This window comes from Pannonibacter anstelovis, assembly GCF_036881715.1.
Classification (GTDB): domain Bacteria; phylum Pseudomonadota; class Alphaproteobacteria; order Rhizobiales; family Stappiaceae; genus Pannonibacter; species Pannonibacter anstelovis.
This window is the reverse complement of sequence record NZ_JBAKBF010000007.1, coordinates 57,672-114,963: the sequence shown is the minus strand read 5'-3', so window position 1 is coordinate 114,963 and position 57,292 is coordinate 57,672. Positions and strand designations below refer to the sequence as shown.

The following is a 57,292-nucleotide window of genomic DNA, read 5'->3' as shown; positions in this document are numbered from 1 at the left end:
CTCCGACATGGAGAGAAGTTTGTCGACCTGCTCCTGATCCTCCACAACCGCAAAGCGAACTTCGGCGTGACCCAGAACATAGGCCATTTCCTCTGCGACAGAATCTGCATAGACGGGAACCGGCACGGCGCCCAGAGCCTGAGCCGCTACCATCGACCAGTAAAGCCGGGGTCTGTTGGCGCCGACAATTGCGATCTTGTCGCCGGCCTTCAAGCCGAGCTGGCTGAGACCGATTGAAAAGCTGCGCGTCTCGTCAAGAACTTCTGACCAGGTCCAGCTTTGCCAGATACCAAGGTCTTTTTCCCGCACTGCAGTACGGCTTCCAAGTTCTTTCGCATTGCACAAGAGAATCTTCGGAAAGGTGTCCGCACCCTCCCTCGCAGCGCTGGTCAATCTTGCCATCGCGTCGTCCACCCTCCGCAGCGCCCCGTTTGCCGGAGTCGCGTTTTGACCCTCATGAAACGCCTTCCTCCCGAAGGGCCGCAAGCTCTTTCTTTGGAGGAGCCTGCGGATGTCTCACCATGGGTTGCATTTGACGGTAGACCCGGTGCATTGCGCCAGTATGTTCAGACTGTGACGAATTATTTCACAGCCATCCTCCATTCATCCGATGGCTGACTGGTGTTCCCTCCGGCCTTCTGCCTAAACTCACGCCATGACGATCAGCTCCGGCACCACCGAATATATCGACATGCTGCAGGCTGCCCTGGATCACGTGAATCAGGGCTTCTCTGTCTTCGACGCAAACCTGCAACTGGTGGCCTGGAACAGGGGCCTGTGGGAGATGCTGGACTTTCCGCAGGAACTGGCCCGGCGCGGTGCGCATCTGGCGGAGTTCCTTCGGGTCAACACGGAGCGCGGGGAATACGGTCCCGGTGATGTGGAAGGCAAGATCCAGCGGCGGCTGGAGCGGGCGCGCCAGTTTGTCCCGCATTATTTCGAACGTATCCGCCCCAACGGCCAGGTCATTGCCGTGCGTGGCACGCCTCTGCCGCAAGGCGGGTTCGTCACCATCTACACCGACATCACCGAGGAGCGGCAGCGGCAGGAGAAGCTGGAGCGGACCGTGGCCGAGCGCACCCGCGCCCTGCGCCAGAGCGAGGACTGGCTTCGCTTCGTTACCGACAACATTCCCGCCCTTGTCGCCTACATGGCCCCGGACACGGGCTCCGGCGCCGGTCCCGTCTTCCGCTTCGCCAACCGGCGTTATGCGGAATGGTTTGGCCATTCCATCGCCTCCATCGCCGGGCGCCCGGCGCGGGAAGTATTGGGGACGGAGCTCTTCACCGAGTTGCAGCCGCAGATCGAGCATGCGTTCAGCGGCCATGCGGTGTCCTACGAGTACAGCCGCCGCAAGCCGAACGGTGAGCTTGCCTACATGCGCTCCACCCTCATTCCGGACATGACTGTAGACCGGCGCACGCTGGGCGTTTTCGTGCTGTCGCTGGATGCCACGGAGCAGAAGCGCAACGAGGCGGCGCTTGCCCAGTCGCAGCGCATGGATGCGGTCGGCAAGCTGACCGGCGGGCTGGCGCATGACTTCAACAATCTGCTCGCCATCCTGATGGGCAATCTCCTCAGCCTGAAGCGCAAGGGCAGTGAGGTAACACCCGCCGATGTGGAGGCACACCTCGCCCCCATGCTGCAGGCGGCGCAGCGGGGGGCAGACCTGACCCAGCGCATGCTGGCCTTCAGCCGGGGCCAGTCCTCGGATTTGCAGACGGTGGAACTGGCCCCGCTTCTGGCCAACACCGCAACGCTGCTGCATGGCTCCCTCCCCGGCGCCATCAGCCTGTCCTTTGATCTTCCCGATGAACGGCTGGTGGCGCATGTGGACCCGGCGCAGCTGGAAACGGCCATTGTCAACCTCGTCTTCAATGCCCGCGATGCCATGCCGGAGGGCGGCAGCATCACTGTCAGCCTGTCGCAGGAGCGGCTGGCGGAGCGTGATCTGCCCGGCGCGGGACTGGCCGCGGGCCCTTATGCCCGTATCAGCGTGCGGGACACCGGACAGGGCATGGATGAAGCGACACAACAACGCGCCTTCGAGCCCTTCTTCACGACAAAGCCCTTCGGCACCGGGTCCGGCCTCGGCCTGTCGATGGTCTATGGCCTTGCCCGGCAGGCAGGCGGGCATGCGGATATCTCCACAGCTCCCGGCGCAGGCACCACCGTGTCGCTGCTGTTACCGCTCAGAGCCGGTTCCAGCCATTCCGGCACCGGAGCCAGCGGCACGCAGACTGCGCTTGCCATGGGCAGCGGCGAACTAATCCTGCTGGTGGAGGATGAGGCGGCAGTGGCCGAAGCGGTCGCCCTGCAGATCCGTGACCTTGGGTATACGGTGCTGACGGCGGAAGGCCCCGCAGATGCCCTTGAGCTGGCGCGGGATGTCCCGGAAATCCGGGCTGTGCTTTCCGATGTGGTGATGCCTGGCCAGATGAACGGGCTGGCGCTCGTCCGCCAGATCCGGCAGGAGCGCCCGGACATCGGCATTGCGCTGATGAGCGGCTATGCCGACTATGGCGCCCCGGCGGAAGGGGCGGGCCAGCCCGCCGATGATGCTACTTTCCCCCTTCTGGCCAAGCCCTTTGACATGGCAGCGCTGTCCGGAACCTTGAGGAAGATCACCACCCATGACGCCTGAGACGCCCGGCACCGGAAGCAGCACATCAGCCATGTCCGGACTTGTTTACATCTGCGATGACGAGGCGGAGATCTGCGCCATTCTGGCCAGCACGCTGGAGGTCTACGGCTTCCGCTCGGTCTGCTTCCAGCTGGCGGGCAAGATGCTCGCCATGATGGACCAGCAGCTGCCCGACGCCTGCCTCATCGACCTTGGCCTGCCGGACATGGACGGCATGAGCCTGATCAACGAGATCCGCAAGCGCACCTCCCTGCCCGTCATCGTGCTTTCCGCCCGCAGCCACTCCTCCGACCGGGTGATGGGGCTCGAGATGGGCGCAGACGATTATGTGGTGAAACCCTTCGACCCGCGCGAAATCGTGGCACGGCTGCGCTCCGTGCTGCGCCGTTCGTCCGAGCGTCAGGCCACCGCTCCTGGCAAGGGCAATGCCGCCCGGTTTGCCGGCTGGACCTTTCATCCCGGCGCACTGCGCCTCGTCTCACCCTCCGGCGAGGAGGCGTTCCTCTCCACCGGCGAGGCCACCCTGCTGGAAGCCCTGCTGCGGGCCCCCAAGCGCGTGCTCTCGCGCGACTACCTGCTGGAGCACGGCGGCCGTGACGACAGCCTCGACCGCTCCATCGACGTGCGCATATCCCGCATCCGCAAGAAGCTGGCGACCGAATCGGACACGCCCCTCATCCGCACCATCTACGGCTCGGGCTACATGCTGACATCACAGGTGGACTGGGCGTAACACCCTACAGCTGCTTTACCCGTAGATCGCCTCCGGCAGCCAGGTGGCGAGCTGGGGAACGAACCAGAGGATCACAAGCATCAACAGCTGAATCAGCACGAACGGGATGATACCGAGATAAATGTCCGAACTGCGCACGGAGGCGGGCGCAACGCCGCGCAGATAGAACAAGGCAAAGCCGAAGGGCGGGGTGAGGAACGACGTCTGCAGGTTGACGGCCATCATGACGCCCAGCCATGCCGGGTGCATCGCACTGCCGTCAGGCATGGGCAGCTGCAGCAGTACGGGAGCGACCAGCGGCACCACGACAAAGACGATCTCCAGAAAATCAAGGAAGAAGCCCATCACGAACATGACGAGCATGACCGCAAGCATGGCCCCGAGTGCACCGCCCGGCAGGTCCCTCAGCAGCGAATGCACCAGCTCGTCACCGCCCAGATCCCGGAACACCAGCGAGAAGAACGTCGCGCCGATCATGATCGTAAAAACCATGGCGGTGATCTGCGTCGAAGACTGAATGACCGGCTTCAAGACGCCCGAGCGCAGCACGCGGGCAAGGCAAACCGCAATCCCCCAGGCACCGCCCAGGCACAGAACCGCGGCAAGGCTGATGCCTGCCCATTCCAGCGGCCCGATCTCAAGCCGTGTGATCCTGAGATCCACAACCCGCGACAGGGCAAGAGCCGCCAGCAGGCAGGCCGCCCCGGCATAAACCGGCAAGGGCCGGGACACGTCCGCGCGGAATCCCGCCAGAAGCAGCGCGCCCACAGCGCCCACGGAAGCCGCTTCCGTCGGCGTTGCCACACCGGCCAGAATGGACCCCAGCACGGCGATGATCAGGGCCAGTGGTGGCACCAGAACGCTGACAAGCTCTTTCAGGGTCACTTTCGCCGGCGCACCCCCATCTGCCCCGCGCATGGGCGGTGCCTTGTGCGGCGACAGGAAGGCAACGGCCATCTGATACGCAATATAGAGCCCGACGAGGCAGAGACCGGGAATGAGCGCGGCGGCAAAGAGGTCTCCCACCGAAAACGGATCCGGAGACCAGTTGCCGAGATTGCGCTGCGCCGTCTGGTAGGCGCTGGAGAGCTGGTCAGCCAGAAACACGAGAACAATGGAGGGCGGAATGATCTGTCCCAGCGTTCCGGCGGCCGCAATCGAGCCGCAGGCAAGGCGCGGGCTGTAGCCGTTGCGCAGCATGGTGGGCAGGGACAGGAGCCCCATGGTCACCACCGTCGCCCCGACGATGCCGGTGGAAGCGGCGAGCAGCGCGCCAACGATGGAGACCGACAGGCCCAGCCCGCCGGGCATCTTGCCGAAGAGGCGGCCCATCGCCTCCAGCAGGTCTTCCGCCACCTTGGAGCGCTCCAGCATGACGCCCATGAAGATGAAGAGCGGCACGGCAATCAGCGTCTCGTTCGTCATGATGCCGAAGATGCGCAGCGGGATGGCCCCCAGCGACAGGGAGGCACCGGCAAAATGCCCGATCAGCGCAAAGACAAGGGCAACGCCCGCCAGCGTGAAGGCCACCGGGAAACCGGCCATCAGACAGACGACAGCCGCAGCAAACATGAGAATGTCGAGAATGGAGATCAGGTCCATGGAGTATCTCAGCCCTCTTTGCGGGCGAATGTTTCAAGCGCCGGGGCGTTGCCCGACAAGGCGGCAGCCGCACGCAGCATCAGGGCAAGTCCCTGCAGCGCCAGCAGCCCGGCATAGACGAGAATGGCCGTCTTCAGAACATAGAGCGCCGGAATGCCTGACGTTTCACGCGAGCCCTCGCGGATCATCCAGGAGATCTGCACGAAGGGCCAGGCGTGCCAAAGCGTGACGGCGCACATAGGCAACAGGAACAGGGCAGCCCCACCCAGATCGATCAGCGCTTTGCGGGCAGGCCTGGCATCCCGGTAGAACACATCCACCCGAACATGTGCATCAATGGCCAGCGCATAGGCCGCGGACAGCAGGAACAGGAAGCCATGCATGTAGAGGATGCTTTCCTGCACCCAGACAGAGCCAGCGCCAAAGACATAACGCAGGATCACCACCGCGAACTGAACCAGAACGATTCCCAGCATCAGCCAGGACACGGCGCGGCCAATGGCCGAATTGAAGGAAGTGATCACCTGGGCGGTGCGAAACATCGCGGGGACCTTCTGGAAAAGCGAAAGGCGGGGAGGACCATCAGTCCACCCCCGCCTTCCATTCGTCAATAGCTTGCGGTCAGAAATTCAGCGACACGTCGCGATGCACCGACAGGCAAGGCGTCAGGGCAACCGCCACATCATCCGGCAAACGCGGCAGCTGGCGCAGGCCTATGGTGCCGCTGGTGGCGGCATCATAGGCGCGGATCTTCGGCAGCAGCTCGTCGAAGGCGCGCTGACGCCAGACGAGATCCTCCTTGAGCGCTGCGATGGACTTGTCCACCTCCGCCACGGCTGCCTGCGGATCGGGTGTATTGGACCGCATGATCTTGCGAGCCTCGTTGAGGCCCTTGCGGATCTCGGACGTGCCTTCAAGTGCAGACACCTCGCTGCGCAGAAGGTCGATCTGCTCCTGCACCTCGGCCACAGGCTTGGACAGGATCGCATCCTGCAGAACCGTGAACTTCTCCTCCATCTGCTGCAGGGCAGGTGCAGCCTCAAGCGCAGCAGTTACCTTCATCACAGGCTCAGAGGCATTGTCCACGAGGCGGCGGTAGGCAAGGCGGGCCTTGTTCTCCGCATCCTGAACCTTGGCAAAGCCGGTGTGAAGCTCTTCCCAGTTTGCCGGGATCTGCGCCATCAGCGCATCATGCGTGGCCTGCAGGTCCGCCATTTCCGCCTTGGCCTCTTCCCCGCGTTCAGCAGAGTAGATGCCAGTCGGGCCGGAGCGGGAAATGATCACTTCCAGCTCCTTGATTTCACGCTCGATCTTGCGCGCATCACGCTCAATCGCACGGACCTGCACCAGAACCGGACGATAGGTGACGGCAGCCTGCGTGACCGCGGCCACAGCAGCATCGATCTCTGCCATCTGCGGGATGGCCTTCCCGGCATTCTGCAAGCCGGACTTCAGCTCCTGCTGCAGATCGGAGGGCAAGCTGCTGACATCCGCATCCTTGAGCTGACTGATCGCAGTTGTGATCGCGGCACCGTTCTGACGGAACTGCTCGCTGGTGTAGGTCTCGATGCAATACTGCAGACGCGGGTTCTTCGGCGGGGGCGCGGTCTCGGACAGCAGCGATGACCGGTTCGGCAGATAGTTGACGATCTGAGGATTGAAGCCAACGATCGTCAAAGCCAGCAGCTGAATGCCGATAAAGGCGAGAACCCCCTTGTAGATCTGCACCGTCTTCACCGCCGCCGGAGCGACACCGCGCAGGTAGAACAGTGCGAAGCCGAATGGCGGGGTGAGGAAGGACGTCTGCAGGTTGAGGCCGAACATCACCCCAAGCCAGACAGCCGTCACGTTTGCGGACGGATCAGCCAGCAGGATCGGCGCTACGATGGGCACCACCACCACGGCAATCTCGATGAAGTCGAGGAAGAAGCCGAGGACGAAGACCACCAGCATCACCATGAAGAACTGCGCCCAGAAACCACCCGGCAAGCCTTGCAGGAAGTCCTTGACCAGCTCCTCGCCGCCAAAGGCACGGAATGCCGACGTCAGCATAGCCGCGCCAATCAGGATGATGAACACGAGGCACGACCCCTTCGCCGTTTCCATCATCACTTCACGCAGCGTGTTCTCCGTCACCATGGTGCGCCAGCCGCTCCAGATGACAGCGAAGACCAGCAGGGAGACCGCAATGGCGGCAATGACGATGCCCGTCACGTCACCGCTGGACGCCACCCGCTTGATGTTGGTGTCATAGAAGCTGACCGCGACGGCAATGCCCAGCAGTGCGAGAATGGCGAGAATTGCGGGTGTGTAACGCCCGCCGTTGCCGTTGCCCTCACGCAGGCGGTAGCCGGCCATGACCATCGAGCCGATGGCACCAACAGCACCGGCCTGGTTCACCGTGGCAATGCCCGCCATGATCGAACCAAGCACCAGCACGATGAGCGCCAGCGGCGGCACCAGGGTGATGAAGACCTGAAACAGGAACTGCCGGTCCATCTTGCCTTCGCCGCGCACGGCAGGCGCGGCCTTGGGATTGATGAGGGCAAAGCCCAGCATGAACACGATGTAAAGCCCAACGAGCAGAAGCCCCGGCAGGATGGCACCGAGGAACAGCTCGCCTGCGCTGGTGGAAGCAATGGCAAGGTCAGACGGCATCTGCCCCGGCCCGTTGGCATCACGGAACAGGGCCTGACGCAGGTTGCCGGCCTGATCGACACTGGAAGACAGCTGGTCAGCCAGAATGATCAGCACGATGGACGGCGGAATGATCTGGCCCAGCGTGCCGGAGGCGGCAATCGTGCCGGTGGCCAGCGGCACGGAGTAGTTATTACGCATCATCGCGGGCAGCGAGATGAGACCCATGGCCACCACAGTGGCACCAACGATGCCGGTGGTTGCTGCCAGCAGCGCACCCACCAGAATGACCGAGATGCCAAGGCCGCCCGGCACCGGCCCGAACAGCCGTGCCATGGTGATCAGCAGGTCCTCTGCGATCTTGGACCGCTGCAGCATGATGCCCATGAAGATGAACAATGGAATGGCTATGAGCGTGTCACGCTCCGCCTCCCAGTAAACTCCGCGGAAGTTCGTGACACCCGCACTCAGCCACTGGCTTGGTCCGCCATGCGCGAAATAAGCATCCACGCTGCCGGCAAAAAGATAGCCGGAAACACCGGCAAGGAAGATGGTGATGATGGCCGATCCCGGCAGGGCGAAAGCGACGGGGAATCCCGAGCCCAGCGCCGCCGCCATCAGCACGATCAGCAGAATGAGAAAGAAAAGATCCATGATGCTGGTCCCGCAAGCCTTCAGTGCTGGATGACGGTAGAATGATCGCGCCCGCCTTCATCACCGCGCGCATCGGCAACGGAAGCGAAGAGGTAGCTGACAAACTGGATCATCATGGTGACAGCAAACACGCCGAGGAACCCGGCCATGAGATACTTCACATACATGCCGAACCCGGCCTGCGTCGTCTCGTAAGCCAGCATCGGGCTGACGATGATCGACTGGCGCGAGGCAAGACCGACGACAAGAATGGTCCAGCAAAACGTGAGGCCAAAGAAAATGCAGCCAATGATGTTGGCAAAGCCCTTGGCCCGTGCTGTGAAGCCGGCATAGAGCACATCCACGCGCACGTGTCCTTCCTGTACCAGCGTGTAGGCGCTGGCAAAAAGGAAAGCGGCTGCGTACCAGAAGCGCACGAGATCAGCGAGGAACGCCTGTTCATAGGAAAAAACGAAACGCCCGATCACGATCAGCAGTTCCGCGACCACGACCATCAATCCCAGCCAGTGAAAGCCAAGGGTGCGTGTGAAGGCAGCGGCCAGAAAAGACAGCGCAATCAGCGGCATATGCACATAGGCGCCACGGAATTGAGCCCGGCCGAGGTCGGAGGCAAGCTGCACCCCGGTCACAGCCTCAAGCATCCCCTCAACGCGCAGGAAGGAAATCACTCCATCCGTGAAGCCGACGATGACGACGGCCCAGAACATCCAGCGCACGATGAAGGTGTTGATGCGTGTGACACGCTCGCTGTCCTGCCTGAGGGTCATGCTCCGGCTGCGCTGCACCATCAGCACGGCGATGAGCGGCAGCAGCACATAAAGAGCAGCCTGCCCCATCGCAGCCGCCGGTCCTGACAGGCTGGCGCCTGGCAGCCCTGCCCAGAAGGTCAGGTAGGTGTTGATGAGATAAGCGGCCATGACAGCCAGATTGATCCAGCCGAACATCCTGACAGCGGTTACGCTGCCGGGCTGGATGGACTGCGCGTGCACGCCACCGGGTGCAGCGCCTTGAACGTTGTTCAAGGCCATCATCTTCAAACGCCTCGTGATTTCGGTATCAAACAAATACGGGGATGGAACAGCGTCCCATCCCCGGATGATTCAAATGCCCGAGATCAAGGCTCCGGAATACGGATGCATTCCACCTTGAAACGGCTCAGGCATCACCAGGGCTGGACCGTTCAGACCTTGATGCCGAGCACGCGGTTGCGCTGCACGGTGTAGCCTGTGTCAGCCAGAAGCATCCAGCGGCCGACTTCCGAACGGGCCTTCACGAAGCTCTCGTGAACGCGCCGGGTCAGGTCACCTTGCTGAATGGTTTCCTCGAACACTGCAGCCGATGCATCGCCAAAGGCGTCATAGACTTCGTCCGAGAACTGGCGCAGCACGACACCATGCTCATTGATGAGCTTGTCAAGATAAGCGCCGTTGAAGCCATTCGCTTCTGCCATCGAGAAAGCGTTTTCCTCGTTGCAGGCCGCTTCGATGATCATCTGGTCGATCTTCGACAGCTTGGAGAACCAGGACTTGTTGCAGCCCAGCGCAAGCATGGAGCCCGGCTCATGCATGCCCGGATAGTAGTAGTACTTGGCAGCTTCGTAGAACTTCATGAAATAGTCGTTCCACGGGCCAACCCACTCGGTGGCATCGACGGCACCCGAGACAAGGTTTTCGTAGATCTGGCCGCCCGGCAGAGACACCGGCGAGGCACCCAGCTTGGCCATGACGTCGCCGCCAAGGCCCGGGATGCGCATCTTCAGACCCTTGAGATCGTCGGCAGTTTCAATTTCCTTGTTGAACCAGCCGCCCATCTGCACACCGGTGTTACCGGCGTTGAAGTTCTTGAGGCCAAACTGGTCGGCCAGTTCGTCCCAGAGTTCCTGGCCGCCGCCAACCTTGATCCAGGCGTCCATCTCGGCATAGGTCAGGCCGAAGGGGACCGCCGTGAAGTAGGACCAGGCCGCGTGCTTGCCCTTCCAGTAGTAGTCGGCACCGATGTAGGCCTGAGCGTTGCCCGAAGCCACTTCGTCGAACGCATCAAATGCACCGACACGCTCACCGGCGGCGAAATACTGCACGTTGATGCGGCCTTCGGTCAGTTCGCCGATACGGGCTGCAAGGCGCTGCGCGGAAACGCCGAGGCCGGGCATGTCGCGCGGCCAGGTGGACACGATCACCATGTCGGTGCGGGACTGCGCAATTGCAGGAGCGGCAAGCGTGGAAGCGGCAGCAATACCGCCTGCGCCCAATCCAGCCTTCTTGATAAACGAACGACGATCCATAACGATATCCTCCCAGATATGGCGAGTGCTCAGCCACCTTGGAGCCTTGCACTGTCACCTGTCTGTGTCTAGGTGATCCTTTGAATGAGGCGCTAGTCGTGTTTCTGCGCATCTTTTCCGTAGTACTACTGAAAAGACGCTGCTTTCCGGCAACTTTATTGCCGCAAGCGGGTCACATCCGGAATGCAGGGGGCCACCGGTGACGTTCAAAACAAAACTGCTCCTCATCACCATCCTGCCCCTTGTAGCTGTCTCGGGGCTGATTGGCGGCATCACCTTCTTTCAGGCCTCGCGCCTGATCGAGGCCCAGACCCGCGCCGTGGAGGAACGGATCCTGTCCAGCAAGCGGCAGGAGGTTCAGAACGCAGTTTCGCTGGCGCTGACGTCAATCCAGAAGCTCTACGAGGAGGAGCAGGGCGGGCGGGAGGCAGCGCAGAACGAAGCCAAGCGCATACTCAACGACATAACCTTCGGCGAGGATGGCTATTTCTTCGTCTATCTCAAGGACGGCACCAATATCGTGCATCCCAAACTGCCGGATCTGGTTGGCGGGAAATGGTGGGATCTTCAGGACCCGAACGGGAATTACGTCATCCGTAATCTCATGGCGGCAGCCGAGGCCGGCGGCGGTTTTCACCGTTATGTCTGGGACAAGCCAAGCGCCGGCATGAATGCCGAAAAGCTTGGTTATGCAGTGATGCTGGACAAGTGGGACTGGATGCTTGGCACCGGCCTTTACATCGATGACATTGCGAGAGAAGTGGCCCTCGTTCGCGCGGATTTCACAGCCAATGTCCAGCAGACGGTGCTGGTGATCTTTTTCATCACCATGATCGCCATCCTGCTGAGCCTAACCGCAGTGGCCACGGTCAGCTTCTCGGAGCAGAAGTTTGCCGATGGCAAGCTGAAGGAACTCACTCACCGCATTGTCGATGTGCAGGAACAGGAGCGCAAGCGCGTCTCCAGCGAGCTGCATGACAGTATCTCGCAGCTGCTCGTCTCCGTGCGCTATGGGATCGAGATGCTGCATTCCAAAAGTCCAGAGAACGGCGATCTGCAGGTTCAGGCCGAGCGCTGCCTGCGCATTCTCGATGATGCCATCGCGGAGGTGCGGCGCATTTCCAAGGATTTGCGCCCGAGTATTCTTGACGACATGGGCCTTTCGGCAGCGCTTGTCAGCCTTGCCAAGGATTTCGAGGCACAGTCCGGCATCACCGTCGAGATTTCCGCCGACAGATGCCGGAACCGCCTGCCGGATTCGGCCAAGACTGCCTTGTACCGCGTGGTGCAGGAAGCACTCACCAACGTCGCCCGCCACTCGGCCGCAGCGTATGTCAGCATACGCCTGGTGGCCGGAGAGCGGACATTGACCCTGACGATCCAGGATGATGGTGTCGGCATCCCCCTGCCCCTGCCGCAACTGGGTGGTCTGGGCATCCGCAACATGCGCGAACGGATAGAGACACACGGAGGGACCATGGTAATGTCACGGGTAGGTGCACAGGGCACCATGATCCGGGTGACCATGCCCATGCTGCCGGAAGAAAGCCGGACAGCCGCGTGAACAGCCAAGGCCTCATCGGGAGTTACACCGCATGACAAGTCCGCAAGCCCGCAAGGACGATCTGCCGCGCAAGGTGCGCGTGCTGCTGGCGGATGATCATGAGCTGGTGCGCGCCGGCATCAGGGCCCGGCTGGAAGGCGTCGCTCCGTTCGAGATCGTCGGCGAGGCCACTGACGGGCGCATGGCCGTGCAACTCGCCGACATGCTGAAGCCGGACATCATCCTGATGGACATTTCCATGCCTGGTCTCAACGGGCTGGAAGCTACGGAGGCGATCCGCCGCAAGAATCCCATGATCAGCGTTCTGGTGCTGTCGATCTACGACAATCCGGAATATGTGCGCGGTGTCATGCAGTCTGGCGCAAGGGGTTATCTGCTGAAGGACATTTCCGCCAAGGAGATGATCAACGCGATTCTGGCAGTGGCCGATGGCGGTTACTACTTCTCTTCCCGCATCGGCCCGGCGCTGATGGAGAACAAGCCCTCGCCTTCTCCGGCCAACCCCTATGGCCTGACGGAGCGCGAGCGGGAAGTGCTGCAAGGGGTCGCCCGGGGACAGGCCAACAAGGAAATTGCGGCCCATCTTGGCATCAGCGTACGCACGGTGGAATCTCACCGGCTCAACATCCGCGACAAGGTCGGCAGCGGCAACGCTGCCCACCTCTACCGCATCGCCCAGGAACTGCGGCTGGTCTGACGCCAACCGCACCTGCCGTCTCCTTACGCTGGTTTCTCGCTCTCCAGAAACTCCCGGATCCGCTCCAGCGCCAGGCTGATGTTTTCGCGGGAATTGGCGTAGGAAAGGCGGATGTAGCCCTCGCCCAGAACGCCGAAATCCGGGCCGCCGATGGTGGCAACGCCTGCCTTTTCCAGAAGCGCGGAGGCCAGAGGCTTGGCCTTCCAGCCGGTCGCCTTGATGTTGGGGAAGGCGTAGAACGCGCCCAGCGGCGTGCGGGCGGAGATGCCGGGCAGCGCATTGAGCCCTTCGACCACCAGTTTGCGGCGGGCGTCAAACTCTGCAACCATCGCCGTCACCGCATCCTGCGGGCCAGTGAGGGCGGCAAGGCCACCGAACTGGGCAGGGGAATTAACGCAGGACCAGCAATTGACAGCGAGCTTGCGCGCCTTGGTGATCAGGGCATCGGGCCACACCGCGTAGCCCATGCGCCAGCCGGTCATGGCATAGGTCTTGGACCATCCATCCAGCAGGATCACCCGGTCGCGGATCGCCTCGAACTCCAGAAGCGACACATGCTGCTGGCCGTCATAGGTCATCTGGCCATAGATCTCGTCCGAGAGAATGGCGATGTCCGGCCGCTCTGTCAGGCCCTTCACCAGCTTTTCGATCTCGGTGCGTCCGGTGATGCCGCCGGTCGGGTTGGCTGGGGAATTGAGAATGACGAGCCGCGTCTGCGGCGTCAGCAGGGAGAGGGTTTCCTCTGCCGAGAAGCCGAAGCCGTTTTCCTCGCGGATCGGCACCGGCACAGGCCGGGCGCCGGTGAATTCGATCATCGAGCGGTAGATGGGAAAGCCCGGGTCGGGATAGAGAATGTCGACGCCCGGCGCGCCGAACATGAGGATGGCCATGAACATGGTGACCTTGCCGCCCGGCACGATGACCACATTGTCCGGATTGACGGATACGCCCACCCGGCGGTGGATGTCCGCGCTGACGGCCTCGCGCAGGGGCAGGATGCCGGTCGCGCCGGTGTAGCCATGCTCACCGTCGCGCAACGCCTTGATGGCAGCCTCCACGATATGCTCCGGCGTCCTGAAATCCGGCTGGCCGATGCCCAGATTGATGATGCTGCGCCCCTGCTGCGCCAGCGCATTGGCGCGGGCAAGCACCGCGAAGGCGTTTTCCTCTCCGATCCGGTCAAAGGCGTCGATGGTCCTGAGCATATCCTCTCCTTCACTTGCGGCGGTTCCACTCCTCCCCGCCCGTTATCGCGCAGGATCAAGGCGCGGCGGGCGCGGTGCAAGGGCGGAAGAGCCTCTTTGTGTTCGGCATTTATATTGAAGTGGTGATCTTTGCCTTTGGACTACCTATATTGCCGCCAAACGCATCACCTCTTATGGTTCGCCGCTGCTGCGCCAGTTGCCGCTGGCAGCCGCGATCCGCTTCAGGAAACAGGACTTCACGCCATGAGCACCGATGCCAGCACCGCGTCCAAGCAGATCCCCGTCACCGTTCTCACCGGGTATCTTGGCGCCGGCAAGACGACGCTTCTCAACCGCATTCTGTCGGAGAATCACGGCCAGAAATATGCGGTGATCGTCAATGAGTTCGGCGAAATCGGCATCGACAACGACCTCTTGGTCGAGTCGGACGAAGAAATCTTCGAGATGAACAACGGCTGCATCTGCTGCACCGTTCGCGGCGACCTGATCCGCACCGTGCAGAACCTGATGAAGCGCCGCGGCAGCTTCGATGCCATCATCGTCGAGACGACCGGTGTCGCCGATCCGGCCCCGGTGGCGCAGACCTTCTTCATGGATGACGACGTGCGCGCCGCCTCCCGCCTTGATGCGGTGGTGGCCGTGGTTGACGCCCGCCACGTGCTGCAGCGCCTTGCCGACACCTCCGAGGCGGAAGACCAGATCGCCTTTGCCGATGTCGTCCTGATCAACAAGACCGATCTGGTGACGCCTGAAGAGCTGGCCGCCGTCGAGGCGCGCATTCACAAGATCAACCCCTATGCGGTGCGTCACAAGACCGAGCGCTGCAGCATCGACATTGCCAAGGTGCTGGACCGGGGCGCCTTCGATCTCGACCGCATCCTGACGCTGGACCCGCAGTTCCTCAACACGGGCCACGATCATCACCACCACCACGGCCATGACCATCATCATGACCACGGTCACGAATGCGGACCGGATTGCGGCCATGATCATCACCATGATCACCATCACCATCATGATGATCATGGGCACCATCATCACCACGATCACGGGCATGACCATGACCACGGCCATGATCACGTCTGCGGCCCGGACTGTGATCATGACCACCATCACCATGATCATGATGATCCGCATTCGGTGCGCAGCATTTCGCTTCGCGCCGGCGAGCTGGACCCGCCTGTCTTCTTCTCCTGGATCAACCGGGTCACCCAGACCGATGGCGCCAAGATCCTGCGCCTAAAGGGTATTCTGGCCTTCAAGGACGATCCGCAACGCTATGTCATTCAGGGCGTGCACATGATCGTCGAGGGCGATCACCAGCGCGACTGGAAGGATGGCGAGCCGCGTGAAAGCCGCCTCGTCTTCATCGGCCGCGAGCTGGATTTCGATGCCCTGAAGCAGAGCTTCGAAGCCTGCGCCGCCTGACGGACAGCCACGAGAGCCATTGAAGGACTGACCGTGCCGACACTTGCAGCGACTGAACTCTCCGGCTTTGCCGTCAAGGCCGGGTTCCTGAAGGATATTCCCTATTTCGCCCTCGGCAGCGGCGAAGTGGTGCTGGTGGAAGGCGGGCAAAAGACCATCCGCCTTCACAACGGCGGACTGCTGGCGGCGGACGAGCGGGTGGAGCCTTCCGGCCATGCCACCGCGCTTGTCACCGGCGGTGACGACGGCAAGGTGATGGAACTGAGCGCTTCGGGCGAGGTTCGCCAGCTGTCGGAGCGCCCCCGCAAATGGATCGATCTGGTGACCTGCGGTCCTTCGGGAGCAACAGCCTTTGCCAGCGGCCGCACCGCCTGGGTGCGCCTTGCCGATGGTACCGAAAAGGAGTTCCCGCATGAACGGGCGGTCGGCGGTCTCGCCTTCGCGCCCAAGGGTCTGCGCCTTGCCGTCGCCCGCTATGACGGGGCAACCCTGTGGTGGGTGAACACGCAAGGCCAGCCGCAGATGCTGGAGTGGAAAGGCGCCCATCTGGCCGCCAGCTTCTCGCCGGACGGCAAATATCTCGTCACCTCCATGCAGGAGGCCGCATTGCACGGCTGGCGCCTGACCGACGCGCAGGACATGCGCATGACCGGCTATCCGTCCAAGATCAAGTCCATGAGCTGGTCGGTGAAGGGCCGCTATCTGGCCACCTCCGGCGCCAATGCTGCGATCGTCTGGCCCTTCTCCGGCAAGACCGGGCCCATGGGTCAGGCCCCCCTGCAGCTTGGCACCCGCAGCGATGCGCTGGTGACCTCGGTTGCCTGCCACCCGAAGGAAGATGTGGTGGCTGTCGGCTATCAGGATGGCATGATCCTGCTGTGCCGCTTCGAGGACAATGCGGAGGTGCTGCTGCGCCGCGCTGCCAAGGCCCCTGTCTCCACCATGGCCTGGGACCGGGCAGGCGTCAGGCTTGCTTTCGGTACGGAAGATGGCGAGGGTGGTGTCATCGCATTGGAATGACAGGGAGAGAGGTGATGATGCTGGCGAGACCCGTTGCGCTTGCTTTCGGTCTGCTTGCAGGCATTGCCACCTCGCAGGTGCCGGAATTTGCCCAGCAGTACCGTCAGCGCCTCGGCGGGGCCATTGATGCCTTGCAGACCGTCATGCTTCAGGCGGCTGAGGACGCGCAGCGCTCCGGCCTTGATGTGGATGGCGCAATTGCAAGGCTCAAGGCCAGCGGCGATCAGCTGGTTGCAGCTCAGGGCCGAAGCCTGGAGGAAATCGGTGACAGGCTGGCAAACATGCGGGCAGAACGGGAGGCCTATCTCCAGTCCGACGAATTCGGCCGCCTGCTCGTGTTCCTCACCAGCGCAGATCCGGAGCTTGTGGCACGCACATACGACGACTTCGAGCCTGCGGTTCCGGTGACGGCTGAGGGCATTCTGGCCGGTATTCTGGGTCTTTTTGCAGGGCTTGGAGCCTTGCGGGTTTCGAGCACCTTTCTGCGCGGCCTCTGGAAGGTGTTCGGCCCGCGCCGTTCCGCCGCCCGCTAGATTAGCTGACAGGAGAGAAGATGGACACCGTAACCTCATCCGGCGGCATGGTCGTTGCGCCGCACAGGGCGGCAGCGGAAGCGGGCGCGGACATCCTGCGCGACGGCGGATCAGCCATCGAGGCGATGATTGCGGCAGCGGCCACGATTGCCGTCGTCTATCCGCACATGAACGCCATCGGCGGGGATGGCTTCTGGCTGATTGCCGAGCCGGGACAGGACCCGAAGGTGATTTCGGCCTGCGGCCCCGCCGGTTCAGGCGCAACGATTGCCGCCTATAACCGCGCCGGGCATGGCACCGTGCCAACGCGGGGCCCGCTGGCGGCGCTGACGGTGGCCGGCACCGTGGGCGGCTGGCAGAAAGCCTTCGAGGCAGCGGCAAGCCTTGGCGGGCGCATGCCCCGGCGCGAGCTGCTGATGAATGCGATACGGCATGCGAAGGAAGGTTGCACCGTTTCCCGCAGCCAGCAGCAGCTGACGGAGGAAAAGCTCTCCGAACTGAAGGATCAGCCCGGCTTTGCCAGCGTTTTCCTGAAGGATGGCCAGCCGCTGGAAGCGGGCAGCTTGATGCGGCAGGAGCGGCTGGCCGATACCCTGGACCAGCTTGCCGCCGCCGGGTTCGATGATTTTTACCGGGGTGATGTGGGCGCGGAAATTGCAGCCGATCTGGAGCGCATCGGCGCGCCGGTCACCAAGGCAGATCTGCAGCGCTATGAAGCGCGCATCCGCAAGCCGCTGAAGGTGGCGACCAAGGCCGGAACCATCTTCAATGCTCCGCCACCCACGCAAGGGCTCGCTTCACTGCTGATCCTCGGCCTGCACGACCGGCTTCCGGCGGCACGGCCGGAGAGCTTTGCCATGGTGCATGGGCTGGTGGAGGCCACAAAGCGGGCCTTCCTCGTGCGTGACCGGGTGGTGACAGACCCGGACCGCCTGCCTGAGCCGGTGTCACCCTTCCTGGAAGACGCCTGGCTTGACCGGACAGCGTCTGAAATCAGCGCTGCCCGCGCGCTTGACTGGCCGGTGAAATCCGCGCTCGGCGACACCATCTGGATGGGAGCCATCGACGCCAAGGGCTGCGCTGTTTCCTTCATCCAGTCGGTCTATTGGGAATTCGGCTCCGGCTGCGTGCTGCCGCGCACCGGCATCACCTGGCAGAACCGCGGCGCCAGTTTCTCGCTGCATCCGGAAGCGCTCAATGCGCTGGAGCCGGGGCGGCTGCCGTTCCACACACTCAACCCGGCGATGGCGCGGCTTTCCGATGGGCGGCTTGTCACCTATGGCACCATGGGCGGTGAAGGCCAGCCGCAGACGCAGGCCGCCATTTTTGTGCGTCATGTGCTGAACGGCATGCCGGTGGGTGAAGCCATCGATGCGCCGCGCTGGCTGCTGGGCCGCACCTGGGGCGATGCCAATACGTCGCTCCGGCTGGAATCGCGCTTTGATCCGGATCTCGTGGAGGCATTGAAGCGGGCGGGCCATGACGTGGTTGTGATGGATGAGGCCTATTCCGATACCATGGGCCATGCGGGCATGATCGTGCGCGGCTTGCGCGGCGGTCTTGAGGGTGCGCATGATCCGCGTTCGGACGGCGGGGCCGCCGCCGCCTGACAGGCGCGGCTGCCGAAGGGAGATACGGAAAAATGGATGCCATCACGCGCATGCGCTGCTTCATTCAAGTGGTGGACAGCAATGGCTTTTCTGCCGCCGCACGGGAAATGGGCCGCTCCAAGGCGCTGGTCTCCAAATATATCGGCGAACTGGAAGATGAACTGGGTGTGCGGCTGCTGAACCGCACAACACGCCAGATCTCGCTGACGGAAGTGGGCGAGGCTTATTACAAGGAAGCCAGCGACATCCTGCAGCGCATTGATGACCTGCAGGCCTCTGTCCAGTCTACCCATCATGAGGCGCGCGGACGACTGCGCGTATCGGCTCCGCGTTCCATGGGCGATGGCTTCATCAATCAGGCCATCATGGAGTTTCTGGTGGCAGAGCCAGCCATCACAATCGATCTGCGGCTGGATGACCGGTTTGTCGATCTCGTGGAAGAAGGCTTCGACCTTGCCATCCGCGTGTCGGACCTCGAAGATTCCAGCCTGATCGCCCGCAAGATCTCGCCCTTCCGCACGGTGGTCTGCGCAACGCCGCAGGTACTGGCTGATCACGGCACGCCGAAGCATCCGTCGGAACTCTCGAACATGCCCTGCATCGTGGACACGAATTACCGGTTCAAGTCGAACTGGATCTTCATGGACAAAGGCGACCGGGTGACGGTGCCGGTGAAGGGCCGGATCGAGGTCAACAGCGCCTCAGCCGCCCGCGATGCCGCCATGTGTCATCTCGGCTTCCTGCGCACCCCTATGATGTTCGTCTACAACGACATCAAGGATGGTTCGCTGCAGGTCGTACTCGAAGATTATGAGCATGACGGCCCGGCGATCTACGCCGTCTACCCTCACCGCCGCCATCTGTCCGGGAAGGTCCGGTCCTTTGTCGATTTTCTGACCGCCTGGTTTGCCGAAAAGCGCAGGATGGGCAAGAGCTGCTGAAGGTGCAGCGCGGAGGAGATTGTGTCCGCGCTGCACCGGTCTCTTACTTGCCTGCTGCGGCAAGCCGTTCTTCAGCAAGACGGTCTGCGATGGTTTCCGGGGTCAGGCCTTCGGCCTCTGCCCGCTGGAAGATGCGGGTCAGGGTAGCGCCGATTGCGAGTGTCTTGTCCCGCACCAGAAGGTCATCTCCGCCAGGCGTTGCCAATGCGATGGAAATGACGCCGCCTGCATTGATGGCATAGTCTGGCGCATAGAGGATGCCGCGGTCCTTCAGCGCCTGACCATCCGCCGGAGTGGCGAGCTGGTTGTTGGCGGCACCGGCGACGATCCTTGCCTTGATCTGCGGAATGGTGACCGCATTCAGCACCGCACCAAGGGCGCAAGGGGCATAGACATCTGCCTGCACCGCATGGGCCTCTGCCGGAGAGACAGCCACTGCTTCCAGTTCCGCCACGGCCCGGTCTACGGCCGGCTGGTGAATGTCGGAGACGATGAGCCGGGCGCCGGCGGCCTTCAGCTGGCGCGCCACATCGAAGCCCACATGGCCCAGACCCTGAACCGAAACGGTGCAGCCAATCAGGCTGTCTGTGCCGTTGACATGAGCGAGTGCGGCGCGGATGCCGGCGAAGACGCCAAGCGCCGTGTAGGGAGACGGATCACCAAGGCCCGTGGCACGGGTGCCGCGCACATGTTCCGTCTCGCGGGCAACCTCCTCCATGTCGTCTGCCGAAACACCGACATCCTCTGCCGTGATGTAGGAACCGTTCATGCGCGCCACGTGGCGTCCGAAGGCGCGCATCAGAGCAGGCGTCTTGTCCTGACGCGGATCGGCGATGATCACCGCTTTGCCGCCGCCGAGGTCCAGTCCGGCCAAGGCATTCTTGTAGGTCATACCGCGCGACAGGCGCAGGGCATCACGCAGGGCGTCCTCGGTTGTGGCATAGGGCCAGATCCGGCAGCCGCCGAGCGCCGGGCCGAGACGGCTGTCATGAACACACAGAATGGCACGCAGCCCGGTTTCCCTGTCGTGGGCAAAGACCACCTGCTCGTGGCCGGAAAACTCGGGGTGATCGAAGGCGGTCATCCCTTGCGTGGAAAAGGGGGCGTTGCGGGACGGGGCGTTCATGGTCCTCTCTCATACCAACTCTTATGCTGCCGATGCATCAGACCGTTGAAACGAAGGCTGATGAGGAAGAAAATGCCTGATCTGAGAGAAATTTTGCGGTCGATCTTGCGGCCAATGTCGCCTGAAAGGGAAATTTATCTCAAAAACCTGTTTCACTCGGACGAAAATAGCCCTTTCCCCTTCTGCGGCGCAAAAGACACTTGCGGAGCGTCACCTTCCTGCCCCCTTCTCAGGGCAATGAGCCGTGCCGGAATCGCGCCTGAACGAAAATGGAATCACCACGAATGTCTCCCGCTGTGAGCCCTGCCGCTTGCCTGCACCGTGTCTTTGCGCTGCTGTGCCTTGCGGTCATGCTGATCTGGACGTGTCTGGTTGCCGCAGGTGGGGCTTACGCCCATCCCCATGTCTTCGTCGAAGCGCGGTCGAAGCTCGTGGTGAATGACGATGGCCTCGTGACGGCTGTTGATCAGGTCTTCCGCTTCGATGATGCCTACACGGCCTTTGCCATTCAGGGCTTTGATACCAATGGCGATGGTATCTTCAGCCGGGAGGAGCTGGCAGACCTTGCCAAGGTCAATGTGGACAGCATGCAGGAGTTCGGCTTCTTCACCTTTGGCGACAATACCAAGGTGGAGTTCGATTTCGACAGGCCGGAGGTCTACTGGCTTGAAGTGGCCGAAGTACCCATCACCGAATATTGGGCGATGAAGCAGGAAGATATCGCGGCCATCAAGGAAGATGCCGAGCGCACCGGCAAGCCGATGATGACGACGGTCAAGCTGCTGGAACTGCACTTCCTGCTGCCGCTGAAGGAACCGTCGGATCTCTCCCAAACGATCACGCTCGATGTCTATGATCCGACCTATTACGTGGATTTCCGCTTTGCCAAGGCGTCCGATGCCACGGGGCTGATCAACGCCCCGGCCTCCTGCACCGTTACCCGCAAGGAACCGCCTCCGCTGGACCCGTCCACCGCTGCGGCGCTTGCTCAGGTTGGCGCAGACCAGCGCGAGCTGCCGCCGGAGCTGGCGGATGTGGCCGCCGGTCTCGTCAATCAGATGATCGTCAATTGCGGGCAGAGCGCCGCAAGTGCCGTTGCATCCAAGCCACCGTTCCCGCCGGTCACGCCGCTAAACGGCCAGAGCCAGACGGCGGCTGCGGACAGCAATCCGGAAGCTCCTGCAGCAGGCCGTCAGGCGGATGTTGCATCCCAGATGCCGCCAGCGCCCATGGAAGGCGTTCCCTCGGCGGCGCTGAAGAGCAATGCACTGGTTGGCAGCTTCTTTGCCGAAGTCGCCCGCTATCAGACCGAGTTCTATCAGAAGCTCATCTCCGCCCTGCGCAGCTTCCGCAACAACCCGGATGCAGCCTGGCTTCTGGCGTTCCTGTCTTTCGCCTATGGCATTTTCCATGCGGCGGGGCCGGGCCACGGCAAGGCAGTGATCTCGTCCTATGTTCTGGCCAGCGAAGACACGCTGAAGAAGGGCATCCTGCTCTCCTTTGCCTCTGCCTTTGCACAGGCTCTGACCGCCATCCTGATCGTCTGCGGCGTTGCTGTTGTCTTCAATCTCACCTCCATCGCCATGCAGCAGACCGCCCGCTGGCTGGAGATTGCCTCCTACGTGATGGTGACGGCCATGGGCGCCTGGCTGCTGTGGGTCAAGGCTTTCCGCCCGATGCTGCTGGGGGCACCTGCAGGGCATGATCACGTGCATCTGCCGGGGGAAGATGGCGCCTGCGGCACCTGCGGCCATGTGCATGCGCCTACCGCAGACATGGTGGCCGGCCGTCTGACGCCGGGCCGTGCGCTCTCGATCATTCTGGCCATTGGCCTCAGGCCCTGCTCGGGAGCGCTGATCGTGCTGGTCTTTGCCCTGTCGCAGGGCATGATCCTTGCGGGCATCGCCTCGACGCTGACCATGGCTGTCGGCACAGGCATCACCGTGTCGGTTCTTGCCGCACTGGCTGTCGGGGCCAAGGGGCTTGCCGCGCGTCTTGCCGGGTCCGATGGGGTGTGGGCCTATAGGGTGCACCGGGGCATCGAGATTGCCGCCGCTGCAGCCGTGTTCCTCTTGGGCCTCACCCTGCTGATTGCCATGATCGGCTGGGGCTCAGTCCCGGCCTGATCAGGCTGATGTAAGCCTCAGTTATCGCCGCGCTTGCGGCGATAGGCTTCCACGGCTTCACCGAAAGCGGCAAAGAGCTTCTGCGAAGGCGTATCGCAGCTGACCCAGTATTCCGGGTGCCACTGGGTGCCGATGGCGAAGTTCCGCGCCCCATCCACGGAAACCGCCTCGATGGTGCCGTCTTCGGCGGTGGCTTCCACCACCAGCGCCTGACCCAGAACGCCGAGGCCCTGACGGTGCAGCGAGTTGACCTTGAACTGTGCCGCGCCGATGGCCGCCTCAAGCGGCCCGCCCGTGCGCGCATCGACGGTGTGGGCGAGGGCGAAGCGCTCTTCCTGCTTTTCGGACACGGGCGCGCGGTGGTCGTTGCGCCCATCGATCTCCTGAATCTCGGTGAGCAGCGTGCCCCCGAGAGCGACATTCAGCTCCTGCATGCCCCGGCAAATGGCAAAGACCGGCAGGCCCTTTTCCAGTGCCCGGCGCAGCAGCGGCAGGGAGGTGGCGTCACGGTCCGGGTCATAAGGCCCGTTTTCTTCCGTCGCCTCTCCGCCATAAAGATCCGGATTGACGTTGGAGCGCGAGCCGGTGGCCAGCACCCCGTCTACCCGGTCCAGCACCGCGTCAATGTCGAGGGCGCTGCCAAGGGAGGGCAGGATCAGGGGAATGGCGCCAGCGCCGTTCAGCACGGCCTCCAGATAGGTGGAGGGCGCGGCATGCCAGCGGTAGCCGTCAACGGGCTTCACATCGGCGGTGACAAGAACAATCGGCTTGGACATTCGAGGCGTTGGACCCTTTGGCCACAGAACAGGTTGGGCGCCAAGCTTTGCACGAAGTGCAAGCCCGCGCCAAGGGGGCGAAGACGGGCATAAGGCAAAGCTCTGCCTTCTCCGGAATTTGCGCCCCCCTAGAGCTTGCTGCCGAGCCGGACGCCGGGAGGCGGAGAACTGTCGCGGATCTTCAGGTCCGGCGGGATCAGATGCAGCGTGTTGGACACACGCTCGCCGCCGATCTGGCGCAGGATGAGATCAGCGGCACGGCGGCCGATTTCATCCGGATGGCTGGCAATGGTGGTGAGCGAAGGCGTGCGCGAGGCAGCGCCGTCCACATCATCATAGCCGGTGACGGCAATATCCGGCCCCGGCTCCACACCGGCACGCCGCAGGGCGGGCATCATGCCGAGTGCCACCAGATCATTGAAGCACATGACGGCGGTTGGCCGCTCGCCGGTGGAAAGAATGCGCGGGGCAGCTTCACGGCCATCTGCCTGGGTCATCAGTTCGGGAATGTCGATCTGCGTGTCCGGGTCGATGCCCGCTTCCGCCAGCGCCTTGCGCCAGCCCGCATTGCGGTCGCGCCCGGTGGAACTGCCGCGCCGCCCGCCCGCCATGGCGATATGGCGGTGCCCCTGCGCGATCAGATGCCGGGTGATCATCTCGCCGCCCAGTTCATCGTCGCCGCGCACGGCCGGTGCCCTGGCGCCTTCCACATCACGGCACATGAGCGTGACCGGGATGCCCTGATCGGTCAGCCGGTTGATCTCGTCCGCCGTGGTACCGACGGAAGAACACAGAATCAGCCCGTCGGCGCGGTGCTGCATCAGCGCATCCACAAAGGCGCGCTGGCGCTCCACATTGTCCCGGTGGTTGCAGATGAAGACCATCTGCCCCTGCGCTTCCAGAACGTCTTCCAGCGAACGGAAGATTTCGGCGAAATAGGGATTGATGATGTCATGCACCGCAACGCCGACGATCTGCGTCTTGGCGGTGCGCAAGGAAGCGGCCGAGCGGTTGTAGATATACCCGACCTGCCGCGCCATTTCCTTGATCTTGTCGCGCGTGGCGGAGGCAACCAGCGGTGAATCGCGCAGGGCAAGGGACACCGTCGCCGTGGACACACCAAGCCTGTCGGCAATGTCGCTGAGTGTCAGCCGTTTGCCGCGCGGTGTGTCGTCACCCATTTCGTCGCGGGGCATGTCTGCACCCATATGCGCCGTCCCTCACATGCGCCAAAGCAGTTCCGGCCCACTTGCGGAGAACCAGCCAGACAAAAGGCTGATAGACCGGCAAGACCCTGAATCGCAAGTTCTATCGAGCATGCGGGGCGCAGGCGCGAAGTGCAAGCCATGCGGTGCACTTACCGGCCAAACCGTTTGAACTGCGGCGCACTGTCGTCGAACTCGTTGCGCAGGTTGACCGTAACCTGACGGCTCATCCGGGCGCAGTCCTGCGGATCGCAGTCCGTTTCCGGCCGCTCGATTCCATAGCCCTTGAACCACAGCCGCTGCGGATCCACGCCCAGCGCCACCAGCTTGTCCAGGACAGCCTTTGCCCGCTGTTCGGAAAGGCGCTTGTTCGCCGCCTCGCCGCCCGGGTCATCGGCGTGGCCCTGCACCTTGGCGAGCCAATGAGGATAAATATTGAGCCAGGCAGCCTGCCGGATCAGGATGGCTTCGGCCTCGGGTGAAATGGCCGCCGAACCTTCGGCAAAATGAATGCGGCGCCCCGCATTCAGCATGAACTCTTCCTCGCTGCCTGGCTCAAACCCGGCGGCCTCAGCCGGAGTCGCCGGAGCCTGCCCGTCCGTCAGGCCAAGCCCTGCGCAACCGGCCAGCGGCATGGCGAGCAACAGCGCCCGCAGTCCTGATAAGCCCCATCCCCGCACGAAAAATCCCCCGATCTTCGCCAACCCCTTGCAGGAATTTCAGAGCATTCCTGCCGCTGGGCGTCAATGGAAAAGACGGGGGAGATCAGCCAAGTGGACGCCTAACGCTTTTTGACGATCTGTTCGCGGTAGAGAATGTAGAGCCCGGAGCTGACGACGATGGACGCGCCGATCAGGGTGGAGCTGCCCGGCAGGTCGGCAAAGACAAGGTAGCCGAGACTGATCATCCAGATGATCTGCACATAGGTGAAAGGCGCCAGCACAGAGGCAGGTGCGCGGCGGTAGGCACTGATAAGTATCCAGTGGCCAAGCCCGCCGAAGACGCCGGTGGCAACCAGCAGCCCCCAATGGAACAGACTCGGCGGCGCCTGCCACACGGAAATACCGCCCGGCGCCATGGCGAGCGACGCCACGGCCGCCGGAATGATCAGCATGCTGAGGGTGGAATCAGTGGTCGAGAGCATGCGCGTCAGCAGCGTGTAGAGTGAGTAGCAGACCATCGAGAGCAGAGAGTAGATCACTGCCCAGTTGAGCGGGCCGGAGCCGGGCTGCACGATGACCAGAACCCCGATGAAGCCGACGAAGACTGCCGCCCAGCGCCGTGGGCCAACCTTTTCGCCCAGCATCGGCACCGCCAGTGCCGTCACCAGAATGGTGCCGGCAAACATGATCGACATGGTTTCGGCCAGCTGCAGATGCCGCATGGCAAGGAAGTTGAACGAGGTGTTCCCGAGCAGGCAGAAGCCGCGCAGGATCATCAGCACTGGCCGGTCGGTGCGGAAATACTCAGGATGCGCCCAGATGCGGAACAGGAAGAAGGCCAGCACCATGTGCGTGACAAATCGCACCCAGACAACCTGAAACGCTGGCAGTTCACGAACCAGATATTTCGCCGTGGCATCAAGGCCAGCAAACAGGAAACAGGCAAGCAGAAGCATGCCGATGCCAATGAGCTGGGAGCGTGATTCTTCACGCGCCGCTGAACCGGAACCATCCGGACTGCTGATCATGGATTTTCTTCCAGAAACACCCGCGCCGGGACCGGCGCATCAACCCTCACCTTAGAGTGGCTGCAGGAGGAACGGAAGCCCACAAACAGACCGAACGGTACGGTTCGCACCATCCTTTCAGCATGACAGCCTTGCAGAGCACCGCTCCCGGCGATCAGCAATTCCTGACCGAACAAGAACCATGCAGAGCCCCGTGCCAGGCCGTCCGCCGTGACGCATCCGGCCCAGGAATTGTTCAGCCAGCGCAGAGACTTGACCAAATCCCGCTTGGCAAGATCCCGGCGAGGGAAAGCTCACCGGGAAGTGTCTCAGCTTTCCGCGGTTGCAAGCGCGATCACGGCTGCCTTGGGTGCATCGTCCTCATCCGGCTCCAGCAGCTCCTCGTCGCCTTCATCGTCATCGAGAGACAGGGAGAGGTTCTTCTCGATCTGGCGCAGCAGCTTCTTCAGGCGCTTGCGGTCCTTGTCGTCAAGACCGGCAATGGCTTCCTTTTCAAGACGCTTCCAGGCCTTGTCGACGGCCTCGATCCGGTCACGCCCCTCATCGGTGAGGAACACACGGGCAAGACGGCCGTCCGTATCGGAGATCTGGCGGCGGACAAGGCCCTGTGCAGACAGGCGGGTGACCATCTTGGTCACGGTGGGCGGCTGCACGCCAAGCGCCAGCGCCAGCTGGCTCATGGTGCGGCCATCACTGTCGGCCAGCACCTTCAGCACCAGTTCCTGCCCCGGATGCAGGCCGGCGCGCATTAGATGGGTCCCGGCCCGCGCCCGCTGGGCCTTGGCCGCCTGCAGCAGGCGGAAGGTGACGCTCTTCTTGTAACTGAATGCCATGATCGCTCGCTCCGCAGTGGAAATGGCAGGCACGGCACCCGAAGCCGGGCGCCGATTCGCCGGAACCCTAGCCGCGTTGTTTAACCGTCAAATGACACTCTGTGCCCCGGCTCAGAACTTTGCGAGCCTTCTTGCAACTTTTTTCACGTAGCGGTCCCGGCTTTCCTGCGTGGAACTGTCCATCCGGTAATGCGCGAGGTAAAGCGTCTTGCAGCGCGGCGCGCAAAGAGCGCGCAATCCCCGCATGATGGTCTTGCGCCCCGGCTCGCCCATCAGCTTGGAAACAAACCAGCTTGCCCCGCAGGTGGTGACGATGGCGATCTTGCGGATATGCTGCATTTTCGGCCGCATACCCGTGTGTTCTGACGGCATTTCGAAGGTGACATGCGGCACCCACACCCGGTCAAACCAGCCCTTCAGCATGGCTGGAAGCCCGAACCACCAGGTCGGATAGACAAACACCATCATGTCGCACCACAGGATTGCTTCCACATGCGCCTTCACGGGCAGCACGTTGCTGTCCACATCATGATAGCCGCGCCGCTCGTCTGCGCTCATGGCAGGGTCAAAGCCTTCGGCATAAAGATCGATCAGCCGCACCTCATGCCCGGCCTGCTGCAGCACCGAGACAACATGATCGCGCATGGAGGCATTGAAGCTTTCGGGAACGGGATGCGAATAGACGACGAGTGCCTTCACCTTGATGCCTCCGGCATCCCGGCCAGCACGGCAGCTGGCCGGATCAAATGACTGGTCAGTTTGAGAGGGGCCGCGAGCCGCATCTCAGGCGCGGGCAAGGCCCGGAAAGAGGAACACCTTGCCACTGCGGAAATCATAGGACGGGTCTTCCCAGGCGATCATCTTGCCCGGATTGAGCAGCCCCTTGGGGTCCGCCTTCCGCTTGAAGGCAAGCTGCACCTCATCGGTTTGCTTCATGCCCCCTTCCTCCAGCGTATAGCGGTGGGGATTGAAGATCGGGCAGCCGCCCTCCTCATGCAGGCGGATGATCTCGTTCAGCCGCTCTTCGGAGGTGTAGCGCACGATGGGCAGGCCGAAGCAGGTGATCTTGCCGTCAAAGCGCACGAACTCCAGATGCCCCGGCACCTCATCACCAAAGAGGTCGCACATGCGGCGCACCTTCTCCACGTGATCGGGGAAAGGATAGAGCACCTGCAGATAAGTGATCGACGGATCGACCCGAAGCCCGCGCAAGGTGGTATGATTCCAGGCCAGTTCATAAGCCGGCGGCAGAGACTTTCGCGTTGCCTCATCGGCCAGATCCGAACGGTAGAGGATCGAGGCGCGCCGGTCAGCTTCGGCGAAGGCGGCAAATGCGTCCATGGCGAAGGAGGCCACCATCACCACCACCACGGACTGGTCGCGGCGGATGTATTTCTGGTGGCGCAGGAAATAGTCATGCGGCACGGGCGCGGCGATGGGGGCGATTTCCTTGACCAGCAATCCATCCTGATTGCCCAGCGCATCGGCAAAGCGCACGCCGTCCATAAAGGCATCGAAGCCGACGACCACGTCCACCCAGTCATAAGAAGCCGTCAGCGGCATCTCCACCTCGGTGATGACGCCGTTGGTGCCATAGGCATGCATGACCTTATGCAGGTCATGGCCCGTCATCTCCAGAACCTTCGGCTCGGCCTCCATGGTGATGACGCGCAGGCGCAGCACATTGCCAAGATCGCGCAGCCCGCCCCAGTTGATTGAGCCGACGCCCCCGGAGCCGCCCGCAATGAAGCCGCCGATCGTGGCCGTGCGGTAGGTGGACGGGTGCAGCCGCAGTTCCTGCCCGGAATGGGCGCGGGTCTCGTCATCGATCTTCGAGATGATCGCCCCCGGCTCCGCCACCACAACGCCGGGTCGAATGGACTTCACCTTGTTCATTTCGGCCAGATTGAGGATGACACCGCCGGACAGCGGCATGGCCTGGCCGTAGTTGCCGGTGCCAGCGCCGCGCACCGTCACCGGAATATCGAGGGCGTAGCAAGCCTTCAGAACCTCGATCACCTCCGCCTCGGACTTGGGCGTCACCACCAGATCACCCGTCACGTGGTCCAGCTGCTGCTTGAGAACCGGCGAATACCAGAAGAAATCGCGGCTCTTCTGTTTCACGATCTGCGGATTGTCCTCCATGGCAATCCCGGCGAGGTCCGCCTTCAGCTTTTCGAGCGCACTCATTCAGCAGCTCCCCGTTCAAGTGTCACGGCATTGGTCATCAGAGGGTCAAGTTCGCGGTAGTCCGGCAAGGTCATGTCGATGGTCCGGCCATGGCGCAGCACCGCCTTCAGCCCATGCGGGCGGGATAGGAGTTCGCTCCAGTTGCGGGCCCGCAGCAGCACCATGTCGGCCGGCGCGCCTTCCGTCAGCCGGCCCAGATCAGACCGGCCCAGCAACTGCGCCGGTGTCCGGGTCACGGTGTTGATCCAGTCCCCCACCGGATGGTCCAGTTGCAGGATGCGCGTTGCCTGGGTGTAGACCTCGATCAGGTTCATATCGCCATAGGCATAGAAAGGGTCGCGGGTGTTGTCGGAGGCAACCGCCACCGGAATGCCGCGCGCCTTCATCTCGTGCAGCAGAGTAACCCCACGCCAGCGCGGTGTGCGCCCGGCCTGCCGGTCCTGCAGATACATATTGCACATGGGCAGGGACACGATACCAAGCCCGGCCTCCGCCACCAGATCCAGTGTGCGGTCAATCTCGTCCGGTTCCTGCAGCGCGAGGGAACAGCAATGCCCCACCACCACCTGCCCCTTGAAGCCATTGCGGATGGCCGCTTCGGCAATATGGTGCAGGGTTCGGGCGCCCGTGTCGCCGGTTTCATCTGCATGGAAGTCGAGCGGCAGGTTCCGTTCGGCAGCAGCACGGAATATGGCGTCCAGATGCTCGTCGAGGCGCGGGATCATGTAGGTGACAGCCCCAAGCACGCCACCAGCGCGGGACACCCGGTCTGCGATTGCGGTCAGATAGCCATCATCCGCATCCAGCCGGTCAATGCCGAAGAGGCAGGCGGCCTGCAGCTCGATCCGGCCGGCCCAGTCGTCGCGCACCTCCTGGAACACCGGCCAGGAAATCGTCTCCTGCGGCGGCAGGCTGTCGAGATGGGTGCGGATCAGAACCGTACCCTGCGCATAGGCGGAGCGCAGCGAAAATTCCATGCGCGCCCGCACATCTGCTGCCGTCCAGTTGGCCAGACGGTCGAGCCCCACCGACGTCAGCGCCCCCATGAAGGTGCCATCCGGATTGGGACGGCGCGGGGTGATGTGACCCTTGTCGAGGTGGGTATGCATGTCGATGAGGCCTGGCAAAACCATGCCATCGTCAAGATCATGACAGTCACCACAGGGTGCTGCCGGAATGCCGCCTGAGGGGCGGATCATGGCAATGCGGCCATCGCGCACCTCGATATCGACCTGCACCAGCGCGGCCGGATCGCTGCCTGCCACATGGTCCGGCAGGAGCGAAGCGGGCACTCTTGCGCGCTGGAAACGGGCGGTGCCGCGCACCGGGGCCTTCAGCAGCCAGGTCATGTCAATTCTCCCTGCGGATGGCGCTTTCGTGCCAGCGCCGCAGCAACAGATGCGAAACAAGGCTGGTCGCCGCAAAGATCACCACACCCGTCAGGGACAGGAGGATCAGGGCCGCAAAAAGCCGCGGAATGTTGAGCCGGAACTGGCTTTCCAGCAGACGGTAGGCAAGGCCGGACTGTGCCCCGGCGGAACCTGCCGCAAACTCGGCCACCACGGCAGCAATCAGCGCCAGTCCGCCCGCAATGCGAAGACCTGCCAGAAAGTAGGGCAGCGCGGCGGGCATCTTCAGATAGAGCAGCGTCTGCCAGCGGCTGGCGCCATAAAGCTCGAACAGGTTCAGAAGGTTATGATCCGTCGATTTCAGCCCCTGCGTCGTGTTGGACAGCACTGGAAAGAAGGCGACGATGAAGGCGCAGATCAGCAGCGCGGTCTGTGTCGTCGGCGCATAGATGAGGATCAGCGGTGCAATGGCGACAATCGGCGTCACCTGCAGGATCACCGCGTAAGGATAGACCGCCAGCTCGATCCAGCGCGACTGGTTCATCAGCACGGCAAGACCGGCGCCACCCGCCAGCGCCAGCAGCAGCGCAGTGAGCGTGATCTTCACCGTGACCCAAAGCGCTCCGGACAGGGTGCCCCAGTCATTGTAGAGCGATTGGGCAACACGGGCGGGGCTGGGCAGAATGTAATGCGGCACGTTGTAGGCACTGACATACCAGGCCCAGGCAAGCACTAGCAGCCCCAGCATCAGAATGGGTACTCCGATGCGCAGAACCCGCCCCGTCAGGTCCGGCCGGCTGGAGACGGGCAGAAGCACCGCATTGTCCGCCAGTTCGCTCTTTTCCGCCGCCGTCATAGGTGGTCCCTCACGTCCATGGCCGCATGCAGGGCTGCCGAAGTCTGGCGGCAGTAGTCGTTGTAGATGGACGACGTGCGGAATTCCTCATCCCTCGGATAGGGCGCCTCCACCGCCAGATCACTCACCACCCGCCCTGGCCGGGCAGCCATGACGACGATGCGGTTCGACAAATAGACACTCTCATAGACGGAGTGTGTGACAAAGATGACCGTCCAGCCGAACCGCTCCCACAATTGGAGAAGATCGTTGTTCAGCTTGAAACGGGTGATTTCATCAAGGGCGGCAAAAGGCTCGTCCATCAGCAGCAGCTTCGGCCTCGTCACCAATGCACGGGCAATGGAGACGCGCATCTTCATGCCGCCGGAGAGTTCACGCGGGTAAGCCTCGTGGAACTGGCCGAGCCCGACCATCTCCAGTGCTTCGCTCACCCGCTCCCGCGCGGCCTCCTTCGAAACGCCCTTGAGCCGCAGCGGCAGCCAGACATTGGCAAAGACAGTCGCCCAGGGCATCAAGGTCGGCTCCTGGAAGACAAAGCTGATTTCCGGATGGGCCTTGCCCAGCGCATCATGATCCGAGGTCGGCCATTCCAGCGCGCCGGACGAGATGTCGCCAAGGCCTGCGATGATGCGCAGCGCCGTCGACTTGCCGCAGCCGGAGGGGCCCAGAAGACTGATGAACTCCCCCTGCCCCACGTCCAGCGTCATGTCCTTCAGCGCCACGGTGCCGCTGGAAAAGACCTTGGAAATGCGATTGAGGCGGACAAGCGGACGAGGAGATGCAGCATGGGGCGCGGCTGCGGCCAAAGCGGCAGAATGAGACAATTCGGACATGCCCAGACACAGGCTCCCTGACAGACGGACAACAGGACACCAGCTCACGGAGGCATTGACTGCATCACACGAGCGGCGGCTGGCAGCAGGCGGCACGCGAATGCCGCCCGCCGGAACAGCTTGTCACTTCTTCAGGTTCATGCCCACGCCCTTGCAGACGAATTCGGTGGTGTAGATCGACTTGATATCGATCCCGGCCTTCACCACGCCCGCCTTGACCATGCTGTCATAGAAGGCCTGCTGCTTTTCGTCCGTCATGCAGCCGATGCCCTTTTCCAGTGCTTCACCCGATTCCACGAGGCCGAAGGACTTCATGGTTTCGATGGAGAAGGCGATCTGGTCGTCGGTCATCTCCGGGTTGTCTTTCTTGATCAGCTCGTTGGCCGCCGTGTTGTCCCCGTAGAGATAGTTGTACCAGCCCTCGATGCTGGCATCGACGAAGCGCTGCGTCAGGTCCTTGTTGGCCTCAACGTAATCCTTGCGGCCCTCGATGAGGGTGGAATAGGTCTCGAAACCATAGTCTGCCAGCAGGAACAGCTTCGGCTTGAAGCCCCCCTCGGTCTCGATGGCAAAAGGTTCGGACGTGATGTAGCCCTGCTGCGCCGACTGCTTGTCAGCCAGGAACGGGCCGGGGTTGAAGGCATAGGGCTTGTACTGCTCATCCTTGAAGCCCGGATAGGCCGACTTCATCCACTGGAAGTAGGAGGCAAAGCCATCCGTGCCCATGAAGATCGTGGGGAGCTTGGCGAGGTCCTCGAATTTCTCCAGCCCCGCATCGGGATGAGCGATCAGGACCTGCGGATCCTTCTGGAATATGGCGGCCACTTCAACGACCGGAATGTCCTCTGCCAGCGCATTGAGCGGCTGCAGCATGTTGCCCGCCATGTAGAACTCGACCTTGCCCGCCAGCATCAGCGCCCGGCTGGCCGCCTGCGGGCCGCCCTGCACGATCTCGACCTTGAGGCCATATTTTTCATAAGTGCCGTCCGCGACCGCCTGATAGAAGCCGCCATGCTCCGCCTGGGCCAGCCAGTTGGTGGCGAACTTGATTTCATCCAGAGCAAAAGCCTGACTGGACAGCACGAGGCCAAGGGCCGCAGCCCCGCCAAGAGAAGTCAAAAAGCGCATGTTGTCTTCCGCCTCCGTATTGCTTTTTAAAGCTCTGCCGCTGTGCCTCCTCAGGCCCTTGGAGCGGTTCAGGCAATCACGCTGAACTGATTGTGCAAGCCCCATGCCAGCCGCCACCCGGCTGCAACTGCCAGATCCAATGGCGGTTTCCCGTCATCTGCCTGCCTCATGGGCACTTCCGCTCCCCCCGGATCGGCTCCAGACCAGCGCAAGCTTGCATAATCTGCAGGCATTTGCCACTCGGATCAGCATGCGCAAGTCTTGCGCAGCCGCAATCCCGGCGGCACTCTGGCCTGCACCAGTGCTCAGCCTTTCCAGCAGGATTGCCCAAAGCCTCATGACAAATCCGGTTACGCCAGCCACCATCCGCCCGCCCTTTGCACGCTACAGCCACGGCATCGAGGTGCCCGCCGGTCATAGGCTGATCTTCACCTCCGGCCAGCTCGGTATCGGCCCGGATGATGTGATCCCGTCTGGCGTTGAGGCGCAGACGCGGCTTTGCTTCCACAACATCCGCGAAATCCTCGCAGCCGCAGGCACGAGCCTTGCCGACATCGTGCGGATCAACGCTTTCGTAACAGGGCGCGAGCACATGCCCGGCTACATGAAGACCCGCGACGAATTCACCTCCACGCCTCCCCCCGCCTCGACCCTGATGATCGTCGGCGGCTTCACCCGGGAGGAGTTTGTGGTGGAAGTGGAAGTGATCGCCGCAAGAGCGGACTGAGCTGCACGAGGACGCCATGTTCAACAAAAATAATTTTTGTTGAACATGGCTGAAAATGCTATGCTCAACAAAACGTCCGTTCGTTGAACATGAGTCCATGCAAAGGCATTCTCCGGTCAGTCACGCAGCCTATCACGATCTCCTGCGGTCCCTGCTCGATGAGGCAGTCGCCGGGCTGAGGGGCACGCCGACGCGTGTCACCCGCAATGGCAAGGCCTACTGGTACGACACCTACCGGGTCGGCACAGATGTGCGTAAACACTACATCGGCGAGGACAGCGAGGCACTTCAGGCACGCATTGCCCGCCACGAAGCGCTCAAGGAAGAAACGGAAGCCCGCCGGAAGGAGCGGTCGCGGCTGATCCGCCTGCTGCGGGCAGAAGGTTTTCTCGGCACGGATGGCGCAACGGGCAGCCTGCTGGCGGCCATGGCCGGTGCCGGAGTATTCCGGCTGGGCGGCACGGTCATTGGCACCCATGCCTTCCGGCTTTACGAAGGGGAGCTGGGTGTCCGCTACCGTTTCGACCAGACGGCCATGACGCAGGACATGGACATCGCCAGCTTCGAGCGGCTTTCCCTCTCCCTCTCGCAGGATGAGCAGGTTTCCACTTCCATGCAGGACGTGCTCTCCGGCTTCGCCTTTGATCCCGTGCCAAGCCTTGATCCGGGCCGGGTCTGGCGCTGGCGGCAGACACGCAACGACACTCAGGTGGAATTTCTCACCCCCTCCTTCCGCCCTGAAGAAGATCTGCGCCCGCTGGAGGCCCTCGGAGTCAGTGCACAGTCACTGCATTTCCTGAACTATCTGATTGCCGCGCCCATCCCTGCCGCTGTGCTTTACCGCTCCGGCGTACTGGTGCAGATCCCCCGGCCGGAGCGGTTTGCCATTCACAAGCTGATTGTGGCGGACCGCCGCCGCGAGGGGCCGGGAAGCCTGAAGGCGCGCAAGGACCGGCTGCAGGCCGCGTTTCTGATCGAGACACTGGCAGAGGACCGTCCCGATGATCTGGCAGAGGCCTGGGAGGACGCACGGGGCAATGGCCCCAAATGGCGTGAACGTCTCGACAGAAGCCTTGAAGCTGTGCCAGAAACCCGCGCGCGCATTCATGACTGCCTGTAGCACCAAAGACCTGCAGTGACAGGGTGCGCCCCGGTAAAATCCTGTGCGGAACTCGGGCAGGCAAGTGCCTGCTATCCAAGCCCGCAGGTCCAGCTTCAGAAGGACCAGACCGGACATGCGTTTGTGGATCAAGGACCCGATTGCCATTCTCGCCGAAGGGGCGGAACGGGGCATCGTCGTGGAGGACGGCGTCATCGTGGAGCTGGTGGGCAAGGGCCGCGAGCCCATGCTGCCGGTTCAGGCCACCTTTGATGCCTCACGGCACGTGGTCATTCCCGGCCTCATCAACACCCATCACCACTTCTACCAGACGCTGACCCGCGCCCATCCGCAGGCGATCAACAAGGAGCTGTTTCCCTGGCTGCAGGCGCTTTACCCAATCTGGGCGCGCAACGTGACGCCGGAGACTTTCCGCCTTGGCACCCGGCTTGCGCTGACCGAACTGTTGATGTCCGGCTGCACCACAGCCTCTGACCACCACTATGTCTATCCCGCAGGCCTTGAGGCGGCGATGGACATTCAGGCCGACGAGGCTGAACGCCTCGGCATGCGCATGACCATCACACGCGGCTCCATGAACCTCAGCCAGAAGGATGGCGGCCTACCGCCGGACAGCGTAGTACAGGATCAGGACGAGATTCTGGCCGACTGCGAGCGGGTACTGTCGAAATTCCACGACCGCTCGAAAGGCTCGATGCTGCAGGTGGCGCTGTCGCCCTGCTCACCCTTCTCGGTAACACGCGAGCTGATGCGCGAAAGCGCGGCACTTGCGGAGCGTTTCGACTGCCGTCTGCACACCCATCTGGGCGAAACCCACGACGAGAACAGCTACTGTGTCGAGAAGTTCAGCTGCCGTCCGGTGGATTATCTGGAAGACTGCGGCTGGCTGACGGACCGGGTGTGGCTGGCCCATGGCATCCATTTCACCGATGACGAGGTGAAGCGCCTCGGCCATGCCTGCGTCGGCGTGTGTCACTGCCCCACCTCCAACATGGTGCTTGCCTCCGGCCAGTGCCGCACGAAGGAGCTGGAAGCGGCCGGCTCACCGGTGGGGCTTGGCGTCGATGGCTCGGCCTCCAACGACAATTCCAACCTGATGGAAGGCCTGCGCCACGCGCTGATGATCAACCGCCTTACCTATGATGCCGCCTCGGTCACCCATCACGACGTGCTCCGCTGGGCAACGGAAGGCTCTGCCCGCTGTCTTGGCCGCGATGACATTGGTGCCATCCGGGTGGGGATGATGGCCGACCTTGCCTTCTACACGCTGGATGAGCTTCGCTTCTCGGGCGCCGGCGATCCGCTGGCCGCTCTCATCCTCTGCGGCGCCCATGCTGCCGACCGGGTGATGGTGGGGGGCACGTGGCAGGTGACGGACGGCCAGCCCCACGGCGTCGACACCGCCCGCCTGCGCCACGAGCACGGCGAGGCGGCAAAGCGGTTTCTGGAGAGCCTTTGACGCCGAGCCGCAACACGACGATGGCAATGGGAGCCGCACCTTGCCTCGGCGTCGCCCCGGGCGAAGCGAAGCGCAGACCCGGGGCCTACTCGCTTGCAGAGCGGTGCTTGCTTCCACAGTCTTGCGGCAGGCACCCGGCCGGAGCAGGCCTCCGCGCCACGCGTCAGCTTCACCGCTCTGGAAACGAGTAGACCCCGGCTCGAAGGCCGGGGTGACCGCCTCCGGAATGGCACCGCTGGGAGCAGTCCTCTAGGCCTTCCGGCTGACCTTCAGCGTTCCGGCCAGCAGCGGGATCAGCAGCGCCAGCAGCGCAACCACAAGGAAGGATGTGCGCAGCGACATTGCATGGCCGATGAAGCCCAGTACCGGCGGGCCAAAGAGGAAGGCGCCATAACCAAGTGTCGCGACGGAGGCGAGTGCCGCACCCTTGGACGTACCCGGCTCTGCTGCAGCCCGTGACATCGCCAGCGGGAAGATGACCGCATTGCCAAGGCCCATGATCAGGCATGCGATCCAGATCACCCAGACTGGTCCGCCCATGACCAGAAGCGCTGCACCGGTGACAGCCGCAATGCCGCTGATCCGGGCCACCGGCACCGGTCCGAAGCGTGCGATCAGCTGGTCGCCGGACAGGCGCATCACCACCATGGCAACGGAAAACACGGCAAAACCGACCGCAGCCGTGGAATCGTCGATGCCCAGCTCCTGGATCTGGTAAAGCGCGGCCCAGTCGGTGATGGCCCCTTCCGCCAGCGCCGCCACCAGCGCCATGACACCGGCAAAGAACAGCGCCCCGCGCGGAATGGCAAAGAGCGGCGCCTTTTCGCCGCCCTTTTCCGCCCGCACAGATACCCAGGGCGTGCGGAACACCCAGAGGATAACCGCCAGCAGGAGCACGCTCCAGCCCAGGAAATGCTGCGGCACCGTCAGATCCAGCCTGAGGGCGGCCGCCCCCACTCCGGCACCAACGCCCGCCCCGAGGCTGTACAGCCCGTGATAGGAGGACATGACCGGGCGGCCGAGCGCCTGCTCCACCTCAACACCCCAGGCATTCATCGACACGTCGAGACAGCCCATCGAAAATCCGAAGAGAAAGGCAATGGGTGCAATCACCACAACGGATACGCCGAAGGAAAGGCTGGCAAACAGCGCAAGCGTGACCGCAACGGCCACCTTGGTCATGCGTGCGCCGCCCCATACGTCGACCATGCGGCCTGTGACTGGAAGGGAAATGAAGGCGCCGGAAGCCATCACCAGCAGCACCATGCCAAAGCCGCTTTCGTCAACGCCAAGGATGATTTTGATATCCGGGATACGCGAAGCCCAGACACCGATCATGGTGCCAATGACGAAGAAAACCACGCCAACGGCATGGCGCGAACGGCGAATAGCAGACATCGGAACTGATCCTGAAGGGGAACCGCCAGCGATAGGGCGGCACGGAGGTGCGTGCTAACTAGGCAAGCGGGCAGGCGCTTGCAAGTGAAGATATGGTGACGCGGCTCAGGCTACAAGCCCGGGCTGTGAGCTGGAACCGCCACCGCCAAAGAGGGTGCGGGCCTGTTCATAGGCGGTGCGGGCCGAAGCCCGGTCAGCGCGGCGGCTGTCCTCTTCGCCACTCTCCTCACGTGCTTCTTCTTCGTCGGGCCGCCGTTCATCCGCCGGCGCCGTGCCGCCGGATCCTTCGGCCTCATCCCCGCCGCGCAGTTCTTCCGCCGCCTGTGCGCGCATCTCGGCCTGCGCTTCCTGAAGGCTGGCGCGGGCCTGCTGGGCCACACGCAGATCCTGCGAAGACGGTTCGGCAGGTGCCAGCGCTGCCCGGATGACGATCTGCATCTTGCGTGCGGTAGCTTCCGGTGTGCGCTCGGCGGAAGTGTCGATCTGCACCTCGCCGCCAATGGCGTAACGCTGCTTGTCCGGCCCCTGCTGGAAGGTATAGCTCGGTGCTCCGGCATAAGCGCCGCCGACCCGCGCATGGGCCTGCTCATGTGCCCGGACTTCCCGGTCGCGGGCCTGAAGCTCCTTGACCTGCTTCTGTTCTTCCTCCGTCAGCTCGGTCTCTCCGGCCGCACCGCCACTGCCGGCCTCCTGCCCCTCCTCCGCAGCAGACGAACCACCTGCAGGGGAAGAAGCCGAAGCGCCGCCACGCGCCTCAGGCTGTACGTCCCCGGCAGAGGCCGTACCTCCTTCACCGGCAGATCCCCTGCGGGAGCCTGTTGCAGACCGGGCCTGCGGTTCTTCGCCCTCTGCGCTTCGGCTGCGCCGGACGTCGCGCAGGCTGCTGCCGTCCTCGTTCAATCCTTGAAGAAACTGCACCGCATCCGCGCGGAGCGTCGGCGCGGCGCCCGAGAGTGCGGCCGTGGCCTGGGGGTTGGCGGCACTGCGGCGAGCAGCATAGTCCCGCCCCTCGCGTTCACCTTGAGGAGCAGCGTCCCGTATGGCAGCCGAGGCCGGATCGGCACGGGAGCCGATGCCGGCAGAAAGGCCTGCAAGCACACTCACCATGCCGTAGAGGGTACCGCCACCCGCATTGCCGGTTTCTTAACAGGCGTTAAGTGATTTGATCAGATTTGCGTGAAGCAAGGCAGGGGCAAGCCTCTCCTGATGCAACAAGGGGAATGACGGCAGGCTTGCACCCCGCTAGTCTGGCAGCCCTGTCCTGATTGTTCCTTCAGAAGGTTTCACAACATGCCTGCCCTGCCGCGCCGTTTCTGGCATGAGATGACCACGGCCGAATTCTCCGGCTCAGATACACGCAACTGGATTGCCGTCCTGCCGGTGGCAGCCATAGAGCAGCATGGCCCCCATCTGCCGGTGTGGACCGACACCGCCATTGCCGAAGGCCAGATCGCACGCACGCTGGAGCTTCTGCCCGAGGACCTGCCGGTCACGTTCCTGCCCGTTCAGCAGATCGGCAAGTCGAACGAGCATATTTCCTCGCCCGGCACGCTGACGATCTCGTGGGAAACCCTGACCCGCGCCTGGATCGATATCGGCGAAAGCGTCGCCCGCGCCGGTATCCGCAAGCTGGTGCTGATCAATTCCCACGGTGGCAATGTGCCCATCATCGACATCGTGGCGCGGGAGCTGCGCATCAGCCACGAGATGCTGGTCACCGCCACGGCCTGGTCCCGCTTCGGCCAGCCGGAGGGCGTGTTCCCGGCGGACGAGTTCACCTATGGCATCCATGGCGGCGACATCGAAACCTCCATCATGCTGCACCTGCAGCCGGATCTGGTGCGCATGGACAAGGCCACCGACTTCACGTCCACCCAGCAGGACTTCATCAAGGAGTTCAAATATCTGCGCGGCCACGGCCAGCAGCAGTTCGGCTGGAAGGCGCAGGATCTCAACCCCGCAGGCGCGGTTGGGAATGCAGCCCGCGCCACAGCGGAAAAGGGCAAGGCCTCGCTGGACCATGCCGCAGCAGGCTTTGTCGAGCTTCTGAAGGACATCCATGCCTTCGATCTCTCCCGCCTCTGGTGTCCCGGCGCCTGAACACCTGACGCCTTCACTCAGCAGAACAACAGCACGCTTCCAAGGAAACGCCATGAGCAAGCCCGACATCCTGATCCCCTCCCCGCTCCGGGACATGATCATCGACGGCCTCGAGCCGCATTTCACCCTGCACAAGCTGTATGAAGCAGAAGACGCGGAAGCCTTCCTGAAGGAGCGTGAGGCCATCATCCGTGGCATCGCGGTCAGCTTCTTCCACGTGGACCAGCCCTTCATCGACCGGTTCCCGAACCTCGAAATCGTCTCCAACTTTGGCGTCGGCTACGACAAGGTGGATGCCCGCCACTGCGGCACACGCGGCATCATCGTCACCAACACACCGGATGTGCTGACCGAGGAAGTTGCCGACACGGCAATCGGCCTGATGATCATGACCATCCGTGAGCTTTCCGCCGCAGAACGCTGGCTTCGGGACGGCAACTGGGAGAAGAAGGGTGCCTACCGCCTGACGCCAGGCACCCTGCGCGGGCGCACGCTCGGCATCTTCGGCCTTGGCCGTATCGGAAAGGCGATTGCCACCCGTGCCGAGGCCTTCGGCATGAGCGTGCATTACCATGGCCGCAGCAAGCAGGCGGGCGTGGACTACACCTATCATTCCAGCCTCGTGTCGCTGGCCGAGGCCGTTGACACGCTGATGATCGTGGCCCCCGGCGGTCCGGAAACCGAGCACATGGTGGGCGAACGCGTTCTGGAAGCGCTGGGGCCGGACGGCGTACTCATCAACATTGGCCGCGGCTCCGTGGTCAACGAGACAGTTCTCATCGAGGCGCTGAAGAAGGGAACCATCATGGCCGCCGGTCTTGATGTGTTCGAGCATGAGCCGCATGTGCCGCAGGCACTCCAGGATCTGCCGAACGCAGTGCTTCTGCCGCATGTAGGCTCTGCCTCCGTCGCCACACGCGATGCGATGGGCCAACTGGTGGTCGATAATCTCAAAAACTGGTTCAGCGTTGGCAAACCGGTAACCCCAGTTGCAGAAACGCCATTCCCCCGGATGTGAAGCGCTTGATCGGCAACTCTAACGCAGGGTAACTCTATGGAAAATCCATCAACCAGAAGATGGAGCTCAAACTGTGCCCGAAGCTCAAGAGTTCACCGACATGCGCCGTCATAAGCGCCAGAAGACACGTCTGCGCGCAGGCCGTATTGTCGATTGTGACAATAACTTTCTCTGTGACTGCGTGATCAGTGACATGTCCCCCGGCGGCGCAAGACTTAAGCTGCCGGTGGATGTTGCATTGCCGGACGAGATCATCCTCTTCGACGAGCTTGAGAACACGGTCGCGCTGGCCACCTTGCGCTGGCGCTCCGGGTCCAATGCGGGCATCGAATATGATGTGCCGCCAGCCAAGGCAGCCCTGTTTTCGATGAACCGCCAGAGAGCTCTTGCACGGCGTTACTACGCTTTGAAGGACTGAAGCAGCAGGCGTCCTGCCCTTGACTTGAGCCGCCGGGTCTGAACAGTTCAGGCCAAGAGCCGGTTCATCGTGACCCGGCGTTAGTCGTGAGGCAGTCATGTTGAAGCCACTGGTGGCCGCAGTCTTTTCGCTGATGCTTGCCCTGACGGCACAGACGCAGGCAGAGGAAATGCAGATCAAGGATATTCAGATCGGCACCGGGGCAGAGGCTGATGTGGGCAACACGGTCTTTGTTCATTACACCGGCTGGCTGATGGATGGCACCAAGTTCGACAGCAGCGTCGACCGTGGCACGCCCTTCAGCTTCACCCTTGGCGAGCGCCGCGTGATCCCGGGCTGGGAGCAGGGCGTTGTCGGCATGAAGGTGGGTGGCAAGCGCGAACTGACCATACCGCCGGAACTGGCCTACGGTCCGCGCGGTGCAGGCGGCGTCATTCCGCCGAATGCCACCCTGCGCTTCGAGATCGAGCTGCTGGACGTGAAGGCCAAGAGCTTCACCGATCTCGACAACGGCGCCCTGAAGGCCCGCATGGCCGCTGGCGTTCCGGTAATCGACATTCGCACCGAAGAGGAATGGCGTGAAACCGGCGTCATTCCCGGTTCGCACCTTGTGACGTTCTTCGACGCGGCCGGTCAGGTGAACCCTGATTTCGGGCCGGAACTGGAGAAGATCATCGCGTCTCCGGACGATGAAGTCATCCTGCTCTGCCGCACCGGAAACCGCAGCGGCATGCTGGCCAAGTATCTGTCCGAGCAGGCAGGCCTGACCAAGGTTGCCAATGTACAGGACGGCATCATGAGCTGGATCGCCACGGGCGGCGAAGTGGAAGCACCGAAGCTGCCCTGAACGGACAGGCTTGACGGCTGCGGCCCGGACGCCTCAGGCTCCGGGCCTTTTTCTTAGGCGCTGAAGGCCGCAAAGATGCGCGCAGCAGCATCTACATGAACTGTTAACCTTGTTTTTCATGACAATTTTAACTTTCAAGGCCGAGTTTTGGGCTCAGGGGGACACTGATCCAGCAAGGCCGAATTCATGACCCGCCGTTTCTCGACCCATGCCATCCTTCTTGCCGCCGCTCTGTCCTTAAGCGGTTGCGGCACAGTATCAGGTATCACCGGACTGGGCTGGATCACCCCATCTTCCGACAAGATCACCTACAACGACACCAAATGGTGCGTTCCGCGTGATCTCAAGCAGGTTCTCAATCGCCTGTCAGACCGTTTCGGACGGGTGACGGTTCTCTCCACCAAGCGCTGGTGGCTGGAAAACTGGTGGAAGGGCGGCGCAGGCAATTCCTACCACCTCAATTGCCGCGCCGTTGATTTCCGCGTCAACGGCGACCCGCAGGAAGTGCTTGCCTTCCTGCGCGCCCAGCCGGAGGTTGGCGGCTACAAGCGCTACTCCGGCGGCTTCTACCACATCGACAATGGCCCCCGCAGGACGTGGTAGGCAAGCCGGGGCCACGATGCCCCGGCCATTCCCGGCATCAGCCCAGTTCGCCCATTTCCAGCGCCATCTCCCAGGTCACCGGGTCATAGCCCAGCAGGGTGCGGCCCTTGGCTTCGGCAATGGGGCGCTTGATGGTTGAGGGATGCTCCAGCATCAGGGCGATGGCGCTGGCATTGTCCTTGACTGCATCCTGGACTTCATCCGGCAGCTTGCGCCAGGTGGTGCCGCGCCGGTTCAGCACCTGCTCCCAGCCGAAAGCCTCGACAAACTGCGCCAGCTTCTCCGCGTCCGCACCGTCCTTCTTGTAGTCATGGAAGGTGTAGGCCACGCCGGCCCCATCCAGAAAGGCGCGGGCCTTCTTCACCGTGTCGCAGTTTTTGATTCCATAGACGATCATACGAGTCTCACTTCACGTTGATGGACATTGAGGGCCTCATAGCAGATTCATCAAGATAAGGCGCGCCTGCGGGTGGCCTGATTGAGAGCTGCCGTATTCCGCCGCCTGCATCATTCCGCTTGCATGTTTCCCGTGCAGGCTCAAACTGCAGCAGCTTACGTGTATTTACTCAATTCCTGTTTCAAGAGACAATTCCATGGCACCACGGCAGATGCGCACGCCGCCCGGCAACGGATCGCTTCAACAACAGTTGCGGCTTTATTCCGGGCTGATTCTCTTTGCCTTTGCCAGCACCCATTTCCTCAATCATGCCCTCGGCAACATATCGCTGGACTGGATGCAGAAAGGGCAGGATCTGCGCCTCATCATCTGGTGGTCATGGCCTGGAACTGTCGCTCTTTATGGGGCCCTGGCCGTGCATGTGGGCCTTGCACTGTGGCGCATCGCAGCGCGGCGCACCTTCCGTATGCCCGCCTGGGAAACGGTGCAGATCCTGCTGGGCCTGTCCATTCCCTATCTGCTGATCCGGCACATCTACATGACCCGCGGCGCAGTCGAGGTCTACAATGCACAGATGGACTACCAGCATGAGCTGTCAGTGCTTTGGCCCGGTTCCGGCGTGACGCAGAGCCTGCTGCTCGTACTCGTATGGCTGCATGGCTGTATCGGCATTCACTTCTGGCTGCGGCTGAAGCCGTGGTATCCGCGCTGGAGCGGCATGCTGCTGACGCTGGCCGCAGCTGTACCGGTCCTGTCGCTGACGGGCTGGATCAATGGTGCCCGGCGGCTGGTTCTGGAAGGCCAGTATCAGCTCAAGGTCACCGCAGAACAGACCGCCCAGCTGCAGGTCTACACCGATATCAGCCGTGTAGCGTTCTTTTCGCTTCTTTTGCTGGTTCTGATCATTTCACTGGCCCGCCAGCTGGCGCCGGCCAGGCGCAAGGCTTTCACCGTGCATTATCTGGGCGAAAAAACCGTCCGCGCCAGACCCGGCCCGACGCTGCTGGAAATCAGCCGCATGCGCGGCGTGCCCGTCATGTCCGTCTGCGGGGGCCGCGCCCGCTGCTCCACCTGCCGCACGCTGATTGTCTCCGGTGACGCGGGATTGCATGCGCCCGGGGAGACTGAGGCCCATGTGCTCAAGCGCATCCATGCAGGCAAAAATGTCCGCCTGGCCTGCCAGATCCGGCCCGAGACGGATCTGGTCGTCCGACCCCTGCTTCATGGCGGCACGGCCATTCCCCGCGAAGGCCTGCAGGACCGCTACCGCTGGGGTACGGAACAGCCTGTGGTCGTCATGTTTGTGGATCTGCGCGGCTTTACGTCCTTGAGTGAAGGCAGGCTTCCCTTCGACGTGGTCTTTATCCTGAACCGGTATGTAGACAGCGTCGTGCGGGTTATCCGCAGCCATAACGGCATGATCGACAAGGTGATGGGTGACGGCATCATGGCCCTATTCGGCATTGAAAGCACCTTTGAGCAAGGCTCACGGGATGCACTGCAGGCCATTGTCAGCCTGTCTGCGGAACTCAAACATGTGAACCGGGACCTTGCGGCCCAGTTGAGCGGCCCCTTGCGGATTGCCATCGGCCTGCATGGCGGCCCCGCCATTCTGGGCCGTATCGGGCTTGATGGACGCAATGGGGTCGCATCGGGTCTCACAGCCCTGGGCGACGTGGTCAATGTCGCTAGCCGCCTGGAAGGCGTTGCCAAGGAGCACAATGCCACCTGTGCCATTTCGCGCGAAATCCTGACAGCCTCGGGCCTGTGGCAGGAACCGCTGCGTCCATTCCATCAGGTGCCGATCCGCGGGCGCAAGGAGCCACTGGAAGTGGCATGCGTGGAGAACCTGGCGCTGCTGCAGAGAGCCATCGCCGGAAACAGGGCGGCCTGATCCCCGGCATTTCGATGCCGGAGCCTCCCGCCTTGAGATTGCCGGTGCGCCAAATGCCGAATTCTGGACAGGAAAAGCGAGGAAATACAAATTTCTAGCTATGGACGGCTTGCACGGCCCTTGCGATGATAGGATGACCGGCAAACCAACCGCCAGACCCAGCTGACCCGCCCGAATATCCGCGGCCCGGACCAATGGGACAGGCAGGCAGAACAGGACACGGGCGGGGCACCCATGATCTTCAGGCATTTTCTCGCAGGCTGCTTTTTAGCCGCCTCTGCAACTCTTCTCCATGCGGAACCGGTCACATTCCGCTATGCCTATCAGGGCGGGCTGAACAGCCTTGATCCCTATTCACTCAACGAGACCTTCACCCTCTCCGCCCTCGGAAATGTCTATGAAGGACTGGTGCGGCGGAACGCGAAGCTGGAGCTGGAGCCGGCGCTCGCCGAACGCTGGGAGAAGCTGAGCCCGACCCACTGGCGCTTTCACCTGCGCAAGGATGTGCACTTTCACGACGGCGGCACACTGGCTGCCGATGACGTGATTTTTTCGGCGGAACGTGTCCGCTCCGAAGGGTCCGATCTTGGCACACGCCTGCCTGCGGGAACCGTGGTGAGGGCAGTGGACAGCCACACGGTTGATTTCGTGCTGACATCTCCCACCCCGTTCCTGCCGGCGGAGTGGGAGACCTGGTACATCATGGACAAGGAGTGGACGGAGGCAAACGGCGCCGTTGCGGTCACCTCGGCATCCAGCGCAGCTCCGGGCGCAGCCGCCTTGAAGGCCAATGGCACCGGACCATACCGGATTGTCAGCCATGAGCCTGGCCTGAAAACTGTCTACGCAAAGAACCCGGACTGGTGGGATGCCACGGCAGGCCTGCCGGACCGGGTGGAGTTCTCCGCCGTCACATCAGGCCCCACCCGCGTTGCGGCGCTTCTCTCCGGCGAACTGGACATGATCTATCCGGTGCCGGTGCAGGACATTGCGCGGGTGAACCAGAACCCATCCACCCAGGTGCTCAGCGGGCCGGAACTGCGCACGCTGTTTCTGGGCCTCGATCAGAGCCGCGAAGAGCTGCTTTACTCCAGCGTAAAAGGCAAGAACCCGCTCAAGGATCTGCGGGTGCGCAAGGCCATCTATCACGCGATCGACACAGGCGCCATCACCAGCAAGATCATGCGCGGTCTAGCCGAACCTGCGGCCCTTCTCGTCAGCCCGGCGCTGTTTGCCCGTGCGGACGAGTTTTCGCGACTTGCTTATGATCCGGCGGAATCCCGCCGCCTGCTGGCTGAGGCGGGCTACCCCGAGGGTTTTTCCCTGACACTCGATTGCCCGAATGACCGCTATGTCAACGATGCCAGCATCTGCGAGGCCGTCGCGGCAATGCTGTCGAAAGCCGGCATCAGGACACGTGCGGACATCCAGCCCAAGGCGAAGTACTTCGGGCGCATCCTGCCCACCGGCGGCTATGACACTTCCTTCTATCTGTTCGGCTGGACACCGGCTGACTTCGACAGTCTCAGCCTGCTGCAGGCAGTTGCCATGTGCCGGAATACGGCAACGGGAGAAGGCACGTTCAACATCGGCGGCTACTGCAACGAGCAGGCAGACGCCTTGATCCGCCAGCTCGCCCGCGAAGACGACAAGGACCGGCGGGCAGACATCACCGCGCAGATCTATACCCTGATTAACCGCGACGTGGCCTATATCCCGCTGCACCAGCAGAAGCTGGCCTGGGGTATTTCCCGGAACTTTACCGTGGAACAGCGGGCAGATGATCAGTTCCTGTTCCGCTTCATCCGCCAGCAGTAGCAGGCCAGCGGCGCTTTAGCGCCCCGTTATAGAGACAAAAAAAGAGGGGGAAGCACCTAGCCTCCCCCTCGATACCTCATGCCCGTTCAATTGCTTGCACTAAGAAACGGCCCTTAAATACGTCAGGCCCACTCAAATTCCGTAAGGTCATGCTACCGCATCGCACCATAAAATAAAGCCTCAACTTGAGGAAATTTTGAGCAAAATCAGCCAGAAACTGCCGAAAATTGCTGCATCGCAACACCTCTTGACCTTCCAGCGACTGGAAGCCCTACTTTGGGCAAGATCACGCGATTCAACGTACCGGCTGGCAATCGCCAGGGGCCGGTACAGGCAAAAGGAACAGCAGTCATGACATCCGCAGATCTCTCAAGCCCCCGCCAGCTGATGCTCGATGTATCCGGCATGACTTGCGGCGGCTGTGCCGCAAGTGTGCAGCGTCTTCTTACTGGTATGGACGGTGTCGCTGACGCCAGTGTCGATCTGGCCGCCAAGAGCGCGACCCTGACCGTGACGAAAGATGTCCCCGTGCCGGACATGATTGCCGTTCTCGAAAATGCCGGCTTCTCTGCCCAGCTGCGAGAGGAATGACCCGAAATGTCCCCTGCAAACTCCCGCCGCACTCAAGAACTGACGCTCGACATTTCAGGCATGACCTGCGGCAGCTGTGCTGTGCGGCTTCAACGCTCCCTGTCTGCCGTTGACGGGGTAGCGGAAGCCAATGTGAACCTGGCCATGGAAAATGCCAGACTGGCGCTGGCGCGGGACATTCCCGTGCCGGAACTGATCGCCGCCGTCGAGAAGGCCGGTTTCTCCGCCCGCCTGCATGAGGATGAAGCCGCCAAGGCCCGGGCAGAGCGGGAGAAGGCAGAAGCCGCCGCACGGGCAGAGGACCGGAAGTCCTTCCTGCTGTTCGTGATGGGGGCGGCCTTTTCCCTGCCGCTCGTCATATCCATGGTCCTGATGCCCTTCGGCATTCACTGGATCATCCCGGGGCTGGTGCAGCTGGTTCTGGCGACCCCGGTGCAAATCCTGCTGGGCGCCCGCTTCTACCGGGGCGCCTTCAAGGCCGTGCTTTCGGGCGGCGCCAATATGGATGTGCTGGTCGCCCTAGGCACGTCAGCCGCCTATGGGTACAGCCTGTACCGCATCTTCGTGCCGGATCCGTCTGGCGTGGAGCATCTTTATTTCGAAGCCTCCATGGTCATCCTGACGCTGGTCCTCCTTGGCAAGCTGCTGGAAAACCGTGCCCGCCGCGCAACCTCCGCTGCCGTACGGGCGCTGATGGCGCTGCGGCCGGAGACCGCCAACAAAATTGAAGGCGATACGGTCACCACCGTTCCCATCACGGAAATCCGGCTCGGCGACCGGGTTCTGGTGCGCCCCGGAGAGAGAGTTCCGGTGGATGGCCAGATCCAGAAGGGCAAAAGCGAGCTGGACGAAACGCTGATCACCGGCGAAAGCCTGCCCGTGACCCGTACGGCAGGTGATCAGGTCACCGCAGGCACCATCAACGGCTCCGGCGCGCTGACCGTCGAAGTGATGGCGCTTGGCGAGGAAACAGTGCTTGCCCGCATCATCAAGCTGGTGGAGACAGCACAGGGCCGAAAGGCGCCGGTGCAGAAGCTCGTCGACAAGGTTTCGGCCATCTTCGTGCCGGTGATCATCGTGTTTGCTCTCCTCACCTTTGCCGGCTGGATGATCTGGGGCGGCAGCCTTGACGCCGCTATCGGCGCCAGCGTCGCCGTGCTTGTCATCGCCTGCCCCTGTGCCCTCGGGCTTGCAACACCCACGGCCCTTGTCGCCGGCACAGGTGCTGCGGCGCGGGCGGGCATTCTCATCCGCGACATCGAGGCGCTGGAGGTGGCACACCGGTTGAAGCTGGTTGCCTTCGACAAGACGGGCACTCTGACGCGCGGCGCCCCTGCCGTCACCGATGTGATCGCCTTCGACCGGGACAATGACGGTCTGCTGGCTGCCGCTGCTTCAGCACAGCTGGCCAGCGAGCATCCGCTGGCCCGGGCCATGGTGGAAGCAGCCAAGGCAAAAGGATTGCCACTTTCCACGCCGGACGAGTTCGAGGCAGTGCCGGGCGAAGGCATTGCTGCCATGCTGGGCGGACATTCGCTTGTCATCGGCAACCGGACCCTGATGGACCGGCTGAAGGTGGAAAGCATCACCGCAGATTCCATCCGCAAGTCGCTGGAAGGCGAAGGCAAGACCAGCGTTCTCGTGGCGCTTGATGGCCGCGCTGTCGGCGTCATCGCCTTCTCCGACACGCTGCGTGACACCTCGGCGCAAGCGATTGAGGAGCTGAGGGAGATGGGCATACGCACGGTGATGATCACCGGTGACAGTGAGACCGTTGCCCGCAAGGTGGCCGCAGAAACCGGTCTTGACGAGGTGCGCGCAGGCGTGCGCCCCGATGGCAAGGCCAAGGCGATCGAGGCCTTGCGCGCGGAAGCAGGCGGCGCTGTCGGCATGGTGGGGGACGGGCTGAATGATGCGCCAGCACTCGCCGCTGCCGACATCGGCATCGCCATGGGCTCGGGTGTCGATGTGGCCATGGAAGCGGCTGGCATCACGCTAATGCGCTCGGACCCGCTGATGGTGGCAGCTGCCGTGCGCGTTTCCAAGGCCACGCTCACGAAGATCCGGCAGAATCTGTTCTGGGCCTTCGCCTATAATGTCATCGGCATTCCACTGGCGGCCTTTGGCATGCTGTCTCCCGCCCTTGCAGGAGCCGCTATGGCGCTCAGTTCCGTTTCCGTCGTCACCAACGCGAGCCTGCTGAAGCGCTGGAAGCCTTGAACCTTTTGCAACATTGCCGTGGCATAGTCGTTTCAGCTGGCCGGTTGCCCACTTGACGATTACGTAAACGGTATGCTTGGGTCAGCGTAGAGGAAACTTGAGCCTCATGACTTTAACGGCAGGGCGGAGTCTCGCCCTGCACCATGGGAGATGGAACGAATGAGCCTGCAGGAACTGACCGAAGCCGTGCGTGCAAAAGTAGCTGGCGGCGGCATCGACGACACTGTGAAGTTTGACTGCGGCAGCGATGGCGTCATCTTCCTCGACGGCTCGACCGTTACCAACGAGGACAAGGACGCCGACTGCACCATCAAGATCTCATCGGAAAACCTCGCCGAGCTGCTGGCCGGCGAGCTGAACCCGACGATGGCCTTCATGACCGGCAAGATCAAGGTCGAGGGCAACATGGCCGTTGCCATGAAACTCGGCAGCATTGTCTGAAACCCTATGAGGCGGCTCCGTCTACGGACGGGGCCGCTCTCATTCGCGCGGACGTTCGCCGGTGTAGATGGCACGGGGGCGGATCTGTTCGTGGGTGGCATATTGCTCCAGTGCATGGGCAACCCAGCCCACCATGCGCCCGGCGCAGAAGATGGTCTTGCCCGCCTGCGGTGGAAGGCCGAGGGCGCGCCGCAGGACCGCAAAGGCAAAGTCGATGTTCGGCTCAAGGCCAAACAGATCCCGCGCCAGCTTGCAGACAGTTGCAGCAAGTTCTGCTGCAGGACTGCCTCCCCTTTTCGCCCTCAGCATGTCGAGCAGCACGGCTCCCCGCGGATCAGCACCGCGATAAACGGTATGACCGAATCCATGCAGCGGCTCTCCCAGCATCAGCCGCTCGTGCAACACTGCCTCTGCATCCGCTGCTGACTGGATCTGATCAAACCACAGGCCCACCCGGTCGGACGCCGCCCCATGCCGGGGCCCGGTGAAGGCGCCCGCGCCTGCAATCAGCGCCGCATGCAGAGGCGCACGGGTGGAAGCCGCACAGCGTACGGTGAAGGCGCTGGTATTGAGTTCATGATCGGCAGAGAGCACGAGCGCCGCCCGAATAAGATCCGCTCCATCTGCAGTTGAGATGTCTCCGGCGCCGGAGCGGCCGGGCGCCAGCCAGCAGTCTGCCAGCTGCTCGTGCACAAGACGGCTCGACACCTCCGCCCGGTCCAGAAGCGCCGCCGCCGCCACGCGCACGAAAGCCGCCCCCTTGCGCACAAGCAATTGCGGCGAGCGGGTGTAGGCGGAAGGGTCTGACACTGGCCAGGCCGCCAGAGCCGTCATCAACCGCTCGACAGCGCCCATTCCGTCCGGAAAGTGCGGCAGCTGCATGCAGATTGCCCCGGCAAAGGGGTCATCCTCACAGTCCCAGAGCAGAGCGGCGGTGGCCTCCAGCGTTAGGCTTCTGGCAAGATCCGTCGCCCTATGCCCCCGGTACCAGGGCCCATCCTCGCCAATGTGGGTGAGCTTCGTTTCCAGCACCGGATCGCCGGACAGCGGCCTTGCCCCGTTCTGCGGCTCCGGCCGGTCGCGCTGCACCAGCAACTTGCGGATGTCGCTCGCATCATAACGCTTCTGCTTGCCCGGCCCTGGCACGGAGCGGATCAGGCCACGGCTGACATAGGCATAGAGGGTGGCCGGCTGGATGCCGAGTTCGGCGACCGCCTCGCGAGCGGAAAGATAAAGTGTCTGGTTCATATATTGATTGTATCTATCAACATTGACCACATCAAGCATTCCTCTTTTCATGGCTGCACACGGCAAGAGAAGGAGGTTTTCCATGACGCTCGCTTACCCCAACCCGGTTTTCACCGGTGCGCAGGCCGAAGGCCTTGATGGCGTGACTGCGGCCGCCACCATACTCAGCGAGGTGGACGGCGCAGGCGGGCGGCTGGTACTGCGCGGCAGGCCCGTTGAAGAACTGGCCGGGAAGCTTACCTATGAGGAGGCTGCCAGCTTCTTCTGGGGCGATATCCTGCGCGTACCGCGCGGCGCGGAGCTGACCGCCCGTTTTGCCGAGGCGCGCGCCACGGCCGCCCGTGCCCTGCCCGTTCTGCAGGCCGCTTCGCCAAAGCTCGGCACCTATGAGCTGATGCGGCTGGGACTTTCGGCACTTGCCAGTGAAGGCGCGGATGAAGACCCGGTGGTGCTGTGCGGCAGCCTTCCGGTATTTCTGGCGGCTGGCTGGCGGATGAGCCAGGGCCTTGCGCCGGTTATGCCGGATCTCAATCTCAACGCCTCGCAGGACATGCTGCGCATGCTGACGCGCAAGGCGCCGGATGCACGGGCAGCCGCCGCGATCGACCGCTATCTCGTCACCATTCTCGACCACGGCTTCAATGCCTCCACCTTCACCGCCCGGGTCATCGCGTCGACGGGCGCAGACATGGCCTCTGCCGTCATCGGCGCCATGGGGGCACTCAAGGGGCCTTTGCATGGCGGTGCCCCGGGACCGGTCCTGGACATGCTCGATGCCATCAGAACCCCGGACAGGGCGGAGCACTGGATCGAGCGGGCGCTGAAGGACGGCAAGCGGCTGATGGGCTTCGGCCACCGCATCTACCGCACCCGCGACCCGCGTGCCGATGTGTTGAAGGCTGGCCTTGCAGAACTGCCCTCCAACGCCGGGCGGCTGCTTCTCGCACAAGCGGTGGAACAGGCGGCCCTTGCTGCACTCGCCCGCCACAAACCGGACAGGCCCTTGCAGACGAATGTTGAGTATTACACAGCCGTGATGCTGGAGGCTGCGGGTCTGGACCGCAGCCTGTTCACACCACTCTTCGCCGTGGGCCGTGCCGTCGGCTGGTGCGGCCATGTGGCGGAGCAGCGCGCGACCGGCCGCCTCATTCGCCCGGCTTCGCGCTATGTGGGGCCAGTTGCAGCCTGATACGGAAAAGGCCGGGCCTCACATGGAGACCCGGCCCTTTGCACGGACTATCAGAGCAGCGCAGGCTGCTGATCCAGCCTTATCTGTTCACAATCAGTTCCGGTCCCATCAGGCTGTAGGGCAGCCAGGTGGACAGGGCCGGAACATAGGTGACGATGATCAGGAAGAGGAACAGGATCGCCACGAAGGGCAGCGAGGCCCGTACCACCTGAATGAGGCTCATGCCCGTGATGCCGGATGTCACGAACAGGTTGAGCCCGATCGGCGGCGTGATCATGCCGATTTCCATGTTCACCACCATGATGATGCCGAGGTGGATCGGATCAACGCCCAGCTCCATGCCAATCGGGAACACCACCGGAGCCACGATCAGCAGAAGGCCTGACGGCTCCATGAACTGGCCGCCGATCAGCAGCAGGATGTTGACGGCGATCAGGAAGGTGAACCAGTTGAACCCGGCACCGACCATCAGGTCCGTGATCATCTGCGGAATGCGCTCGGACGTGAGCACATGGGCAAAGAGCAGCGCGTTCACGATGATGAACATCAGCATGATCGTGGTCTTGCCCGCATCCACCAGCACCTTCTTCGTCTCGGCATGGAAGCAGCCGGGTACGAAGTTGATGATGGTCAGAAGCAGGTTGCGCACGACGGCAGCCGGAATGCTCTCACCGTCGTTGCGCATCGGCACCCCTTTCAGCGGGCCCATGTCGCGATAGACAAAGATGGCAATCAGGAAGGCATAGACGGCGGCGACGGCAGCCGCTTCCGTCGGTGTGAACACACCACCATAGATGCCGCCCAGGATGATGAAGATCAGCAGCAGGCCAAAGGCCGCTTCACCGGCAGCTTTCAGGATCTCGCCAAAGCCTGCGAAAGGCTGCTTCGGCATGTTCTTGCGCCGGGCATAGATGTAGATCGCTGTCATGAGCATCAGACCGGCCACCAGACCGGGAATGACACCAGCCAGGAACATGCGCCCGACGGATACGTCCGTGGCTGCGGCATAGACCACCATCACGATGGATGGCGGGATCAGAATGCCCAGAGTGCCCGCATTGGCGATGACGCCAGCCGCAAACTCCTTCGTATAGCCAACCTGCCGCATGCCTGCGATGGCGATGGTGCCGATGGCAACCACTGTCGCCGGCGACGAGCCGGACAGGGCGGCAAAGAGCATGCAGGAAAACACCGCAGCAATCGCCAAGCCGCCGCGCACATGGCCGACGCAGGCAATGGCAAAGCGGATGATGCGCCGCGCCACACCGCCGGTCGACATGAAGCCCGAGGCGAGGATGAAGAAGGGGATAGCCAGCAGCGTATAGTTCTGTGAAGCGGTGAACAGCTGAATGGCAACCGAGGACACGCTGTCATTGGAGAACAGCGCAATGACCAGCACGCTCGAAAGCCCCAGCGAAATGGCAATGGGAACTCCGAGGAAGAGCAGCGTCAGAACCAGGACTAAAAGAAAGGCAGCTTCCATTTTTCCCCCTCAGTCCTTCAGGACGTCTTTGTTTTCCGCCACGAGTTCTTCTGCCTCGTGGGACGCGATCATCATTTCGCGCTCGCCCTTGATGATCTGCCAGGCAGCCTGCGCACAGCGGAAGGCAAAGAGGGCAAGACCAATGGGAAGGATGAGATAGGCAATCCAGCGCTGCACGCGCTCCTTGGTGCCGAACATCTCCTGAATCAGCTCCGGATAGCGCAGGTCATCAAGGCCGATGCCTATCTTGTACATCTTGGACCAGTATTCGATGGCTCCGCCCTTGGCGTCGATGCCAAGGAGCTGCAGCCAGTCCGCGGACAGAAGGATGACCGCATAAAGGATGCCGCAAAGCGCACCGAACACGGCAAAGACGCGGAACGCCGAACGGGGGAAGAGGCGGATCACCGCATCAACACCCAGATGCGCACCGATCTTCACGCCGTAGCTCATGCCGAACAGAATGAGCCAGGCGAACAGGATGCGCGTGAATTCGAGAGCGCCGGTCCAGCCGGAGTTGAACCCGTACCGGGCGACGACCTGAGTGAAGGAAACGATGGTCATCGCAGCCATGAGGAAGGCGATCACGCCCTCCTCGAAGCGCGTGACCCAGTTATCAACACGTTGCATGATTTTCCCCCGCAGTTGGCAAGGCAATCCCTGCCCGGGTTTGAGCCCAGGTAGACATGCCGGGAGGGCAGAAGCCCTCCCGGATTTTTCCTGACAGGCGTTAGTTCTTGGTGTTGGACGCGACGGCGGCGTCGATCAGGTCCTGACCGATATCATCCTCGAACTGGGTCCAGACCGGCTTCATCGCTTCCACCCAGGCCTGGCGCTGCTCCGGCGTCAGCTGACGGATGGTGGCACCGGCATCAAGGATACGCTGGCGGTTCTTCGCTTCTTCACCGGCGACGGCCGCGTTGGCGGCAGCCGTGACTTCATCGGTGATCTTGAGGAACTGCTCACGCACGTCCGGCTCCAGGCTGTCCAGCCATTCCTGCGAGGTCACAAGCAGATAGGCCAGAAGCTGGTGGTTGGTTTCCGAGATGCCGTCCTGCACTTCGAAGAACTTCTGGGTGTAGGTGTTGGACCAGGAGTTTTCCTGACCATCGACAACGCCGGTCTGGAGCGCGCCATAGACTTCCTTGAAGGCCAGCTTCTGGGCGTTTGCACCCATGGCCTTGATCATGGCTTCGGCGACGTCAGACGTCTGGATGCGGAACTTCAGGCCAGCGGCATCGGTGGGCAGCAGCAGCGGCTTGTTGGCCGAGAACTGCTTGAGACCCGAGCTCCAGTAGCCAAGCCCGACGAAGCCAACGTCGGTCATGGCATTCAGCAGACCCTTGCCGGCGTCACTGGTGGTGAAGCGCTCGACTGCATCCAGATCCTGGAACAGGAAAGGCAGGTCGAACAGGCGGTACTTCAGGGTGTAGGCTTCGAACTTGGCGAGCGACGGCGCTGCGAGCTGCACATCACCCAGCAGAAGGGCTTCCATCACCTTGTCATCATCGAAGAGCTGAGAGTTCGGGAACACCTGCATGCAGGCCTTGCCGTTCATCTCCTCGTTCACACGCTTGGCAAGCAGGGTCGCAGCATCGCCCTTCGGATGACCGCTGGCCGCCACCACGTGGCTGAACTTGATGACGATCTCGCCATCCTGGCAGTCTTCAGCAAGGGCGGGGCCAGCAAAAGCAAAGGTTGCCGCTGCAACGGCGGCCAAAAGCGTCTTTTTCATGAATGTCCTCCCAGACATATCTGATGTGAGATCGCCGCAGCGATCAGGCGATGCTTAGATAGCAAGTCACGTGCCAAACGCGGCAAGCGCCCCGAAATGCGCCAATTTCCACCATAAAGCCGCCTTGAGCCAGAGGCTGGATCTGCAAAGCCCTGCCCGATTGGGTGGGATACGACACATCGCCGGAGCGCAATGTGTCGACTCCGACACATCAAGGCAGCAGCTTACTCCTCCTCGCCCCCCTCGCGGGCAAGGCCATACTTGCGCATTTTCTCGTAGAGCGCCTTGCGGGAGAGGCCCAGCGCCTCATAGGTCGCCTTGACGCTTCCGCCCTGGCGTTTCAGCTCGGCCTGAATGAGCGATTTTTCATATTCGGCCACGCGGGCAAACAGATTGTCACTGCCTGGCACCACCGCATCGTCCATGCCTTCAAGACCCAGCACAAACCGGTCGGCCACATTGCGCAGCTCGCGCACATTGCCCGCCCATTCCCGGGTCATGAGCTCTGCCATGTAGCCGGGCGGCAGATCGGGTATCTCCCGCCGGTAGCGCGCCCGGGCCTCGCGGGCAAGGTAATGGAACAGCAGCGGAATATCCTCCCGCCGCGCCCGCAGCGGCGGAAGCTCCAGCGTCACCACATTCAGCCGGTAGAACAGATCCTGCCGGAAGCGCCCTTCCGCACTCGCCTTGCCAAGGTCTTCCTTGGTCGCGGCAATGAAGCGCACGTCCAGCACGATCGGCTTGTTGGATCCGAGCCTCTCGATGCTGCGTGTCTCGATCACCCGCAACAGCTTGACCTGGAGCTCCAGTGGCATGGACTCGATCTCATCGAGAAACACCGTGCCCCCATGGGCATATTCCATCTTGCCAATGCGCTGGCCGCTGGCCCCCGTGAAAGCGCCCTTTTCATGGCCGAACAGCTCGG

51 protein-coding genes (2 of these 51 only partly in view) are annotated in these 57,292 nt (G+C 62.5%); 24 read left to right on the top strand and 27 right to left on the bottom strand.

Features of this window, described 5'->3' with window-relative positions; genetic code table 11:
* Positions 1-402, bottom strand: partial view of an AMP-binding protein gene (locus V6L75_RS12525; protein WP_334251844.1) — the start only. 1,584 nt of this gene lie to the left of the window's left edge; 402 of the gene's 1,986 nt are visible here — the first part of the coding sequence; the start codon lies at positions 400-402; the stop codon falls past the left edge of the window.
* A 253-nt stretch (positions 403-655) separates the two neighbouring features.
* On the opposite strand from V6L75_RS12525, the gene V6L75_RS12520 reads away from it, so the two are divergent.
* Together V6L75_RS12520 and V6L75_RS12515 are read left to right on the top strand one after the other, a co-directional pair.
* Entirely contained in the window at positions 656-2,644 is a 1,989-nt protein-coding gene (locus V6L75_RS12520) for a PAS-domain containing protein (protein ID WP_334251843.1), read from the top strand.
* 31 nt (positions 2,645-2,675) lie between these two features.
* Positions 2,676-3,377, top strand: a complete 702-nt coding sequence (locus V6L75_RS12515) for a response regulator transcription factor (protein WP_334251842.1) — start codon at positions 2,676-2,678, stop codon at positions 3,375-3,377.
* A gap of 15 nt (positions 3,378-3,392) precedes the next feature.
* Here V6L75_RS12515 and V6L75_RS12510 read toward each other — a convergent pair whose 3' ends face one another.
* The 5 genes from V6L75_RS12510 to V6L75_RS12490 form a co-directional block, all read right to left on the bottom strand.
* On the bottom strand, positions 3,393-4,979 hold the full coding sequence (locus V6L75_RS12510; RefSeq protein ID WP_334251841.1) for a TRAP transporter large permease: 1,587 nt from the start codon (positions 4,977-4,979) through the stop codon (positions 3,393-3,395).
* A gap of 8 nt (positions 4,980-4,987) precedes the next feature.
* Positions 4,988-5,521 (bottom strand): TRAP transporter small permease subunit, encoded by a 534-nt coding sequence (locus V6L75_RS12505; protein ID WP_334251840.1) that lies wholly within the window; start codon positions 5,519-5,521, stop codon positions 4,988-4,990.
* A gap of 79 nt (positions 5,522-5,600) precedes the next feature.
* Positions 5,601-8,270 carry a TRAP transporter large permease gene (locus V6L75_RS12500; RefSeq protein ID WP_334251839.1) on the bottom strand — a complete coding sequence of 890 codons (2,670 nt, stop codon included), beginning with the start codon at positions 8,268-8,270 and terminating at the stop codon, positions 5,601-5,603.
* A gap of 20 nt (positions 8,271-8,290) precedes the next feature.
* Positions 8,291-9,301, bottom strand: coding sequence for a TRAP transporter small permease subunit (locus tag V6L75_RS12495; RefSeq protein ID WP_334251838.1), 1,011 nt, complete (start codon positions 9,299-9,301; stop codon positions 8,291-8,293).
* A 149-nt stretch (positions 9,302-9,450) separates the two neighbouring features.
* Entirely contained in the window at positions 9,451-10,551 is a 1,101-nt protein-coding gene (locus V6L75_RS12490) for a TRAP transporter substrate-binding protein (RefSeq protein ID WP_334251837.1), read from the bottom strand.
* 199 nt (positions 10,552-10,750) lie between these two features.
* Here V6L75_RS12490 and V6L75_RS12485 point away from each other — a divergent pair, with 199 nt between their 5' ends.
* Together V6L75_RS12485 and V6L75_RS12480 are read left to right on the top strand one after the other, a co-directional pair.
* Complete coding sequence (locus tag V6L75_RS12485; protein WP_334251836.1) at positions 10,751-12,115, top strand: cache domain-containing protein; 1,365 nt, start codon at positions 10,751-10,753, stop codon at positions 12,113-12,115.
* Positions 12,116-12,146: 31 nt separating this feature from the next.
* Entirely contained in the window at positions 12,147-12,812 is a 666-nt protein-coding gene (locus V6L75_RS12480; protein ID WP_334251835.1) for a response regulator transcription factor, read from the top strand.
* 23 nt (positions 12,813-12,835) lie between these two features.
* On the opposite strand, the gene V6L75_RS12475 is transcribed toward V6L75_RS12480, so the two are convergent.
* Positions 12,836-14,017 (bottom strand): pyridoxal phosphate-dependent aminotransferase, encoded by a 1,182-nt coding sequence (locus V6L75_RS12475; RefSeq protein WP_334251834.1) that lies wholly within the window; start codon positions 14,015-14,017, stop codon positions 12,836-12,838.
* Positions 14,018-14,260: 243 nt separating this feature from the next.
* On the opposite strand from V6L75_RS12475, the gene V6L75_RS12470 reads away from it, so the two are divergent.
* Genes V6L75_RS12470 through V6L75_RS12450 form a run of 5 tightly spaced genes read left to right on the top strand, consistent with a single transcriptional unit; the run spans position 14,261 to position 19,549 of the window.
* Entirely contained in the window at positions 14,261-15,445 is a 1,185-nt protein-coding gene (locus V6L75_RS12470) for a CobW family GTP-binding protein (RefSeq protein WP_334251833.1), read from the top strand.
* Between the two features lie 33 nt (positions 15,446-15,478).
* Positions 15,479-16,465, top strand: a complete 987-nt coding sequence (locus V6L75_RS12465; RefSeq protein ID WP_334251832.1) for a WD40 repeat domain-containing protein — start codon at positions 15,479-15,481, stop codon at positions 16,463-16,465.
* Between the two features lie 14 nt (positions 16,466-16,479).
* On the top strand, positions 16,480-16,998 hold the full coding sequence (locus tag V6L75_RS12460) for a DUF2937 family protein (RefSeq protein ID WP_334251831.1): 519 nt from the start codon (positions 16,480-16,482) through the stop codon (positions 16,996-16,998).
* Between the two features lie 20 nt (positions 16,999-17,018).
* Positions 17,019-18,608, top strand: coding sequence for a gamma-glutamyltransferase family protein (locus V6L75_RS12455; RefSeq protein WP_334251830.1), 1,590 nt, complete (start codon positions 17,019-17,021; stop codon positions 18,606-18,608).
* Between the two features lie 32 nt (positions 18,609-18,640).
* On the top strand, positions 18,641-19,549 hold the full coding sequence (locus V6L75_RS12450) for a LysR family transcriptional regulator (protein WP_334251829.1): 909 nt from the start codon (positions 18,641-18,643) through the stop codon (positions 19,547-19,549).
* Between the two features lie 43 nt (positions 19,550-19,592).
* On the opposite strand, the gene V6L75_RS12445 is transcribed toward V6L75_RS12450, so the two are convergent.
* The gene (locus tag V6L75_RS12445; RefSeq protein WP_334251827.1) at positions 19,593-20,675 is read right to left on the bottom strand and encodes a Glu/Leu/Phe/Val dehydrogenase dimerization domain-containing protein; all 1,083 of its coding nucleotides are present in this window, start codon (positions 20,673-20,675) and stop codon (positions 19,593-19,595) included.
* A 284-nt stretch (positions 20,676-20,959) separates the two neighbouring features.
* Here V6L75_RS12445 and V6L75_RS12440 point away from each other — a divergent pair, with 284 nt between their 5' ends.
* Complete coding sequence (locus V6L75_RS12440; protein ID WP_334251826.1) at positions 20,960-22,801, top strand: HoxN/HupN/NixA family nickel/cobalt transporter; 1,842 nt, start codon at positions 20,960-20,962, stop codon at positions 22,799-22,801.
* Between the two features lie 17 nt (positions 22,802-22,818).
* Here the strand turns inward: V6L75_RS12440 and V6L75_RS12435 are convergent, their stop codons facing one another.
* From V6L75_RS12435 to V6L75_RS12385, 11 genes are all read right to left on the bottom strand, one after another.
* Positions 22,819-23,577, bottom strand: a complete 759-nt coding sequence (locus V6L75_RS12435) for a gamma-glutamyl-gamma-aminobutyrate hydrolase family protein (RefSeq protein ID WP_334251825.1) — start codon at positions 23,575-23,577, stop codon at positions 22,819-22,821.
* Between the two features lie 128 nt (positions 23,578-23,705).
* Positions 23,706-24,773, bottom strand: coding sequence for a LacI family DNA-binding transcriptional regulator (locus V6L75_RS12430; RefSeq protein ID WP_334251824.1), 1,068 nt, complete (start codon positions 24,771-24,773; stop codon positions 23,706-23,708).
* 161 nt (positions 24,774-24,934) lie between these two features.
* Positions 24,935-25,417, bottom strand: coding sequence for an OmpA family protein (locus V6L75_RS12425; RefSeq protein WP_334251957.1), 483 nt, complete (start codon positions 25,415-25,417; stop codon positions 24,935-24,937).
* A 146-nt stretch (positions 25,418-25,563) separates the two neighbouring features.
* On the bottom strand, positions 25,564-26,472 hold the full coding sequence (locus V6L75_RS12420) for a DMT family transporter (RefSeq protein WP_334251823.1): 909 nt from the start codon (positions 26,470-26,472) through the stop codon (positions 25,564-25,566).
* Between the two features lie 308 nt (positions 26,473-26,780).
* A complete protein-coding gene (locus tag V6L75_RS12415; protein ID WP_050472380.1) occupies positions 26,781-27,305 on the bottom strand; it encodes a MarR family winged helix-turn-helix transcriptional regulator in 525 nt (174 codons plus the stop codon).
* 111 nt (positions 27,306-27,416) lie between these two features.
* A complete protein-coding gene (locus tag V6L75_RS12410; RefSeq protein ID WP_334251822.1) occupies positions 27,417-28,004 on the bottom strand; it encodes an NAD(P)H-dependent oxidoreductase in 588 nt (195 codons plus the stop codon).
* 84 nt (positions 28,005-28,088) lie between these two features.
* Entirely contained in the window at positions 28,089-29,495 is a 1,407-nt protein-coding gene (locus V6L75_RS12405) for an FAD-binding oxidoreductase (RefSeq protein WP_334251821.1), read from the bottom strand.
* Positions 29,492-30,844 (bottom strand): cytosine deaminase, encoded by a 1,353-nt coding sequence (locus tag V6L75_RS12400; RefSeq protein ID WP_334251820.1) that lies wholly within the window; start codon positions 30,842-30,844, stop codon positions 29,492-29,494. The genes V6L75_RS12405 and V6L75_RS12400 overlap by 4 nt, the downstream gene beginning before the upstream one ends.
* 1 nt (position 30,845) lies before the next feature.
* Positions 30,846-31,700, bottom strand: coding sequence for an ABC transporter permease (locus V6L75_RS12395; protein WP_334251818.1), 855 nt, complete (start codon positions 31,698-31,700; stop codon positions 30,846-30,848).
* Positions 31,697-32,533, bottom strand: a complete 837-nt coding sequence (locus V6L75_RS12390; RefSeq protein WP_334251817.1) for an ABC transporter ATP-binding protein — start codon at positions 32,531-32,533, stop codon at positions 31,697-31,699. Before V6L75_RS12390 ends, V6L75_RS12395 begins: the two co-directional genes overlap by 4 nt.
* 123 nt (positions 32,534-32,656) lie before the next feature.
* Positions 32,657-33,661: an ABC transporter substrate-binding protein gene (locus V6L75_RS12385; protein ID WP_334251816.1), complete on the bottom strand. Its 1,005-nt coding sequence runs from the start codon at positions 33,659-33,661 to the stop codon at positions 32,657-32,659.
* Positions 33,662-33,998: 337 nt separating this feature from the next.
* Here V6L75_RS12385 and V6L75_RS12380 point away from each other — a divergent pair, with 337 nt between their 5' ends.
* From V6L75_RS12380 to V6L75_RS12370, 3 genes are all read left to right on the top strand, one after another.
* The gene (locus V6L75_RS12380; RefSeq protein ID WP_334251815.1) at positions 33,999-34,388 is read left to right on the top strand and encodes a RidA family protein; all 390 of its coding nucleotides are present in this window, start codon (positions 33,999-34,001) and stop codon (positions 34,386-34,388) included.
* Between the two features lie 97 nt (positions 34,389-34,485).
* On the top strand, positions 34,486-35,508 hold the full coding sequence (locus V6L75_RS12375; RefSeq protein WP_334251814.1) for a nucleotidyltransferase family protein: 1,023 nt from the start codon (positions 34,486-34,488) through the stop codon (positions 35,506-35,508).
* Positions 35,509-35,623: 115 nt separating this feature from the next.
* Positions 35,624-36,967 carry an 8-oxoguanine deaminase gene (locus V6L75_RS12370; RefSeq protein WP_334251813.1) on the top strand — a complete coding sequence of 448 codons (1,344 nt, stop codon included), beginning with the start codon at positions 35,624-35,626 and terminating at the stop codon, positions 36,965-36,967.
* A 249-nt stretch (positions 36,968-37,216) separates the two neighbouring features.
* Here the strand turns inward: V6L75_RS12370 and V6L75_RS12365 are convergent, their stop codons facing one another.
* Positions 37,217-38,365 (bottom strand): MFS transporter, encoded by a 1,149-nt coding sequence (locus tag V6L75_RS12365; protein WP_334251812.1) that lies wholly within the window; start codon positions 38,363-38,365, stop codon positions 37,217-37,219.
* Positions 38,366-38,470: 105 nt separating this feature from the next.
* Entirely contained in the window at positions 38,471-39,472 is a 1,002-nt protein-coding gene (locus tag V6L75_RS12360; protein WP_334251811.1) for a putative metalloprotease CJM1_0395 family protein, read from the bottom strand.
* Between the two features lie 183 nt (positions 39,473-39,655).
* On the opposite strand from V6L75_RS12360, the gene V6L75_RS12355 reads away from it, so the two are divergent.
* The 5 genes from V6L75_RS12355 to V6L75_RS12335 all read left to right on the top strand — a co-directional run bounded on the left by V6L75_RS12355 (position 39,656) and on the right by V6L75_RS12335 (position 43,351).
* A complete protein-coding gene (locus tag V6L75_RS12355; RefSeq protein WP_334251809.1) occupies positions 39,656-40,465 on the top strand; it encodes a creatininase family protein in 810 nt (269 codons plus the stop codon).
* 52 nt (positions 40,466-40,517) lie between these two features.
* Positions 40,518-41,483, top strand: a complete 966-nt coding sequence (locus V6L75_RS12350) for a 2-hydroxyacid dehydrogenase (RefSeq protein ID WP_334251808.1) — start codon at positions 40,518-40,520, stop codon at positions 41,481-41,483.
* Positions 41,484-41,583: 100 nt separating this feature from the next.
* Complete coding sequence (locus tag V6L75_RS12345) at positions 41,584-41,901, top strand: PilZ domain-containing protein (RefSeq protein WP_334251807.1); 318 nt, start codon at positions 41,584-41,586, stop codon at positions 41,899-41,901.
* 97 nt (positions 41,902-41,998) lie between these two features.
* Complete coding sequence (locus tag V6L75_RS12340; protein WP_334251806.1) at positions 41,999-42,748, top strand: FKBP-type peptidyl-prolyl cis-trans isomerase; 750 nt, start codon at positions 41,999-42,001, stop codon at positions 42,746-42,748.
* Positions 42,749-42,934: 186 nt separating this feature from the next.
* On the top strand, positions 42,935-43,351 hold the full coding sequence (locus tag V6L75_RS12335) for a YcbK family protein (protein WP_334251804.1): 417 nt from the start codon (positions 42,935-42,937) through the stop codon (positions 43,349-43,351).
* Positions 43,352-43,388: 37 nt separating this feature from the next.
* On the opposite strand, the gene V6L75_RS12330 is transcribed toward V6L75_RS12335, so the two are convergent.
* Positions 43,389-43,748: an ArsC family reductase gene (locus tag V6L75_RS12330; RefSeq protein ID WP_334251802.1), complete on the bottom strand. Its 360-nt coding sequence runs from the start codon at positions 43,746-43,748 to the stop codon at positions 43,389-43,391.
* Between the two features lie 196 nt (positions 43,749-43,944).
* Here V6L75_RS12330 and V6L75_RS12325 point away from each other — a divergent pair, with 196 nt between their 5' ends.
* From V6L75_RS12325 to V6L75_RS12305, 5 genes are all read left to right on the top strand, one after another.
* A complete protein-coding gene (locus V6L75_RS12325; protein WP_334251801.1) occupies positions 43,945-45,642 on the top strand; it encodes an adenylate/guanylate cyclase domain-containing protein in 1,698 nt (565 codons plus the stop codon).
* Positions 45,643-45,876: 234 nt separating this feature from the next.
* Entirely contained in the window at positions 45,877-47,460 is a 1,584-nt protein-coding gene (locus V6L75_RS12320; RefSeq protein WP_334251800.1) for an ABC transporter substrate-binding protein, read from the top strand.
* Between the two features lie 351 nt (positions 47,461-47,811).
* Complete coding sequence (locus tag V6L75_RS12315; RefSeq protein WP_334251799.1) at positions 47,812-48,051, top strand: heavy-metal-associated domain-containing protein; 240 nt, start codon at positions 47,812-47,814, stop codon at positions 48,049-48,051.
* Between the two features lie 6 nt (positions 48,052-48,057).
* The gene (locus tag V6L75_RS12310; RefSeq protein ID WP_334251798.1) at positions 48,058-50,271 is read left to right on the top strand and encodes a heavy metal translocating P-type ATPase; all 2,214 of its coding nucleotides are present in this window, start codon (positions 48,058-48,060) and stop codon (positions 50,269-50,271) included.
* A gap of 159 nt (positions 50,272-50,430) precedes the next feature.
* Positions 50,431-50,712 carry an SCP2 sterol-binding domain-containing protein gene (locus V6L75_RS12305; RefSeq protein WP_334251797.1) on the top strand — a complete coding sequence of 94 codons (282 nt, stop codon included), beginning with the start codon at positions 50,431-50,433 and terminating at the stop codon, positions 50,710-50,712.
* Positions 50,713-50,751: 39 nt separating this feature from the next.
* On the opposite strand, the gene V6L75_RS12300 is transcribed toward V6L75_RS12305, so the two are convergent.
* Complete coding sequence (locus tag V6L75_RS12300) at positions 50,752-51,960, bottom strand: citrate synthase family protein (RefSeq protein ID WP_334251796.1); 1,209 nt, start codon at positions 51,958-51,960, stop codon at positions 50,752-50,754.
* 82 nt (positions 51,961-52,042) lie between these two features.
* On the opposite strand from V6L75_RS12300, the gene V6L75_RS12295 reads away from it, so the two are divergent.
* Positions 52,043-53,149, top strand: coding sequence for a citrate synthase (locus tag V6L75_RS12295; protein ID WP_334251795.1), 1,107 nt, complete (start codon positions 52,043-52,045; stop codon positions 53,147-53,149).
* 79 nt (positions 53,150-53,228) lie between these two features.
* On the opposite strand, the gene V6L75_RS12290 is transcribed toward V6L75_RS12295, so the two are convergent.
* The 4 genes from V6L75_RS12290 to V6L75_RS12275 all read right to left on the bottom strand — a co-directional run.
* Entirely contained in the window at positions 53,229-54,632 is a 1,404-nt protein-coding gene (locus V6L75_RS12290; RefSeq protein WP_334251794.1) for a TRAP transporter large permease, read from the bottom strand.
* Between the two features lie 9 nt (positions 54,633-54,641).
* Positions 54,642-55,262, bottom strand: a complete 621-nt coding sequence (locus V6L75_RS12285) for a TRAP transporter small permease (RefSeq protein ID WP_334251793.1) — start codon at positions 55,260-55,262, stop codon at positions 54,642-54,644.
* Positions 55,263-55,362: 100 nt separating this feature from the next.
* Positions 55,363-56,367: a DctP family TRAP transporter solute-binding subunit gene (locus V6L75_RS12280; RefSeq protein WP_334251792.1), complete on the bottom strand. Its 1,005-nt coding sequence runs from the start codon at positions 56,365-56,367 to the stop codon at positions 55,363-55,365.
* A gap of 224 nt (positions 56,368-56,591) precedes the next feature.
* A protein-coding gene (locus V6L75_RS12275) for a sigma-54-dependent transcriptional regulator (protein WP_334251791.1) crosses the window boundary here: on the bottom strand, positions 56,592-57,292 show its 3' portion. 634 nt of this gene lie beyond the right edge of the window; only the last 701 of its 1,335 coding nucleotides appear in the window; its start codon lies off the right edge, out of view — the gene reads right to left on this strand; it ends in the stop codon at positions 56,592-56,594.

Excerpts from the sequence above, each read along its gene's own strand:
- V6L75_RS12370 (WP_334251813.1), top strand. The coding sequence starts at position 35,624 with ATGCGTTTGTGGATCAAGGACCCGATTGCCATTCTCGCCGAAGGGGCG.
- V6L75_RS12515 (WP_334251842.1), top strand. The coding sequence starts at position 2,676 with ATGTCCGGACTTGTTTACATCTGCGATGACGAGGCGGAGATCTGCGCC.
- V6L75_RS12360 (WP_334251811.1), bottom strand. The coding sequence starts at position 39,472 with ATGGTGAGTGTGCTTGCAGGCCTTTCTGCCGGCATCGGCTCCCGTGCC.
- V6L75_RS12295 (WP_334251795.1), top strand. The coding sequence starts at position 52,043 with ATGACGCTCGCTTACCCCAACCCGGTTTTCACCGGTGCGCAGGCCGAA.
- V6L75_RS12475 (WP_334251834.1), bottom strand. The coding sequence starts at position 14,017 with ATGCTCAGGACCATCGACGCCTTTGACCGGATCGGAGAGGAAAACGCC.
- V6L75_RS12470 (WP_334251833.1), top strand. The coding sequence starts at position 14,261 with ATGAGCACCGATGCCAGCACCGCGTCCAAGCAGATCCCCGTCACCGTT.
- V6L75_RS12350 (WP_334251808.1), top strand. The coding sequence starts at position 40,518 with ATGAGCAAGCCCGACATCCTGATCCCCTCCCCGCTCCGGGACATGATC.
- V6L75_RS12490 (WP_334251837.1), bottom strand. The coding sequence starts at position 10,551 with ATGGATCGTCGTTCGTTTATCAAGAAGGCTGGATTGGGCGCAGGCGGT.
- V6L75_RS12450 (WP_334251829.1), top strand. The coding sequence starts at position 18,641 with ATGGATGCCATCACGCGCATGCGCTGCTTCATTCAAGTGGTGGACAGC.
- V6L75_RS12495 (WP_334251838.1), bottom strand. The coding sequence starts at position 9,301 with ATGATGGCCTTGAACAACGTTCAAGGCGCTGCACCCGGTGGCGTGCAC.
- V6L75_RS12355 (WP_334251809.1), top strand. The coding sequence starts at position 39,656 with ATGCCTGCCCTGCCGCGCCGTTTCTGGCATGAGATGACCACGGCCGAA.
- V6L75_RS12520 (WP_334251843.1), top strand. The coding sequence starts at position 656 with ATGACGATCAGCTCCGGCACCACCGAATATATCGACATGCTGCAGGCT.
- V6L75_RS12385 (WP_334251816.1), bottom strand. The coding sequence starts at position 33,661 with ATGCGCTTTTTGACTTCTCTTGGCGGGGCTGCGGCCCTTGGCCTCGTG.
- V6L75_RS12315 (WP_334251799.1), top strand. The coding sequence starts at position 47,812 with ATGACATCCGCAGATCTCTCAAGCCCCCGCCAGCTGATGCTCGATGTA.
- V6L75_RS12305 (WP_334251797.1), top strand. The coding sequence starts at position 50,431 with ATGAGCCTGCAGGAACTGACCGAAGCCGTGCGTGCAAAAGTAGCTGGC.
- V6L75_RS12345 (WP_334251807.1), top strand. The coding sequence starts at position 41,584 with ATGCGCCGTCATAAGCGCCAGAAGACACGTCTGCGCGCAGGCCGTATT.
- V6L75_RS12510 (WP_334251841.1), bottom strand. The coding sequence starts at position 4,979 with ATGGACCTGATCTCCATTCTCGACATTCTCATGTTTGCTGCGGCTGTC.
- V6L75_RS12300 (WP_334251796.1), bottom strand. The coding sequence starts at position 51,960 with ATGAACCAGACACTTTATCTTTCCGCTCGCGAGGCGGTCGCCGAACTC.
- V6L75_RS12335 (WP_334251804.1), top strand. The coding sequence starts at position 42,935 with ATGACCCGCCGTTTCTCGACCCATGCCATCCTTCTTGCCGCCGCTCTG.
- V6L75_RS12285 (WP_334251793.1), bottom strand. The coding sequence starts at position 55,262 with ATGCAACGTGTTGATAACTGGGTCACGCGCTTCGAGGAGGGCGTGATC.
- V6L75_RS12480 (WP_334251835.1), top strand. The coding sequence starts at position 12,147 with ATGACAAGTCCGCAAGCCCGCAAGGACGATCTGCCGCGCAAGGTGCGC.
- V6L75_RS12505 (WP_334251840.1), bottom strand. The coding sequence starts at position 5,521 with ATGTTTCGCACCGCCCAGGTGATCACTTCCTTCAATTCGGCCATTGGC.
- V6L75_RS12440 (WP_334251826.1), top strand. The coding sequence starts at position 20,960 with ATGTCTCCCGCTGTGAGCCCTGCCGCTTGCCTGCACCGTGTCTTTGCG.
- V6L75_RS12380 (WP_334251815.1), top strand. The coding sequence starts at position 33,999 with ATGACAAATCCGGTTACGCCAGCCACCATCCGCCCGCCCTTTGCACGC.
- V6L75_RS12280 (WP_334251792.1), bottom strand. The coding sequence starts at position 56,367 with ATGAAAAAGACGCTTTTGGCCGCCGTTGCAGCGGCAACCTTTGCTTTT.
- V6L75_RS12390 (WP_334251817.1), bottom strand. The coding sequence starts at position 32,533 with ATGTCCGAATTGTCTCATTCTGCCGCTTTGGCCGCAGCCGCGCCCCAT.
- V6L75_RS12365 (WP_334251812.1), bottom strand. The coding sequence starts at position 38,365 with ATGTCTGCTATTCGCCGTTCGCGCCATGCCGTTGGCGTGGTTTTCTTC.
- V6L75_RS12430 (WP_334251824.1), bottom strand. The coding sequence starts at position 24,773 with ATGCCCCGCGACGAAATGGGTGACGACACACCGCGCGGCAAACGGCTG.
- V6L75_RS12500 (WP_334251839.1), bottom strand. The coding sequence starts at position 8,270 with ATGGATCTTTTCTTTCTCATTCTGCTGATCGTGCTGATGGCGGCGGCG.
- V6L75_RS12310 (WP_334251798.1), top strand. The coding sequence starts at position 48,058 with ATGTCCCCTGCAAACTCCCGCCGCACTCAAGAACTGACGCTCGACATT.
- V6L75_RS12420 (WP_334251823.1), bottom strand. The coding sequence starts at position 26,472 with ATGATCAGCAGTCCGGATGGTTCCGGTTCAGCGGCGCGTGAAGAATCA.
- V6L75_RS12290 (WP_334251794.1), bottom strand. The coding sequence starts at position 54,632 with ATGGAAGCTGCCTTTCTTTTAGTCCTGGTTCTGACGCTGCTCTTCCTC.
- V6L75_RS12460 (WP_334251831.1), top strand. The coding sequence starts at position 16,480 with ATGATGCTGGCGAGACCCGTTGCGCTTGCTTTCGGTCTGCTTGCAGGC.
- V6L75_RS12415 (WP_050472380.1), bottom strand. The coding sequence starts at position 27,305 with ATGGCATTCAGTTACAAGAAGAGCGTCACCTTCCGCCTGCTGCAGGCG.
- V6L75_RS12445 (WP_334251827.1), bottom strand. The coding sequence starts at position 20,675 with ATGAACGCCCCGTCCCGCAACGCCCCCTTTTCCACGCAAGGGATGACC.
- V6L75_RS12375 (WP_334251814.1), top strand. The coding sequence starts at position 34,486 with ATGCAAAGGCATTCTCCGGTCAGTCACGCAGCCTATCACGATCTCCTG.
- V6L75_RS12400 (WP_334251820.1), bottom strand. The coding sequence starts at position 30,844 with ATGACCTGGCTGCTGAAGGCCCCGGTGCGCGGCACCGCCCGTTTCCAG.
- V6L75_RS12455 (WP_334251830.1), top strand. The coding sequence starts at position 17,019 with ATGGACACCGTAACCTCATCCGGCGGCATGGTCGTTGCGCCGCACAGG.
- V6L75_RS12435 (WP_334251825.1), bottom strand. The coding sequence starts at position 23,577 with ATGTCCAAGCCGATTGTTCTTGTCACCGCCGATGTGAAGCCCGTTGAC.
- V6L75_RS12425 (WP_334251957.1), bottom strand. The coding sequence starts at position 25,417 with ATGCCGCTGGCCGGTTGCGCAGGGCTTGGCCTGACGGACGGGCAGGCT.
- V6L75_RS12340 (WP_334251806.1), top strand. The coding sequence starts at position 41,999 with ATGTTGAAGCCACTGGTGGCCGCAGTCTTTTCGCTGATGCTTGCCCTG.
- V6L75_RS12320 (WP_334251800.1), top strand. The coding sequence starts at position 45,877 with ATGATCTTCAGGCATTTTCTCGCAGGCTGCTTTTTAGCCGCCTCTGCA.
- V6L75_RS12330 (WP_334251802.1), bottom strand. The coding sequence starts at position 43,748 with ATGATCGTCTATGGAATCAAAAACTGCGACACGGTGAAGAAGGCCCGC.
- V6L75_RS12405 (WP_334251821.1), bottom strand. The coding sequence starts at position 29,495 with ATGAGTGCGCTCGAAAAGCTGAAGGCGGACCTCGCCGGGATTGCCATG.
- V6L75_RS12325 (WP_334251801.1), top strand. The coding sequence starts at position 43,945 with ATGGCACCACGGCAGATGCGCACGCCGCCCGGCAACGGATCGCTTCAA.
- V6L75_RS12395 (WP_334251818.1), bottom strand. The coding sequence starts at position 31,700 with ATGACGGCGGCGGAAAAGAGCGAACTGGCGGACAATGCGGTGCTTCTG.